The organism is Nocardioides gilvus (assembly GCF_003194605.1).
In the GTDB taxonomy this organism is placed as follows: Bacteria; Actinomycetota; Actinomycetes; order Propionibacteriales; family Nocardioidaceae; genus Nocardioides; species Nocardioides gilvus.
Window position 1 is genome coordinate 398,967 of sequence record NZ_QHKY01000004.1, and the last position, 45,674, is coordinate 444,640.

Sequence of the window (45,674 nt, forward strand, 5' to 3'; positions counted from 1 at the left end):
AGGATCGCGACATCGGGTTTCAATGCGGGGATGCGGTCCGTGGCAGTGACGGCGGAGCCGGTCTCACCCACCACGTCGATGTCGCCCGCCGCCTCGAGCAAGGCCCGAAGCCCCCTCCTGACCACGTCGTGATCGTCCAGGATGAAGACCCGGATTCTGGCTTCACTCGTCATCGAGCGTCTCCCTTCTGGTTCCGGCGCGGGGCGTGGGCACCGACCATGTGACTCGAGTGCCGTTCCCCTCGCCGGGTTGCACCGTGTACGTCCCTGATCGGGCCCGCGCTCGCTGCTCCAGGTTGTGGAGGCCACTGCGCCGCTCGGGGGTGCCGATTCCCTTCCCGTCATCCTGGACGCTCACTTCGAGACGGTCGCCACGGACGCGAGCCACCACCAACGCGGTCGAAGCCTCGGCGTGTCGGGCAACGTTGCTGAGCGACTCCCTCACCACGGCGCAGACGTCGTCGGACAACCTCTCGTCCGTGGCAGAGTCCACGGGGCCGATGAACTGGAGCCGGGGCAGGTAGCCCAGCGACGGGGCAAAGGAGGCGCACACTTCGAGCAACTGACCTCGCAACCCCACACTGCTGCCCGGCTCGGTGCGAAGGTGGAAGATGTAGGTCCTGATCTGACGGATCGCGTCATCCAGTTGGTCGACGACGTCGCTGATCAGGTCAGACACCCCGCCCTCAGCCTTGGCGGCGGCTCCCTGGAGGGACATCCCTGCAGCGAAGAGCTGCTGGATCACCTGGTCGTGCAGGTCACGGGCGATGCGCGCGCGGTCCTCCAGGATGAGGGAGCGCTGCGCCTCGCGTCTCGCCTCCGCCAGCTCGAGGGCGACGGAGCCGTGGTGGGCGAAGTTGGTGGCCATGGCCACCTCAGCCTCGGCGAAGGGGTGCGCCCCCGGACGGCGCCCCACGACCAGGACGCCACTGACCGCCTCGCCGCCGGCCATCGGCAGGACCATCACCGGGCCAAGGGGCACGACGTCACCGATCACCACGCGCGACAAGCCGTCACCATGATGGCGCGCGGCGTCCTCGAAGACCTCTGGTTGGCCAGTTCGCAGCACCTTCTCGGCCACGGTCCCCGCGAGCTGGTAATTGAAGTGCGCCAAGCGCTCAGCGTCGAGGCCGACGGCGACCGCCACTCCCAGGAGATCTTCCTGTGCAGGGAGGACCACGGCCACCAGGTCAGCAACGGCCAACTCCGCGACCCGCTGCCCGATGGTGCGCAACGCCTGCTCTCCCGAGGCGACGAGCACCCGGCGCGTCATGTCCGTGGTGGCCTCCAGCCACTCCTGCCGCTGCACGGACTCCTCGTAGAGGCGCGCATTCTCGATCGCGACCCCTGCCGTGGCGGCCAGGGACAGCACCAGTTCCTCGTCCTCTGGGGTGAAGTTTCCCTCCCGCGGGGAGGCCAGGTACAGGTTGCCGAAGATCTCCCCCCGCACCCGGATCGGAACGCCGAGGAAGCCCTTCATCTCCGGATGGCCCGGGGGGAAGCCCACCGACCGGGGATCGTCACCGATCACTCGTAGGCGGATCGGGCGCGGGTCGTCGATGAGTGCACCCAACAGCCCGCGACCCTGCGGGAGATGACCGATGCGGCGCACTGTCTCCTCGTCGATGCCCGAGTGGATGAAGTCCTGCACGCCCGTCCCGTCGGCCGCGATGACACCGAGGGCACCGTACGGGGCGTCCACGAGGTGGCAGGCGACCACGACGATGCGCTCGAGGACAGAGGTGAGGTTGAGATCCCCGACGATCGACCGGTTGGCGCGAAGAAGAGATCGCACCTTGCCCTGCGCGCCCAGTCCGTCCTGCGCCTGCTCAACCAGCCGGGACCGCAACGCGTCCGATTGCAGGCGAGGACCCTCGGTGTGGTGCACACCTTCCCCCATGCTTCGACCCTAGAGGCTCCCGTCGCGTGGCACCACGCCCACAGGCCATCAGGTTTCACCTTCCGGTGCGGGATTCATCGTCGCGGGCGACATCGACCAGAACTACTGGGCAAGGCGCCTCCCGCAGGACGGCCCGGGCCACCGGTCCGAGGTGGGCGGGCAGCCGCATCCATGGGTCGCGCCGACCGATGACGAGCAAGTCGGATTCGCGGGCGTACTCGAGCAGTACGTCGGTGGCCGGCCCGTGGGTCACCTCGAGCGACACCTCGACCCCGGTCGTGTCAACCTCGCCCAACAGAGCAGCGACCTCGCACTCCGCTCGCTCGACCCACGCGGTCCTCTCGGGCACAGTCAGGGCGAACTGCTCGTAGTCTCCCGGGAGGGTCCACACATGCACCACCGACAGGCGGGCGCGGCTCAATCGGGCGGCATCGCGCGCTGCCTCCAGGACGGGTCGTGCGCCCCGGGGGTCGTCAATCCCCACGGTGACCGTTGACCCGTCGTCAAAACTGTGGATGGGGGCCCAGCGTTCGGGCACGGAGACGACCGGGACCCGCGAACGGGCGGCGACACCGCTGGAGATCGATCGCGTCACGACGCGCCGTGCCCGCGAGAGGTGGCGTCGCTGCAGCACCACGGTGCTGGCCCTGTTGGCCGCTTGGACGAGAGCAGGAACCACGGGACCGGCGACCAGTTCCGAGGTGATGGACAGCGCGTGGCTTGAGTGCTGCGCAAGGTACTCGATGGAGTTCTGGAGCACGAGCCGCCCCCTGCCCTCCAGGTCGAGAGACACCAGAGGGACAGTCTCAGGGCCCTGCTCCAGTCTCGCGACCACGTGCACCAGGTGCAGAGAGGTCCCGACGCGTACCGCTTCGTCGGCCGCGTACTTCAGCGCTGCATCCATGGGCACCGGGGCCACCGCAACCACGATCGAACGCCTTGTCTGGTCAGGCACAACGCGCTCCCGTCACGCTCATCGTGGGTCCTCGGAGCCCTTCCGTTCGTTGAGGTCCCCGTTGGCAGCGACCAACATCACCGGGCAGGCCGAGTCCCTGATCACCGCTCGGGCCACAGACCCCAGGTGTGAGCCCACGGGAATCAGGGCGTCGTGGCGTCCGAGCACGATCAGCTCGCTCGTCCGCGTGGCCTCGATGAGCAGGTCTGCGGGGGCGCTCCTGTGCACCTCGACCTCGACCTGGACGCCTGCCTCCTTGGCGACGGCGTCGATGGCGGCGTGGATCGCGCCGGTGTCGCGCCTGATCCACTCCTGCAACTCGCTGGCGCTCAGCAAGGACTCACGGTAGACGTCGGGGATGTCGACCGCGTGCAGGACTCTCAGCCCGCTGTTTCGCTCGGCTGCTTCCCTGACCCCGGCCCGGATCAGACCCTGCGACCCCTCGGGGTCCTCGAGACCCACGGTGACGGTCCGGTGTGCATAGTTGGGCGACGTCCATCCCTCGGGTACACCCACCACCGGCACCTCGGCCCGGGCTGCCACCCCGCCGGTCACCGACCGGGTGATCACACGCCGGAGGCGCGACAGATCGCGGTGCTGCAGGACCACCATGCAGGCGCTCTCTGTCGCCTGCACCAACGCGGGGACCACTAAACCCGTGATCAACTCGGCGGTCACCTCGATCGACTCTCCCGAGACCTCGCGAACCTTCGCAGCCGCTGCGCCCAGGATGATCCGCCCGAATCGATGGAGGTCAACGCTCTCCAGGAGGGCCGGGGGTGGGCCATGGTGCATGGGTCGCAACACATGCACCAGGTGCACCCCGCAGCCACGCCGGGTCGCCTCTCTCACCGCCCACGCAGCGGCGGCGTCGATCGGGTGCTCCCCAACGGCGAGCAGGATGTGGGGTGAGCGATCTCCCGGCACGGTGGATCAGCTCTCGGCACGTGCGACCGGGATCTTCCGGGCAGCCGGTGCGGAGTCGTCCACCGGGACACGAACCTCCAGCACTCCCCCTCGGTACTCGGCGGAGATCTCCTCCGTCCTGCTCCCCCGGGGAAGCGAGATGCTCCGGGCGAAGGAGCCGTAGTGGAACTCGTCGTGACCACGCTCGTGGGACTCCTCGCTCCGCTCACCCTTGATCGTGAGCTCGTCGTCAGCCGTGGTGATCTCGACGTCCTTGTCCGGATCGATGCCGGGCAGATCGGCCCTCAACACGTAGGTGCCCTCGTCCATGTAGTCCTCGATCCGCACGAAGGGCGCGCCCCCCAGACTCGGAAGGGCCAGACCGAGATCGGCCCCCAACCACGACCTCAGGTCCGCCATGGGGTTCGCGCCAAACTTCGCCACAGCACTCATGATCCTGCCTCCTTGGTCTCGGCCCACCCCACTGGTGGCACCTTCTCTTCACCACCGTGCCGTGCCCCGAGTCCGGGGCAACAGGGCCGAAGTGCCCGGCGGCCCGGGCCCTGCGCCCGTGTCGGTCGGCAACCGGATCAGGCCATGCTCTGTCCATGACCACAGACTTGGACCCTCTCGACGTACGTGGTCGGATCATTGCCGCATTCGACGGTTCCGACCACGCGGAACGGGCGCTCGTCTGGGCTGCGGAGCAGGCGGCGGTCGAGCACCGGCCCCTGGTTGTCCTCCAGCTGGGGCCCGGGGACACCGAGCCCCTCGACCGGGCGGTGGCGGAAGTCAGACGTACGCACCCCGGGATCCCCGTCACGGGACATGCCGTGCCCGGCGACCCTCGCGCCGGGTTGGTTGACCTCTCCACGCAGGCCCACATGCTGGTGCTCGGTTCCCGGGGACGGGGCACCATGAAGAGCCTGCTGCTCGGTTCCGTCAGCACCGCTGTCACGGCGCACTCTGCCTGCCCGGTCATCGTCTGCCGTCCCCCGGCCGTGAATTCCCCCCGTGCGGGCGTGGTGGTCGGGGCCGACGCGACACCGCAGTCGCGACCGGTCATCGAATTCGCCTATCGCCATGCTTCCTTCCACGGCCTGCACCTCACCGTGCTGCACACCTTCTGGGACGCGGCCGCGGCCCTCGCCCAGTATCGGGCGGCTCGGGGCGCAGAGGTCGAGGACCCGGCGTTGGACGATCTCCGTCTCGCGCTCGCGGAATCCGTCGCGGGCTTCGCCGAGAAGTACCCCGACGTGCAGGTCACACTGACTCTCCGGCACGGCCTGACCGACGAGGCCCTCAGCCCTCGTGGCCAGGGCTGGGACCTGATCGTCGTGGGCCGCCACCCGGCGTCCTCCCTCCAACGAATCCTCGCCGGCTCCGTCGCCACTGCGGTCCTGGAGCGGTCCCACTCGACGGTGGCAGTGGTTCCGGAGGAGTCCGGGGCGTAGTGCGGGGTCGCAGCGGGCGAACGTCGCGATCCAAGAACTGTGGAGAAGACGATGAGGGCATTGACCTACGACGGATCGGGGCGGCGCATGTGGGTGGAGGTCCCGGACAACGATCGACGGAACGCAGGCTGAGCAGGTCCGCGTCCCCTTCGCCGACCGGGCTCTCCACCCACTGCCCGACGCGGTCTCGGACGAGCAGGCGTTGCTGCTGCCCGACATCCTGCCCACGGCGTACGAGGTGGGTGTCCGCAATGGACCGCGTGGCTCCCGGCTCCACGGTGGCTGTCCTCGGCGCCGGCCCCAGCGGCACGCTGGCCAACGTGGGGGTGGACGGCCTGGTCACCCACCGCTTCGGGCTGGACGAGATCCAGGACGCGTATGACGCCTTCGAGCGACCCGCGGACAGTGGCGCGCTCAAGGTGGCGCTGTTCCAGTAGCGGCTCCGCTCCACGGGACCATGGACCCTTGACGGGGTGCCAGCCGCCTCTGCTGCACGTCGGGGTCGCCGGCCATGGTGGAGGCGGGCCATCCGGCCATCGACTCCGCGAGGGAGAACGCCATGGAAACCTCCGACACCACTCATGCCTCCACCAGCCACCCCGACCCGGCCCAGGCCGATCCCACCCGGGGCCCCCGTCCGACTGATCCTCGACACGTCGGCCTGACCCGCCCGGCTCGCCTTGCGCTCGCGGTGCTGCGCATCGGCTTCGGCCTCACCTTCCTGTGGGCCTTCTTCGACAAGTTGCTCGCCCTGGGCTTCGCCACCGGACGCGACGAGGAGGGCAACGTCGACCGGTTCGGCGACGCGGCCTGGATCAACGACGGCAGCCCCACCGAGGGCTTCCTCACCTTCGGGGCCGACGGCCCGTTCGAGGAGTTCTACAACTCGATCGCCGGCGACGCCTGGGCCGACTGGCTCTTCATGGTCGGCCTCATCTGCATCGGTGTCGCGCTCACCCTGGGTGTCGCGATGCGTGTCGCCGCGGCCAGCGGAGCCCTGCTGTACGTGTTGATGTGGACGGTCGTCCTGCCCCCGGAGAACAACCCGGTGATCGACGACCACCTGCTCTCAGCCGTGGCGCTGGTGGTGCTCGCTCTCACCTGTGCCGGTGACACCTGGGGCCTGGGTCGCTGGTGGGGACACACCTCGGTCGTCCAGGGAAACCCGGTCCTGCGCTGACCTCGAGGGAGGCACGATGAGCACGTCAGAGCAACCACCGTCCGCCGCGCCCTACCCTGTCCGCATCCACGCCACGTTCGACCCCGGGACGAGCCGGGCCCTGTGGCTGGTGAAGTGGCTCCTGGCCCTCCCGCACTACGTGATCCTGGCCTTCCTGTGGATCGCGGTCCTGGTGACGAGCGTCATCGCGTTCTTCGCGATCCTGCTCACGGCCCGCTACCCGCGCTCGCTGTTCGACTTCAACGTCGGGGTGCTGCGCTGGTCGTGGCGGGTCTCGTTCTACGCCTACGGTGCCCTCGGGACCGACCGCTACCCACCGTTCTCCCTGCACGAGGTGGCCGACTACCCCGCCCACCTCGAGGTCGACCACCCGGAGAGCCTGTCGCGGGGCAAGGTCCTGGTGAAGTCGTGGCTGTTGGCCATCCCGCACTACTTCGTCCTGGGTCTCCTTCTGGGGGGCGTGGGGTACACCGCTCCCGACGACAACGGCGCGTCGTCCTCCGGGGTCGGTCTGATCGGGTTGCTGGTCCTGGTCGCTGGGGTGTTCCTGCTCTTCACGGGCCGCTACCCCGAGCGACTCTTCGCCCTGGTGGTCGGACTGAACCGATGGGTCTTCCGGGTCGCGGGGTACGTGCTCCTGATGACCGATCGCTACCCGCCGTTCGCGCTGGACCAGGGCGGACTCGACGCGGGGCCAGGCGGGCACCCGGGTCCTGCGGCAGGGCCCGCAGCCACCTCCGCGCAGGATCCCGCTGTCGCGAGCGCCGTGGCGTCGGCGCCCGGCGGCTCCCCTGCGCCGCAGCGTTCGCGGTGGACAACGGGACGAGTGGTTGCCCTGACCCTGGGGTCTCTGTTGGTGTTCATCGCGGTCAGCCTCGCCGGAGCGGCCGGCACCCTGACCTGGATCGAGCAGGAGGAGCGGGACCGGGACGGTTTCATGATGAGCGATCAGCTGGCGCTCGACACCACCACCCACGCGATCACCTCCGAGAGCCTGCGGCTGCACAGCGATGTCCCCGGCGACTTCCTCCCGGCCCAACTGCTGGGGGACGCACGCCTGACCGCGACACCGGAGTCGGACTCCGATCTCTTCATCGGGATCGCCCCCACTGACGAGGTGCGGGACTACCTCACCGACGTCAGCCACGAGACCGTGACCGGCGTGCAGGACGACGATCCGACCATGACGGACCATCCGGGCGCCAGCACGCCCGCCGCCCCCGGTGAGCAGGACTTCTGGGTGGCGCAGGACTCCGGGACCGGCCCTCTCTCGATCACCTGGGAGCCGACCGACGGTGACTGGACGTTCGTGGCGATGAACTCCGACGCGACTCCCGTCATCCGCACGGAGATGGCGGTGGGAGCGGAGTTGCCAGTCCTCGGCAAGGCGGCCGCCACCCTCGGTGTTCTCGCCGCGCTCGCGCTCCTCGTCGGCATCGCCCTGGTGGCGTACGCGCTGGTCAGTGCCTCGAGGAGGGGTCATGGTTGACGAGCGCGGGCGTCACCGACCCACCCTTCTCATCGCCAGTCCCAGGAGGCAGCCGTGAGCACTTTGGTCGTGTACGAGTCGATGTGGGGCAACACTCGAAGCATCGCTGAGGCGGTGGCCGAGGGGTTGGCCGAGGTGTCGGGCGAGCAGGTGCCGGTCCTCGACGTCATGGAGGCTCCGGCCGCCCTGCCCACGGACGTCGATCTCCTGGTCATCGGCGGTCCCACCCACGCCTTCTCGATGAGCCGCGCCAACACCCGCAAGGACGCGAGCGGCAAGGGGGCTCTGCCCGGTCACGAAGCCCGCGGCATCCGTGAGTGGTTGGAGCAGCAGCCCTCCTCGGACGTGGTCGACGTCGCGACCTTCGACACCCGCGTCGCCTCCGTACGCAAGTTGCCGGGGTCCGCGGCCAAGGCGGCCGGCAAGTCGGTGAGGCGTCACCATCTGGGTCGCCTCATCGACGTGGAGAGCTTCTACGTGGATGACATGTCTGGTCCCTTGCTCGACGGGGAGGTCGCGCGCGCCCAGGAGTGGGGTCGTGGGCTCGTGCCTGCGCGATCGCGCGAGGGCAGGGAGCCACGATGACCACGGAGTCCGTCCCCAGACTGGCCGTGGTCCGGGCCCTGCTGGTCGTCTCGGGGGGACCCGTCGCACTCGCCCTGGGTGGCTTGCTCGCGCCGATCAGCGCGGCGAGGAAATGGCCGGAGCGGCTGTCGTCCCCACCCGCTCGCAGGGCTGCCTGGACAGTGACCTCAGCAGCGACGCTGACCCCCTGGGTCTACGCGCTCCTCCTCCGTCCGTGGCTGCGGCGCTGGGGGGCCAGTCAGGCGGAGCGCACTGCGAGCTACCCCGGCGACATCGAGCGCCCTCTCTTCACCACCACTCGGGCGGTGACGGTGCACGCCCCCGCCCATGAGGTGTGGTCGTGGCTGGTCCAGATCGGCAGGGATCGGGGCGGCTTCTACTCCTACGACTGGTTGGAGAACCTGGCCGGGTGTCGCCTGCGGAGCGCCTCCAGGGTGCATCCCGAATGGCAGCACCTCGACGCAGGTGATTCGTTGGAGGTCTTCCCCGGCTATGCGACCACCATCGAGGCCATCGATCCTCCGCGGTCGATGTTGATCGCCAACTGGGGGGCCTATGTGGTGGAGCCCGTGACACCACACACCTGCCGGCTGATCGCCCGCTCCCACGCAGAGCGGGGACTCGCGGGGGCGGCGTACATCCTCTTCATCGAGCTCCCCCACGCGATCATGGAACGGCGAATGCTCCTGGGCATCAAGGAGCGCGCGGAAGTCGCGCGTCACCGGACGCGCGACTCCCTCGCCTGAACTCGTCCCTCAGCGCACGCGCCACACCACCGCCGCTGCTCCCCCGCCGCGACGGTCAGGCTCGGCGACCGCGGTCATCCTTCCCCAGCGTCCGAATTCGATCGCGCTCGCGGCTCCGATCTCGGCGGCGCTGCTGAAGCTGTCACCGGAGGCGACGAGGGTGTGATCCAGTGCCCTGAGCGCGGTCCCGTAGCGATCGATGAACGCGGGCTCAGCGGTCACGTTGGTCGTGTTGCGCTGCGTGGCCCGAGGAGCCGCAATCGACTCGGAGATGTTCATCCCCAGGTCGATCCGGTTCACCAGCATCTGCAGCACCGTGGTGATGATCGTCGACCCACCGGGTGAGCCGAGCGCCAAGAAGGGCTTGCCGTGGCGGAGCACGATCGTGGGCGACATCGACGAACGCGGACGCTTGCCCGGCTGGATCCGGTTGGGGTCCTCCGGGTCGTAGACGGTCGAGAAGTCGGTGAGCTCGTTGTTCAGGATGAACCCGTGCCCGGGGACCACCTGACCCGACCCGCCGGTCTGCTCGATCGTCAACGTGTAGGCCACCACGTTGCCCCACTTGTCAGCCACCGTCAGGTGGGTCGTGGAGATGTTCTCGGTGTCGGCATCGGTCTCGCCGGTGGCGCTGGCGGCGTCACAGACCCCGTCGTACGAGGTCACGTCACCGGCCGAGACTGGCTTCGACAGCGCCGCGTCGGGGTCGATCTCACAGGCCCTTTCCGCGGCGAAACGGTCGCTGAGCAGGTCGCTGACCGGGACGTCGACGTACGCCGGGTCCCCGAGGTAGCGGCCGCGGTCGGCGAAGGCGAGCGCACTGGCCTCGAAGTAGTGGTGCAGCGCGTCGGTCTCGTCCATGTCGCGGAGGTTGAAGCGTTCGAGGATGTTGAGCGCCTCACCCACGGTCGTACCACCCGAGGAGCTGGGCGCCATCCCGTACACCTGGAATCCGCGGTAGTCGCTCTGCGTGGGGCGCTGCTCGAGCACCTTGTAGTCGCGAAGATCGCTGGCCGACAGGTAGCCCGGCGGCACGGGAAGGGACGTGTCAGCGCTCGTACGCGGGTCGCGTACGACGTCGACCATCAGCTCGGCGAGCGGCCCGCGGTAGAAGGAACGGACGCCTCGTTGACCGAGCATCCGGTAGGTCTTGGCCAGGTCGCGGTTGCGGAAGGTGGTGCCCACCTGCGGGGCGTCGCCGCCGGGCAGGAAGAGGTCGCTGGTCGCCGGGAACGCCTCGAAGCGGACCTGGTTGTCGAGAGTCTGCTGCCGGAAGGTCTCGTCGACCACGAACCCGCGACTGGCGACCTGCACTGCGGGTGCGAGCGCCTTGCGCAAGCTCAGGGTGCCCCACTTGTCGAGCGCCCGTTGCCAGGTGAGCGGGGTGCCGGGCACACCGACGGAGACGCCACTGGTGACCAGCTCGGGCGTGAAGTTGTAGGGCTCACCGGTGGCGGGGTCGATGAAGGCGTCGTTCGGCATCGTCTGCGGCGCGGTCTCGCGGCCGTCGATGGTGGAGACCCGCCTGGTGCGGGCGTCGTAGTGGACGAAGTAGCCGCCACCTCCGAGGCCGGCGCTGTACGGCTCGGTCACGCCCAGGGTGGCAGCTGCGGCGACGGCGGCGTCGGTGGCGTTGCCCCCGCGGCGCAGGACCTTCAGCGCGGCGTTGGTCGCGTCGGGGTCAACGGTGGAGACCGCTCCCCCGTAGCCGGTCGCGGTCGCGACCTTGGCTGGCGCCTTGGGCGGCGGATGGTGTGGTCCGCGGTGGCCGCCCGGCCCGCCGGCGTTGCCGGGGCTGAGGAGAAGGCCGCTCAGGGCGAGCGCTGAGGTGGCTGCGAGGGCGGTGCTGCGGGCGAATCTGGACGTCTTCATGGACTACCTCCCGAGAAGTGGTCTCATTACCGTCCCGCTCCGGAGGGGGTCCTGTCCATACCCCTGACAGCAGACATCAGGTGGACGCAGTGGTCCCCATCTGTTCGTCCACGACCTGGCGCGCCAACTGGGCCAGTTTGATGTTCAGGTGCTGCGACATCCGGCTCAGGGTGTCGAAAGCCTCCTCCTCCGAGATGCCACGAGTCGACATCAACATCCCCATTGCTTTGCCGATCTCTCGGTTGCTCTGCAATCCGCGCGCCAGGGTTTCGGCGCGCTCGTGCTGGGCCGCGGCACCGAGGGCGGTCGAGGCGAACGCAGCGATGATGGCGCCCATGTCGGCGGCTTCCGCATCGAAACCTCCGGGAGTGTCGGAGAACAGGTTGAGCGCGCCGGCCTTCCGCGCGCCGACATTGACGCGATAGCCGATCATCCCGCGGACGGGCGTCTCCTTCAGCACGCGCTCCGCCAACGCTGGCCATGACGGATCAGTGCGAATGTCCCGATCCATCTGGAAGGACTCCTCGGTCATGGCGTCATAGCAAGGCCCTTCCCGCAGTTCGCTCTCCAGCCGGTCGACATGGGAGGCGACAGCGTCGGTCGCGCCGTGAGACGTCAACTCTCCGCCTCCTTGCAGTGTGCTCAGGCAGGCGTGATCACAGCCCGGCACGACGTCGACGGCGATGCGGCACACGGCGGCGTACACGTCGTCGTACTCGCCGCGCGAATAGAGCACTTCCGCGAGGGCAGACAGTGCTTCTGTGACCGCCGCAAGCGGGGACTGGCTCATGCACACCATTATGGCTCAGTGCCTTGGTCCGCACAGCCATACATCACGCCAAGGGCGCGTGAGCCGAATTTCCTCGCGCACGTGTCACAATGATCTCTCGGGTGAAGCAAAGCGCCCTACACACAGCTTGACGGGTTGTCCTTGAACAACAATGAACTGCTCCACCCTGCGCCGCGCTCGGCACTCACCGTCGGTCTTGGAGATGACCCGGAGTTTCTGCGGTCCGACTACGCCCGGTTGATCACCGGCCATCTCGTCGGCACCACCCGCCTGAGCCGGCTGACTGACCTGACCGCTCGGCTGCTGGGCACGACCTCGTCCCAGGTGTCGATGATCTCGGACGTCCAGACCGTCGTTGGCGGCACCGGCGTGGCCGCTGCCAGCGAGTTCCACGAGTCCCCCGCCGAGGATTCGCTCTGCACGGTGACCGTGAAGAACGGCACGCCGGTGGTGGTTCAAGACGCCGTTCAGGACGAACGCGTCGCAGGGTTGGCGCCCGTGACCAGTGGTGCCGTTCGCACGTACGTTGGAGTGCCGCTGCGCGCCGGTGGCCACGTGGTCGGAGCGCTCTGCGCCTACGACGACCACGTGCGTACGTGGACCGATGCCGACGTCGTGCTCCTGGAGCTGCTCGCCGAGGCCGTGACCGCTGAGCTGGAGCTGGCCGCTGTCGAGGCCAGCTACGGCGAGGACCGGCAGGTCTGGAGCGTCGCGGTGGAGGCCGCCGGAGTGGGCGCCTACGACTGGAACCTGCGCACCAACGAGCTGCACTGGGACGACCGCACGTTGGAACTCTTCGGCTTGGATCACGACCGCTTCGACGGCCGGATCGAGACCTTCACCTCCCTCGTGCACGCCGACGACGTCGACCGTGTCACGCACGCCTGGCGGACCGCGATCGAGGAGTGTGGCGTGCTCGACGTGGAGTACCGCGTGGTGCCGCCCGACGGCCCGACGCGCTGGGTGCTGGCACGCGGCCAGGCGTTCCCCGGTCTCTCGGGCCGGGCCGAGCGGCTCGTGGGCGCCGTCCTGGACACCACGCAGGTGCAGGAAGGTGAGGCGCGGATTGCCCGCGTACTGGAAGCCATGCCCAGCGCCTTCTTCAGCGTGGACCGGGAATGGCGCTTCACCTACGCCAACGCCGGAGCGCAGCAACTGTTGGCCGGTGTCTCGGTTGAGCTGGGCGGGCACGTGCTGTGGGAGCTGTTCCCGGAGGCGGTTGGCAGCGACTTCGAGGTGCACTACCGGCGCGCAGCGGAGTCGGGGGAACCTGTCACGTTCGAGGCCTACTACCCGCCACCGCTGGACGCCTGGTACGAGGTCCGCGCCTGGCCCAGCCCGGAAGGCCTCGCGGTCTACTTCCTGGACATCACAGACCGCCGCGCCACCGAGGACGAGTTGGCGCGCGCTGCGGCGCGTGGCTCGCTGCTCGCCGAGGTCACCTCGTCGCTGACGTCGACCTTCGACACCTATCAGGCGGTCGGCCGACTGGCCGAGCTCATCGTGCCTCGGCTGGGTGAGTGGTGCATCGTCACCTTGCTCGACCACCCGGAGCCGTTCACCCAGCGAGACTGGCGACGACACCTGCGTGACATCGGCCTCGCACACGCCGACCCCGCGCGGCTGCCGACACTGGAGCGGTACACCGAACTGCGGGTGTCGGCGCTCTCCGACAACTCCTACCTGGCCAAGGCCCTCAGCGGCGGAAGCTCCGTCCTCGTGGCTGACCGCGCCGACGAGCAGGTCACCGCGACCCTCGCCCCCGGTGAGGCACGCGAGCGGTACCTCGAGCTCGAGCCACAGTGCGCCGTCTTCCTACCGATTCGCGGCCGGGGTCGTACGGTCGGTGCGCTCACCGTCGGACGCGGGCACGGGATGGCTCCGTTCACTCCCGACGAGCTGAACACGCTCGTGGACATCTCGGCTCGAGCCGGAATGGCGCTGGACAACGCCCAGGCGTACGCCAAACAGCGCGAACTCGCCGAGGGGCTGCAGCGCAGCCTCCTCACCCCGCCGCCGAACCCCGAACACCTCCAGGTGGTGGTCCGGTACGAGCCGGCCGCCGAGGTCGCCCAGGTCGGCGGCGACTGGTACGACTCCTTCCAGCAGACCGATGGCTCCGTGGTCCTGGTGATCGGCGACGTGGTCGGGCACGACACCGTCGCCGCAGCCGCCATGGGCCACTTGCGCGCGCTGCTGCGCGGCATCGCCGTCACCACCGGCGCCGGGCCGGCCGATATCCTGCAGCGCGTCGACCAGGCCATGCCGGTGCTGCAGATCGAGACCACCGCGACCGCGGTCGTCGCCCAGGTGGAGCAGACGCCGGAGGAACGCGCGGCCGGAACAGCGCGACTGCGCTGGTCCAACGCCGGTCACCCGCCGCTGATCGTCGCCGTTCCGCAGGCCGACGGCAGCGTGCTCACCCAGGTGCTCGAGGGCGAAGGACCCGACCTGCTGCTCGGCATGAACCTCGGCGTCGAGCGCGCCGAGGCGGTCGTCGCCATACCGGTGGGGTCAACGGTGCTGCTCTACTCCGACGGCTTGGTCGAGCGACGCGGCCAGGACCTCGATGACGGCATCGATTTGCTGCGCACCACCCTCGCGGAACTGGTCGCGGACGGCGCCGACCTCGAGACCGTCGGCGACGAGTTGCTGACACGGCTGATGCCTGAGCGTGCCGACGACGATGTCGCGCTCGTGGCCATACGGCTGCGTGATCCGGTCGTGGGGTCCTTGAGCTGACACGCTCACGAACGTTGGGAAGATGGCTCGTGCTGGTGCACATCCCAAGCCGGGTCGCACTAGGCTGGGCCCATGCCTGATGAGCCAGTGACTCCAGATCTCCATCTGCTCAGGCTGCTGGTGCATGTTCGTGACAGCCAGCGGTCTGACCCGGAGGGCACTCGTCGCACCATCATCGGTGAAGCCATGTCGCTGTTCACCCGGCTCGGATACGGCGGTACCTCGATGCGCGCCATCGCCAGCGCCGTCGGGGTCCAGGCCGGCAGTCTGTACGCCCACTTCCCACGGGGCAAGCAGGAGATCCTGTTCGAAGGGCTGCGTGACATCTGCGACGAGGTGCTCGCCCACGTCTCAAGGCCGCTGACACCGACGATGTCGACCCGCGAGCAGTTGGAGACGTTGATCCGCCAGCACGTCTCGTGGCAGTTGGACAACGGAGCGAAAGGGCTCGCTTGGCATGCCGCTTTCGGTGGGCTCGGGGTGTACGGCGCCATGTCGGGGGCCGAACAGGCCCAGATCAAAGCCGCCCGTCGGCTGTACCACGACTATCTGGAGGCACTGGTCGCTCAGCTCGCTGGCCCCGAGAACGCCCGCCCCCGTGCCCAGGCAACCCTGACCCTCTGCGACAACGCCCACCGGTTGCGCCCCAGCCCCGAGGCCCCCAGCTCCCAGGTCGCCGACCTTGTGGTCGAGATGGCCGACCGCATCATTGGTCTACCGGCCCAGGTGCCGATTCCCTCCTGAGCAGTCCGTGGGGCCGCGAGTCCGGGCGCCGCGCGAGGGGTTCTGCTCAGCGCACGACCCGTCGGGTCTGGGTCCCGCGGGCCACGAAGGTGCCATCGGGCCGGTACAGCGTGCCGGTGTCGGCACAGAACTCCTCGTCGGCCCACTCCGTGCGCATTTCGCCCCAGAGCCACTGACCTGGGCGGACCCGGGCGTTCGGGTTGAGATGCAGTGCGAAGTCGATTGTCGGGACGTAGGCCGGCACCGGATCAGCGAAGAAGAGCCCCGGGGGCAGTAGATCGAGCAGCGCCGCTTCGGCACCACCGTGTCCGAGGTGGGTGTCTGCTTGGGTGCGTACCCAGGCCCGTGTCGTGATGATCCCCTCGTCCGCCGACTGACCAGCAACGCGGATCTGAAACTTCGAGTCGTACTCCAGCTCCCCCCAAGGGGCCTGGAAGTCGTGGAGCTTCTCGGGGTCCGGCAGCGCTGCCCACCGGCGCGGCTCCAACGGCGTCCTCCCTCCGGAAGCGATCAGCTTGGCCACGGCGCTGGCGCGTTGCCTTCCCTGGACGAGGGTTGCTCGTACGGTCGCCGTGCTCCGGCCACGGTGCACGGTCTCGGCGACCACCTCCACCGGACCAGGAAACACGGTGCCGGAGAACTCGACCCACATGGAGGCGAGCTCGAGTCCGGCGAGGTCCGGATCGATCTGCACGGCATCGGCCAGGCAGGCGGCCACCTTCCCGCCGTAGATGCCCTCCTTGCCCCGCCAGTCCGCGCCGATGATCATGCGCGGGTCCGGGTCAGCAGGGGGCCCTCACGATCGGGGCCCTCCAGGATCCACCGGCTCAGCCCCGTGTCGATGCTTTCACCATCGGAGGAAAGTTCGATCGACCACACGGCCTCAGGGGTCTCGATGAGCACGCCATCGGGGGCGTCGAGGACGCGGACCGTACGGATGTCACCCTCGCTGACTCCGAGTTCCCCTGCTGGCACGAAGGTCGCAGCGCCGCTGAACCAGGCCAACGCCAGACATCCGGCTTCGGTCCGCATGTCCTCGCGCAGCTGTTCGGCCGGAACATGGGTCAGGTCCCCGCGCGCCACATCATGGCCCTCCAGGGTCAGCTGCCCATCGATTACGAGGAAGGTCTCGGCGGCGTGGTACCCCCCGGCGACATCGCGCACAAAACCAGCCGGGAACCGGGCGAGGATCACGAACTCGTCAGCACCCGACGCCAGCGGCACGACGTCCAGGGGCAGGTTGGCGCCGTCCATGGGGACGGTGCGCCAAGGCTGGTCCGTGGCAATGAGTTCCAGGGTCGTCGGTCGAGCCATTGCTCTGCTCCATTCATTTGGTGCACTCGCCCCGAGGGCCCACGAGTGCGGTGAGGATGACGCGCAAGAGCGCGCCGTACGGAGGTGGTCACTCGGTGTACGCGTCGCGCAGAGCCACGAGGTGGTCAGCCATGAGCTGCCCCGCGGCAACCGCGTCCCGGTCGCCGATCGCTGTGAGGAGAGCGCCGTGGTCGTGGTCGACGGTGGCCCAGAACCCCTCGGGCACCGTGGGCCTGAGGAACTTCGCCTGGAGGACGCGGAAGACCGGTTCGTTCATCATCCCCAGCAAGACGTTCCCCGAGGCCTCCACGATGACCTGGTGGAAGTCCCGGTGCTCGGCAAAGCGGTCGTTCCGTCCTCGAGTCGCCACCTCTCGCTCGATGGCAGCGCGCATCGCCTCGAGGTGGCACGCTTGCCGGCGATCTGCCGCCAGTCGTGCCGCGGGAACCTCCAGGACGTCCCTGGCCTCCAACATCTCCTGGACCGTGACGCCCTTGTCGCCCGACAGCCGACCGATGCTGGTCTCCAGATAGTCGCTGATCTTCTCCACCTTCACCTGCGAGACGAAGGTGCCACCGGTCGGGCCGCGGGTGGTGTGGATGAGGTCCCGCGAAGCGAGCGCCCGCAGAGCCTCGCGCACAGTGCTGCGGCTCACCCCGAACTGTGAGGCGAGTTCCCCCTCTGACGGCAAGCGGTCACCGACACAGAGTCTCCCCTCAAGGATCAACTGGCGCAGTTGGTCTGCCACCTGTTGATAGGCGGGCCGGACCCGGCTGACCGACAACGGAGTCTCCGCGCGCGCTTGCATCACCACTGGACTCTCACTCCCCGAGCCGACTCGCTGCCACGTAGTCGTCCCGGATCTGGCGCTTGAGGATCTTGCCGCCGGCATTGCGTGGAAGCGCCTCGACTGCGTGCCATTCGCGCGGAAGCTTGTACTTCGCGACTCCCGCCAAGACGTGTGCCTCCAGCGCACCGGGGTCGATCTGCTCCCCGCGGTTCGCCACGACGAAGGCTGCGATTCGCTCGCCGTACGTGGGGTCCGGCACCCCGACCACGGCGACCTCGTCGACCGAGGGGTGACGGCCGATGACCTCTTCGATCTCGCGGGGAAAGATGTTGACCCCGCCGGCGATGATCATGTCCTTCTTGCGGTCCACGATCGAGAGGAAGCCCTCCTCGTCGGCCACGGCAACGTCACCGACCGTGATGAACCCGTCATCGTCGGTCGCCTCTCGGGTGGCCTCCGGGTTGTTGAGGTACTCCTTCATCAGCATCGGCGAGCGGGCCCACAGCTCACCGGGCTCCCCCGGGGCGACCGGCTGACCGGAGTCGTCTAGCAGCTTGACCTCGTTCATGAACCACGGATGCCCGACGCTGCCGGCCTTGCGCATCGAATCGGCAGGGCGCAGGTCACTGACGATCGAGCACTCGGTGGAGCCGTAGAGCTCGTGGATCCCGACACCGGGGAAGGCCTCGTGCACCCACTCCTTCAGCTCGATCGGAAGCGCAGCCGCGTTGAAGTAGAGAGTCTTCAACGCGGAGAGGTCGTAGGTCCCGGCTGGTTCCTCGACGATGCGCCGGATCTGCTGTGCGTGGGTGGGCACCAGGAAGACGGTGGAGGTGCCCGAGGACTGCAGCATCTGCAGGAACTGTTCGGGATCCCACTTCTTCTGCACGGTCACCTGACCGCCCAACTGCGGCCCGGCGAAGCCGAACGAGAATCCTGCGCCGTGGTAGAGCGGGGCGACCGCCATGGTTTGCTTCCCCGGACCCAGCCCGTACTCGATGGCGGCGCCGTACGCCGTCAGCAGGCGACCCTTGTGGGTGAGCACGACCCCCTTGGGGCGCCCCGTCGTGCCGGAGGTGTAGGTGATGCAGAACGTGTCATCGTCACCGACCGCGATCCTGGGGTCGACCGCCCGCTGGGCATCGAGGAACTGCTCGTAGTCACGACCGCTGTCGTGGCCGCCGAACGCGATCACTGCGTCGAGGCCTTCGATGAACGTGCTGGCGTTGTCGGCGAGGTCGGGATCGAGGATCAGGATCCGGGCACCCGAGTGCTCGATGATGTACTCGTTGTCGACACTGTTGTTGCGCGAGTTGAGCGGTACGACGGGCACGCCCGCCTTCGCCATCGCGGTCATGATCTCGAAGTACTCGATCCGGTTGCCCGCGAGCACGGCAACCGGCGCCTGAGGCCCTCCTCCCAGAGCGAGTACGCCTTGAGCCAGGCGACTGGACCGCTCGTCCATCGCGGCGAAGGTCAGACTGCGGTCGCCCTCGACCGCAGCCAACCGGTGTGGCGTCGAGCGCGCGAACTCCCGGATGCCGTTGGCCATGTTGAGCTTGAGCGACATGCTCAGTTTCCTCTCACGTACTGGTGCATCAGCATCACGACGTCGGACTGCGCCACCACGTCGTCGACCCGGGTCAGGACGACCCAGGCGAACTGCTGCACGAACTTTCCGGAACTGGTTTCTCGCCACTCACCAGGAGTGACCCGTACGCGCAGGTCGTCGCCCGCGCGCACCATCTGGTTGAACCTGACGGACTTGAGCTCGAGCATCGCCACCGCGTCGTCCAGCACCCCGCACTGCTCGACGAGTCCGCCCGCGAGCAGGAGCACCCCCTGCCCCGGCAGTGGGGTGGACTCGCCGTGGGTGGCGACGTCGAAGAGTGGGTGGGTGTAGCCGCCGCGGCTCACCAAGGTCGCGACCAGGTCGCCATCCAGGGTGACGGAGTCAGTCTCGACCCAGCCCCCGTGGTCAGCGGAGTCCGCGGACATCCGCATCCCCCCAGGTGGGTCGTCGCTTCTCGACGAAGGCGAGGTACCCCTCGGCCGCGTCGTCGCGGGCCAGGAACTTCTCGAACATCTCGCGTTCGTAGGCCAACCCGTCGGTGACGTGGCGGTCCTGGGCGGCGGCGATCGCGAGCTTGGTGGCGGCCATCCCCGGTCTGGAGAGCCCGCGGACCCTGACCAGGAGCTCCTCCACCGAAGCACCCAGCTCAGCGCTCGGAACGTGGCGCAACGCCAGGCCCCACTCCACCGCCGTCGGTGCGTCGAGCCACATCGAGGTCAGCATCAGGGCCTTGGCCCGCTGGTCCCCCAGCTTGCGTGCAGCCCGTTGGCTGGCACCGGCACCGGGTGGCACCCCGAACTCAAGATGGATGTCGCCCACCCGGGCTGTGTCCGCCACCACCACCAGGTCGGCGGCGAGGATGATCTCGAAACCCCCGGCCCGGGCCAGGCCGTTGACCGCCGCCACCACAGGGACCGGGAGCAACTCGAAGCGCCGCAGTACCGCGTGGAAGCGGTCGAGGTAGGGCAGGAAGACGCCATGGGGATCTCCGAAGCGCTGCCCCAGGAAGGTGATGTCGATGCCGACGCTGAACGCCCGGTCACCGGTCCCGGTGATCACCACGGCCCGCAGGTCGGTGCTGGCCTCTGCCTCGTCGAGAGCGGCTTCGAAGTCGCTCATCGACTCGGGCGTCATGCTGTTCATCGTGTCGGGCCCGTGGATCGTCAGGTACATGACCTGGTCGCGGGTCTCGCGGAGCACCCGGGTCATGGGTTCACCTCGCGCACGAACTCCAACAGGTGTGCCGCGTAGGCCGCGGGCTCGCGCAGGTGGGGCTGACCGGGGAGGTCGGGCAGGATCTCGAGCCTCGCATTCTGGGCGAGTTCGAGAGCGCGCTCGTCCTTGTCGGCCAGCAGGTCATGCTCGGCGTCGAGCAGCAGCACCGGGATGTCCAGCGCGGCCAGCGGGCCGGCCGGGTCGTGCCGGAAGGCAGCGCGGTAGCCCCAGTGGTAGCGGGGCAGAACCCGTAGGGCCTCGACCGCCGCGAGGTGCAACATCTCCGCGTCCAGTCCGGGCCAGATGCGCTGGTACCGCTCCACGGCCCAGTCGAACTGGGTCCCCTGGAGGTCCGCGGCCGTATCAGGGGCCCAGTTGGCCAGGTGCTCGGCGCGCTCCTCGTCGTCATAGAGGGCCACCCCACTGAGGACGGCCCCGCGACTCGTGCCGGAGAACGCCAAGGACGCCTCGATTGCCAGCGAGGCCCCGGTGTGCACCCCGCAGAAGACCGCGTCGGTGACGCCGAGCTCAGCTGCCGCTGCAGCCAGCACACCGGCGTACTCCGGAATCTCGGTGTCGGGTCCGGGCGGGGGCGCGGATGCTCCGTACCCGGGGGTGTCGAACGCGATGACCCGCAGGTCGGGTGCGAGCAACGGCATCACCCGCCTCCACACTTCGCTGGACAACGGTGACTCGTGGAAGAGCACCAGCCACGGGCCGGTGCTCCCGCACTGGCGGTAGTGGACCTGCCCCCACGTTCCGTCGACGTACCCGGAGTGCATCAGTGCTCCTTCATTGAGCGGTCGGGTCCGCGGGCGGACCGGTCTTGACCATGAGTTCGGCCCCACCGGGCGCGTGCAGTCGCGGCGCGACGACTCCGGCGGGCACCCGCACGAGGCTGGGTTCGGCCAGCTCCTGGTCATCGACCAGCAACGCACCTGAGGTGTTGATGATGAAACGTTCGCGCTCGGATCGCTCGGGGAGGCTGCTCCACCCGGCCGGTACCTGCACGAGCACAGTCTCGGCCCCGGTGTCGGCATTGAGGCTCAGGACCTTCGCCGTCGCGCCGCCGCCCAGGCGGGTGCCGTGGTCGTCGTGGTCGCGCCAGGGCATGAATCGACTCTCGGCACGGCGCACATAGCCTCGCGGACCCAACTGGTCAGCCTGCGACACGTGCTCACCGGCATCCTCGTCAGGGCGTACGACCCGACTGACGCGGTCCGAACCTTCGGTGCTGTCCTCGCCCTCCATCATCAGGATCGCCTCGAACCCCTGGGGGCTGGACGCGGAGTGGACCCAGCCCGGCGGCCGCCAGAAGTAGTCCCCGGCCTCGAAGTCCCCCTCGGCCGTGAGTTCCACGGCACCACCCAGGACCAAACACTCCTCGACCGAGTCGTGGTAGGCCTCCGACAGGTCGACGTACCCGGGGTCGGCGCGGATGTGGTCGATCCGGCGACTGGTCGTGTCGTCCTTCCACAGGCACCGGGCGTTGTAGCGCCGCAGGAGCGTCAGGGCAGCCTCACGGTCCTGCCCGATGTTGTCCCGGAACGCAGGCTCCATCGTCTCGTAGACCTCGGCGCCGTTGACCCAGCGCATCGCGGCCCCGTCGACGACGGTGGCCTGGGCGCCAGCAGTCATGATGCGTCCCCGGTGCTGACCTGGCGCACGGTCGTGTCGCCGGCGAACGCCTTGTACGCGTGTCGCTCCCGCGGGTCTGCGGACAGTCTGGCCGACAGCAGGGTGCGGGTGTACGCGTGCCCCGGGTTGTCGAAGAGCTGCCGGGTCGGGGCTGTCTCGACGATCTCACCGAGGTACATCACCGCGATCCGGTCGCTGATCCACTCCACCGTGTGCATGTCGTGGGAGACGAACAGGTAGGCCATCCGCGACTCCTCCTGCAGTTCCGCCAGCAGCGCCAGGACCTGGGCCCGGATGGAGAGGTCCAGCGAGGAGGTCGGCTCATCGAGCACGAGGAACCGCGGGCGACTGATGATCGCTCGCGCAATACCCACGCGTTGCTGCTGACCGCCCGAGAGCTCACCGGGCAACCGGCTCGCCTGGGCTGCGGGCAAACCCACCTTGTCCATCACCTGGAGGACCTGCTTACGGATCTCGGTGGTCCCCAGCTCAGGTCGGTGGATCTGCAACGGCTCGGCGATGATCGCACCGATCGCCAGCCGAGGGTTCAGGGACTCGAACGGTTCTTGGAAGACCACCTGCATGTCTGCTCGCTTGGCGCGCAGCGCCCGCGTCTCCAGTGTCGTGATCTCGTCGCCGTCGATCCGGATGGAGCCGGAGTCCACGTCGATCAGTCGGAGTGCGGCCTTTCCGAGTGTCGACTTGCCGGAGCCGGACTCGCCGATGATCGCGACGGTCTCCCCCTCATTGACCTGCAGGCTCACGCCCCTGAGCGCCCGGACCGGGTCGCCGCCGCGCTGTCGGGCGGCAAACGTCTTGACGACGTCGGTGATCTCAACGAGCGACATTCAACTTCTCCCCCGACTTGGGAACGGAACCGATCAGTTGCTGGGTGTAGGAGTGCTGCGGAGAGACCATCACGTCCATCACAGACCCTTGCTCCACCACTTCACCGCCGTACATGACGACGACCCGCTGGCAGTACTGCGCGATGACCCCCAGGTCGTGGGTCACCAGCAGCATCGATCGCCCCTCGTCGGCGACGAGTCCGGTGATCAGGTCGAGGATCTGGGCCTGCACGGTGGCGTCGAGTCCTGTGGTGGGCTCATCGGCGAAGAGGAGCTTCGGCGAGAGGGTGGTCGCCAGAGCGATCACGACCCGCTGCGCCATCCCGCCGGAGAGTTGGTGGGCATATCCGTTGAGCACCCGTTCGGGGCCGACGATGCCGACCCCGTTCAACATGTCACGGGCGATCTCGCGCGACTCCCGCTTGGAGACGCCGGTGCGGTGCGCCTTCTGCAGCTCGTAGAACTGTCGTTCGATCGTGTAGATCGGGTTGAGGGACCCGAAGGGGTTCTGCGCGACGAAGCCGACGGCCCGACCTCGGATGGTGTTCATCTGCCTGGGCTTGAAGCCGGAGATGTCGCCGTGGCCGGCCAGTTCGATCTTGTCGGCGGTGACGGTGCTGTTGGGGCCGAGCAGCTTGAGGACACCCTTGATGGTCGTGGACTTGCCGCAGCCCGACTCACCCACGACACCTACGATCTCACCCTTGCGGACGGTGAGGTCGACGCCCTTGACGGGGTTGACGACACCGTCCGGGGTCGCGATCGAGACGGCCAGGTTGCGCACATCGAGGATGGTTTCGGCAACTGAATTCATCGGTACGTCCTTGCGGTTCGATCGCCGATCGCGTCGGCGAGCTGGTTGAAGGCCAGCACGCACAGCAGCACTGCGAGGCCGGCGAACCCTGCGATCCACCACTCACCCGATGCCATGTTGCCGGCACCGTCGCGGATCATGCCGCCCCAGGACGGGGTCGGTGCGGAGACCCCGACGCCCAGGAATGAGAGCGAGGCGATGACCACGATCGCGTTGGCAATGGTCAGCGAGGTCTGCACCAGGACGATGCCCCAGACGTTGGGCAGCAGGTGCTTGAAGGTGACCCGCGAGGTGGAGGCGCCCATCGCGATCGCCGCCTCGATGAAGCGGCTCTCACGCAGGGAGAGGATCTCGCTGCGCATCAGTCGGATGTATCGGGGCACGTTGATCAGGGCGATGGCGACCACCACCATGTAGAGCTTGTTGCCCGACAAGGAGACCAGCGCCAGGGCCAGGATCAGCAGCGGGAACGCCTGGAAGGCGTCCAGCGCCCGGACCAGCCATTCGCTCCCCTTGCCCTTGCCGGAGGCCATCAGTCCCAGTGGGAGACCGAGTCCGAGTGAGAGCAGGGTGCCGGCCAGCGCGAGGGACAGGTCAATGCGGGCCGCGGCGATGACCCGGGAGAACACGTCAGCGCCGGCACCGTCGGTGCCGAACCAGTGCTGAGCACCAGGTGCCAGCAGTGAGCTCGACCCGTCTGTCGCGGTGGGGTCGTACGGCAGTGGCGCGACGAGACTGGCCAGCAGCAGGAGCGCGATGAAACTCACGCCCATGGTCGCACCGGGGTGCTCCTTCACCAGCAGGCGGAACTGGCGACCCTTCGGGGCCGCGAAGACGTCAGGCATGCTTGATCCTCGGGTCCAGGAGCCCGACGACGATGTCGAGCAGGGTGTAGGTGATCAGGGTCAGCGCGCCGGCGACCAGCACCATGCCCTGCACGACGGGAAGGTCCAGCCGCAGGATCCCGGTCAGGGCCCAGGTGCCGATCCCGTCCCAGGCGAAGACCCGCTCCACGATCGCCTCGCCGCCCAGGAGCGCAGCGAAGATGACACCGGCGTAGGTGACGATCGTGGTCCGCGATTCGACGAAGGCGTAACGCAGGACCGTGCGTTCGGGCAGTCCCATCGCCCGAGCGAAGTGCACCTGTTGGGAGTTGAGCGCGCGGCCCACGGTGGTGCGGGCAGTCTTCGCGAAGTAGGCGGCATAGACCAGGCCCAGCGTCAGGACCGGCAGCACCAGGTGCTTCAGCGAGGACACGAAGAGGCTCGTGTCGCCCGCCACCAGGCTGTCGATCGGGATGAACCCCGTCACCCGCGCCGGCGCCGTCTCGGAGAACGCCAGTTGTCCTGCTGGCGCCGGGGCGATCCCCAACACGAAGAAGAACACGTAGATCAGCATCAGACCCAGGAAGAAGTCGGGCACGGCCTGGAAGATCCCGGTGAACAACCGTCCGACCGAATCGGGCCAACGAGTCCTGAAGTAGGCACCCACGGCACCCACCACGACCCCCAGGACAGCCGCCAGAGCGACCGAGAGGAGAACGAGGGTCAGGGTTGCGGGCAACTTGGAAGCGATCTCGTCGATCACGGGTTGCTTGGAGTAGTACGAGTCACCGAGGTCCCCTTGGACCAGTCCGCCCATGTAGTCCAGGTAGCGCTCCCCCAGGGGGCGATCGAGGCCGAGCTCGGCCTCGATCGCCGTCACCTGGGTCTCGTCGGCCAGCGGGCCGGCGATCAGTCGCGCCGGATCCCCGGGGGTGACACTGACCAGGAGGAAGGACAGTGTCATCACCCCGAAGAGTGCTGCGACCAGGAAACCAAGGCGTCCCAGGACGAGGCGCCACGGCCCGGAGGCCCGCTTCGGGCCGCGTATCTTTGCGCCCTCCACTGGAGCCAAGGTCATGTGCGTCAGCCTCGCTTCAGTTCGTCGAACTTCATGCCGCCGGTCGGGAGAGCGACATAGCCCTCGATCGACGAGTTGATGCCGACCAGATCGGGGAACTCGACGAGGGAGATGATCGGCTCGTTGTCCGCCACGATCTCGAGTGCTTCGTCCACCAGCGCTTCACGCTCCGCGCCGCCCGGCAGGACCAGGATGTCGCCGACGATCTTGTCGAACTCGGGGTCGTCGTAGCCGCTCTTGTTCAGTCCCGAAGCGCTGTGGAGGTAGAGGAACAGGGCGAAGCCGCCGTCGGGCTGCGAGGCGCGCTCGGTGTAGAGGTAGCTCTGCATGGAGCGGTCGTTGACCGCGGCCTCGAAGTCGGCAGCCGACGCGACGCCCTTGACGTTCGCGTCGACGCCAACAGCCTTCAGGTCAGACTGGACCAGACGGGCCAGGTTCTCGGCGTACGGGCCGGGGCGGGCAGTGTTGAAGGACAGGTCGATCTTGAGTCCGTTCGAGTGTCCGGCCTCCGCGAGCAACTTCTTGGCCAGATCGGGGTCGTACTCTCCGGTCTCCGGCTGATCAGTGATCAGGCCGCTCGGCTGAGGAGTGCGCGCCGGCGAGGCATAGCCCTGGTACACCGCATCCACGATCGCATCACGGTCGATCGCGTGGCTGATGGCCCGGCGGACCTTGGGGTCGGCCAGATCCTTGTCGCCGAGGTTGAACGACAGGTTGTGACGGTTCACGTCGGGCTGCCTGGAGACCTCCGCGTCGGCGCTGTCGTCGATCGTCTTCAGCTGGTCGATCGGGGGCTCGCTGATCGCGTCCACGTCACCCGACATGAGCAGTTGCGCACGGGCCGAGGCGTCCGGGACGGCCTTGACGACGATCTCGGTGAACTCGGGCTTCTCGCCCCAGTAGTTCTCGTTGTGCTCGAGACGGATCTCCTGGCCGGAGTTCAGGGTCTTGAGCTTGTACGGACCGAAGGAGGCGCTGTTCGACGCGAGCCACTCCGAACCCCAAGGGTCCTTGTCGGTGGCGTTCTTCTTGACCTCGTCGGAGTCGAGGATGCCGTCGATCGGGTAGGCCATGACCGAGAGCGCGATGGCCGAGGGGGCCGTCAGGTTGAGACGCACGGTGTACTGGTCGATCTTGGTGACCGGCTCCTCGGGGTCGACGTTGGCCGACTTGAAGAGCACTCCGGATGAGAGGGCCGCCGGGTCGGAGTACATCCGCTCGAAGGACCACATCACGTCATCGGCGTCGAACTCGTTGCCGTACTCGCTCTTCACGCCCTCACGGAGCTTGAACGTGTACTGCGTGCCCTCGTCGTTGACCTCCCAGGACTCGGCCAGCGCCGGCTTCAGCGCTTCCGTGCTGAGCACCGAGTCGCCGGAGGCCTTGGAGGTGTCGTAGTCGACGAGACCTTCCATGAAGCCGTCAACGGCCTGCACCCAGGTCAGGCCGGTGTAGACGTTCGGGTCCAACTGCGTGGGCGTGGAACTCCAGGCCAGTCGCAGGACTCCGTCCGACGACGTGTCTGAGGATTCCCCGCCGCTACCGCAGGCCGCGAGTGTGGTCGCTGCAATGGCCAGTGAGGCCACTCCGGCAACGCGACGAATGACTCGTGTACGCATCTCGACTCCATCTCTCGTGCTCCGGCCCAACGGACCGAAAACATATGTCTGACATAAACGTATGTGACGACCGGCACACCTACAAGACCATATGAACATTTGTTTGGACAGTTTCTCGTAAAGATGTGCAAAGTGGCGCCCGTCACGTGCACATCACGCCTCAGGTCTATACGATCAGGCCAGAACGACCGTTAGGCAAGGGCGTGCGCGGCCCTGTAATGGTCATTAACCAGACGTTTACAGAAGGCGGCACCGATGCTGAGCACCGAACCCCACGCGGAGTCCCAGGAACGCACCGCGCTGCGCCAGGTGACACGCGAGATCCTGGATCGCCACCTCTCCGCCGAATCCGCGCTCCAGACCGACCGGGCCGGCGACTTCCCAAGCACGACCTGGCGCGCACTGGGTGAATCCGGTCTGCTGGGCATCGCTGCCGACGAGGAGCTCGGAGGCAGCGGGGGGACCGTCGGCGACGCCGTGGCAACCACCGAGGAGCTCGCCCGTCGACTGCCCAGCCTCGCCGTCGACTACGTGCTCAGCGGAATGGCGATGCGGATGCTCACCGACCCCGCCTGCGGGGCAATCTCCGCCCTCCTGCCCCAGGTCGCCTCGGGCGAAGTGGTGGGCAGCTTCGGGCTGAGCGAGCCTGGTGCCGGCACCGACCTGCTAGGTCTGCGCACACGTGCAGAGTTGGTCGACGGCCAGTGGCACCTGCACGGTCAGAAGACCTGGATCTCTCTGGCCGAGGAGGCTTCGGTGGTCTTCGTGCTGGCCCGGACCGACCCGGCCCCTGAGGATCGTCGGGCCCGGGGACTCAGCCTGATCGCCGTACCGACGGACCAGCCCGGTGTGCAGGTGCGCCGGGTCCACCTGGCGGGCATGCGTGCAGCAGGCACGTGCGAGGTCTTCCTCGACGACGCGCTCGCTCCCGAGGCCAGTCTCGTCGGCGAGCGAGGCAAGGGTCTGCGGATCATCTCCCAGGCACTCGACGTCGAGCGGGTCCTGGCCGCCGCGATCAGCCTCGGGATCGGACGAGCTGCGTTGGATCTCGCCCTGGCCTACGTCAAGGAGCGGGAGGCCTTCGGGCGCCCCATCGGAGCCCTCCAGGCAGTCCAACACCCCTTGGCGGACAGCCTCGCCGAGTTCCACGCGGCCCGCGCCCTGGTCGATGCCTGCGTGACCCGGATCGAGAGCGGCGAGCAGGCCATCTCGTACGCCGGCATGGCCAAGCTGGTCGCCAGCGAGACCACTGCTCGCATCGTCGATCGGGCCATGCGGGCGATGGGCGCGATGGGCCTGGCCGAGGAGTCAGCGATGCAGATGTACTTCCGCGACGCCCGGCTCCAACTCTTCAGCCCGATCAGCAACGAGATGATCCGCAACCTCATCGCCGAGGACGCCGGCCTCCCGAGGAGTTACTGACGTGTTCGACGGCATCGACGAGCTGGTGCTGCCCCTGCACAACCTCGGGTCGGCTCTGCACCTCTATCGCGATCTCATGGACTTCGAGGTGACCCACGACCGTGAGGCTTCCCCCGGCCTGGCCCAGTTGTGGAATCTGCCATCCCCGGTCACCCGCGAGGTGCTGCTCACCAAGCCGGGAGCCAGCGGTGGCGCGCTACGGCTGGCGGAAGTGCCGGGCCTGCCGCCTGCCTCCCCCGCCGGTCGCCCGGACCGGGAGGGGCCGTACGCCCTCGACTTCTACCTGCGCGATGCCGCCGCCGTGGAGGACAGGTGCACCGACGGGGGCGCCCACTTCGTGAGCGAGGCCGTTCGCTACTCCCTGCCCGGCACCGACATCCCGGTGCGTGAACGGATGTTGGTCCAGGCCGAGTCCGGGTTGCTCCACGCCTTCGTCCAGTACCGCCCACGCGGCACCCGCTGTGTCCTCGACCAGGACCCTGCGCAGGACACCAGCGAGGTCGTCGCAGCCGTCTTTCTCACCCATCGCTATGAGGAGGCCAGGGTCTTCGCGCGGGAGGTCCTGGGAGGTCACGAATACTTCCGCGGACGCTTCGACGGTCCTGGCGTGGAGCAGATGCTCGAGCTTGCCCCGGGCGAAGGTTTCGAGGGAGCCCTCTACCGCGGCCCCACGTCGGCCAACTCCCGTCTGGAGTTCGGTGAAGCCATTCCCGGTGGAGACCGGTGCGCCGACCCCGTTCCGCGGGTCGTGGCGCGGATCGCCGTGGACGACCTCGACAGGGTCGCCGAGGCGCTGGCCGGCGGTGAACACGGACGGATGACTGGACGGTACGAGATCGACGGGGTGCTGCACCTCGGTCTGGCCTCGGTCTACGGCGCCACCTTCGATCTGTTCGCCCGGGCCTGAAGATGGCCGGCAAGTCGAGTCGGGCGCTGATCGGCAGCGCCGCCCTGGCTCCCGGCATGGTGATGCTGGCCAGCTTCACTCCCACGCCCCTGTTCCCCCTCTACCAGGAGCGGTGGGGCATCGGCGAGACCGGCGTGAGCCTCATCTTCGCCGCCTACCCGCTCGGTGTGCTGACCTGCTTGGCGCTGCTCGGTGGTCTCTCCGACGTGGTGGGGCGGCGTCGCTCCATCCTGCTCGGTGGCGGGGTCCTCACCGTCGCCCTGCTGCTGCTCGCCAGTGCCGGATCGCCGGCGGCGATGGTGCTGGGGCGCTACGTCCAGGGTGTCGGGGTGGCCCTGGTCTCCACTGCGGCCGCCTCCGCCCTCATGGAGCTGCACCCCAAGGGTGCCGGGTCGGGCTCCCGGTTCAACACCGCCTCGATCAGCGTCGGCGTGGCGGTCGGCCCACTCCTCTCTGGGCTGCTCGCAGACACCCTGCCCGCCCCCTTGGTCACGCCCTATCTGGTTGTGGCCGCTCTGGTGCTGCTGCCTGTGCTGCTGGCCCTCCTCTCCCCGCCGACCGCTCGACGCCCCGGGGGTCGACTCGTCCAACCGATCAAGGTCCCGCGGGAGTTGTGGAAGCCGTTCCTCGCCTGTGCCGCCGCGGTGGCCGTCACCAACGTGTGCACCGGTCTCCTGGGTGCCTTCGGTCCCGAGGTGGCCCAGTCGGTTGGCTGGTTCGGCAGCGCGCTGAGCGGGGTCTTCGTCTTCGTCGTCCTCGGCGCCATCGCAGTGAGCCAGATCGCCGGCGGCGCGCTCACTCCCCCACTCGCCATGATCGGTGGCGGCCTCACCGCAGTGGCAGGGTGGGCTCTGCTGGCGCTGGGCAGCAGCCTGGCCAGCGCACCGCTCGCGCTCCTCGGCGCCACCACTCTGGGGCTCGGCGCCGGGGCCACCCTGCTCGGGTCGGCGGCCTCACTCGCCACCTGGGCTCCGGCCACTCGCCGGGCCGAGCTGTACGCGGCCTGGCTGCTGGTGCCGTTCACCACGCTGGGTGCCTCGGCCTTCGTGGCCGCCCCGGTCCTGGCCTCGACGTCGCTGGTCACCGTGCTCCTGGGTGCCGGAGCGGTGACGGCGTTGGCCACCGTCCTCGTCGCCACCACCGTCAAGAGGAGTCCCGCATGACGACGCCCCCCGGCATTGCCGACATCCACCGTTCCTTGCGGGCCGGGGAGACCGACGCAGTCACCGTCCTCGCCGACTTCGAGCAACGAGCCGATCTGTGGGAGCCCGCGCTGGGCATCTACCTCCACCGCGATCGCGAGCGCGCCCACGCGGCTGCCCGCGACGTCGACCGCGCTCTCGCGGCCGGGCAGTCGGTCGGTCCGCTGGCGGGGGTCCCGATCGGGGTCAAGGACATCGTTCGCACGCACGACGCTCCCACCACCGGGCAGAGCCTGGTCTCGCCGTGGGTTGCTGCAGGGTCCTGGGGACCCGACGCCACCGTGGTTCGGCGCCTGCGCCAGGCCGGTGCGGTCATCACCGGCAAGACCACGACGCTCGAGCACGCTCTGGGGTTCAGTGACCCCGAGAAGGGCTTCCCACTGCCCCGCAACCCCTACTCGGCCAGCCACTGGACCGGTGGCTCCAGTTGTGGCAGTGGTTCCGGGGTCGCAGTCGGCGCTTTCGCCGGTGCCGTCGGGACCGACACCGCTGGATCGATCCGGATGCCCGCTGCCTGGTGTGGCGTCACCGGCCTCAAGCCCACGTACGGGATCGTCCCTGCGGACGGTGTCTTGCCGCTGGGCTGGTCACTGGACCACGTGGGCCCCCTGGCCCGTACGGCCGACGACTGCGCGTTCCTCCTGGCTGCAATGGCGGGTCCCGCTGTCGACCAGGAGGGGCTCCTGAGCAGCCGAATCGCCCTCGAAGGACTGCGCATCGGGGTCCTGGTTGATGCCATGGAGCGGGCGACTCCACAGGTACGGGCCGTGGTGCAGGAGGCTCTGGGGACCCTGTCGGCGGCGGGCGCCGATCTCGTCGAGGTGAGGGCTCCCCACTACGACGCGGGCGTCGCTGCCACCATGACGACGCTGTCGGCTGAGGCGTACGCACTCCACCTGCCTGACCTGGCCACTCGGTGGCACGACTTCTCGCGGGCGACCCGCGCGGCCACCCTCAACGGCGTCATGGTCACCGCTGCCGATCTGGTGAGCGCGTCAAGACTGCGAGCCCACTTGGCGTCCCAGGTCGATGGCCTCTTCGACACGTACGACCTGTTGATCGGCCCGACGGCGAGCTCCACCGCCCCGCGACTCGACGCGCTCGACTTCGGGGATGTCGTCGCCGCCATGCAGACGGTGTACTGGAACGGCACCGGTCATCCGGCGCTCTCCCTCCCGGTGGGCGACGTGGATGGTCTTCCCGTCGGGCTGCAGGTGGTGGGGCGGCGTCATGACGATGCATTGGTCCTGGACTTCGGGCGCCGCTTCCAAGAGGTGACCGATCACCATCGACGACTCCCACCGGTGTCGCAGGCCGGGGCTGTCAGCGATCCGTCGCGCGACGGCCACGGCGGCGACGACAGCGAAGGGAGCGACGACGCAACGACGACTTTGGCGGCGAGCGAGAGCGATATCGCGCGGCTGGTCCTCGAACTCGAGGCCGGTGGTGTGCGACCCGATCGCGACGAGATCGTGGCGGCTGCGGCGTCGTGGCCAGGGCTGAGGGCCTCCCTCGCCGCGATCCACGCTGTCCCACTCCCTCGGGAGACCGAACCGATCACCCGACCCGCCGGCCCCGCTGAGTCAGCCCAGTCGCGCTGAGTCAGCCCAGTCGCTCGATCGTGGCCGCCACCTCGGCGCGGTAGCCGAGGGCGGCCGCGGCGCGCTCACCGTCTCCGAAGAGGTCGCGAGCAGCCGCGCGAGCTCCCCGGTCCGCTGCGAGCAGGGCTTCACAGGTGTCGGTGGCGGCCCGGTCGAGCTCGGAGCTGGCGACCACCTGGGCGCCCCCGTACGACGCCACCTCCGCTGCCGTGGCCCAGGCGCCGGTCAGCATCAGGCGACGGGAGGCCGGTCCGCCGACCAGGCGCTCCAACACCGAGGCACCCAGCGGCATGCCGAGCTCGAGCTCGGGGAGACGGATCCGGGAGTCATCGGCCATCAGGACGACGTCGGCGGCGGCCGCCAACAGCGCTCCGCCCCCGACTGCTGCGCCCCGGACGGCCGCCACGACCGTGGCAGGGCTCTCCAGCACGGAGAGCACTGCGTCGGTCCCTTGGCGCAGCAACTCGGCAACGGTGCCCGCTGCTTGCGCCGCAGCGAACTCCCGTAGGTCCTGTCCGGCGCTGAAGTTCGCCCCCGCTGAGGAGAGCAGCAGCACCTGGTCGGGTCGCAGCGATGCGGCGACCTCGGTGAGGGCCGCGTACCGCTCCGCACCCAGGGCGTTCGCCTTGGTCCCATCGAGACGGAAGTGCACGAGGTCACCGCTCGCGGTGACCTCGTAGCCGTGCTCGCCGGACCTCATCCGTACGACCGCGGCAGGCGGAGCGCCTTGTGCGCGATGTGGTTGAGCATCATCTCGGTGCTCACCGGCGCGATCCGGAAGAGGCGGACCAGCCCGGAGAGCGTGCTCAGGCCGTACTCGCGTGCCATTCCGTTGCCGCCGTGGGTCTGGATCGCGGCGTCGAGGGCCATCGAGGCGGTCTCGGAGGCCTCGACCTTGGCCATCGCAGCGGCCACGCCGCCGGTCTCTCCGCGGTCGGCAGCCCGGGCCGACACAAGGGTCAGCAACCGAGCGCCGGCCAGACGGGTCTCGGCCCGTGCCAACGGGTGCGCGATGGCCTGGTGCGTACCGATCGGGGCGCCCCACACGACGCGCTCGCGGGCGTACGCGGTCGCCTTGTCGATGGCGTACCGGCTGATGCCGTTGAGCAGGGCCGCACTCAGGATGCGCTCGGGGTTGAGGCCGGTGAAGAGCACACCAAGGCCCTTCTCTCCGCCCACGATGGCGTGGGCGGGCACCCGGACCCGGTCGAAGAAGAGCGAGAACTGCGACTCAGGAGAGATGATCTCGACCTGGATCTCGGTCTTGCTCAGTCCTTCGACCTCGGACGGCACGAGGAAGGCTTTCGGGCCGGGAGGAAGTTGGTCCGGGCCACCCTCGGCATTGGCGATCACCACCATCGCGTCGGAGTTGTCGACGTGGGAAACGTAGTACTTCTGGCCCGAGATCACCCACTCGCCGTCCTCGTAGACGGCCTTCGTGGAGATGTTGTGGGAGTTGGAGCCGGCGTCGGGCTCAGTGATGGCGAAGGCCATCACCTTGCTGCCGTCGGCCAGCCCGGGGAGCCACTGCTGCTTCTGCGCTGCCGAGCCGTGGTCCTTGATCATCGTGGCGCAGACGGCGGGCGAGAGCGCGATCAGCATCATCGGCAACCCGTTGGCTGCCATCTCCTCGGCGACCACCGCCAGCGCCTCCAGACCTTGGCCACCGCCGCCGAACTCCTCCGGCACAGCGACCCCCAGGGCCCCCAACGCGCCCAACTCGTTCCAGAAGGTGCGTGCGTTGCTTCCGTCCGAGCTGCTGGCGACGAAGTAGTCGTGGCCGTACTTCACGCAGACGGCACGCACTGCCTCACGCAGCGCGGCCAGTTCCTCGGCTCCGGCAAGGTGGGTCACGAGATGGTCCTCTCCGATCCGGTTGCCCGGACGAATGATGGGGGCGAAGGGGTGATCAGTTGCTGGGTGAAGGGATCGCACAGACGACGCAGTCGTCGCCGGTCTCTTCGGGGGTGTGCTCGAGCCAGGCGTCGACCGCGGAGGCAATCAGGGGGTCGCGGACGTGGGCCTGCGCTCCGTCGCCGTCGGCGGGCGGGGATGACGACAGGACCGCGGCACGCGCCGCGGCCAGGCCGATGCGCGCGGGGTCGAGCACCGGGAAGTCGCAGCCGGCCGCGATCTCGTCGGCGACCGGAGCCATGCACGTGCAGCCGAGGACGATGCCCTCGGCGCCAGTCTGCTCACGTACTTCTCTGCACGTCCTGATCAGGTCGGCCACCAGATCCACCTCGTGCCTGACCATCCTCGCTCGCACCGAGGTGCCCGTCCCGACGAGATCGAGTTCGTCCTCGGGCGAGTAGTGGTGGACATCGAGGCATGCGTCGGCTGCGCCGGGAACCGCCGCGAGGCGTTCGTCGTAGATGAATCCCAGGGAGGCCGGCCACACCGTGACCACCGCGAAGGTCCCCAGACCGACAGCCTCAGCCAACGCGGCCTCGCCGGCACCGATCACGGGCCGGTCGGTGATGCCGCGGATGGCGGTGACCCCGTAGTCAGCGAAGGAGTCGACGTAGATCCCGTCGGCGCCGGCAGCCAGCGCACTCTCGGCGGCGTCCAGGGTGAGCAGATCGGTGAGGATCCGTCTGGCTGGAGTCCGGGCGAAGACGCGCCGCCGCAAGTCGACCAGTTCCGTCGTCACGCCGCCGGGGTCGCCGCTCACCGGCGCAGACTTGCCGTCGGAGTTGATCATGACCAGCCGCTTCAACAGACTCTTCCTTACGATCGTTAGGTAGAAAGAGTGTCATGCTGAGCGGGGATCGTCAACGTGTGAGCCTGTTGGTGAAGGCTGACCGCCTGCGAGCCAATCGTTTGTTCGGTGGGTGGCGCCAAGGGTGTCGGGGAGGAAGCGGATGTTGCAGACGGCGAAGCATCGCCGCGTGCCGCTAGCTCTCCGAATTGGGTCAGGCCGCCCTGAAGTGGGAGGCCAGCGCTTCGCGAACGGCCAGGACATCAAGCGATCCCTCCGCCTCGCCGAGCATCTTCGCGAGCCGCTTGGGCCAAAGGGCATGCACTCCCCTGGTGGTGAACGACCCACCGAACAACGGCCAGTCGGCTTCGACGAAGCAGAGTGAGCCTGTGACCGGCAGGTCTCCGACGACGTCACGCACGAGTTCGACCTGCTTCAGGACACCATCGACCAGCTTGGTGCAGTCGCGTCGGCCGACGAGGACCTTCTCGACCCTGGGCCGGAGGATGCCGCCCTCGATCACGAGTTCGGGTCTTCCCTTGTAGCGCTTGGCGTCGATGACCCAGATGCCAGCGGGTGTGATAGCGATGTGGTCGATGTTCGCCTTCGACCCGGGGATCTGGCGGTCGTGCAGGACAGCGATCGACTCCGACGCGAGTGCGTCGAGGCGAGCACCCAGGCGCTCCTCCCCCACCGCGCCGACGTCCCACGCCTTCGTAGTCTGCTTCTCGTCCGAGAGTGCGACCGCGATCCCGCCCAACTTGCCCCACTTCTGACGGAGCCGTTCCTCGTCCTTGGCCTTGCGGCGCTCGTACTCGCGTCGCGCGGATGACCCGGCGACCCCCACGTCGGCAACTGCGTTCTCGACCAGTTGTTCCTCGGCCATCATCAGTGGGCCAGCCTGCGCGTCCGTCGGACACTCGACGCAGCGCACCGTCTTGGCCGTACGTTCGTAGATGGCGTCAGCCTTGGCCGGCAGCTCCGCTCCACAGAGGCGGCAGACACCGGCATACCGAAGCTTCATCCGTTTGTCGCCCAGCGGGCCAGGGGTCTGCTCCACGGTCAGTCGACCCACCAGAGGTAGCGGCGCACGAACTTCTCCTTGGTCGGACCGCCGTGGCCCTGCTGGATGAGCAGGTCGAGTTCTTCGTGCGTGGTCACCCAACTATCCAACCGCAACACCGGCGTCCCCACCGGGGAAATGGCACCCTGAACCGCCCCGGGGTCCGACAACCCCTAGCAGGAGAAGCTGCTGACACCCCTTGTCGGACAGACGCTTGGATCCTGACTCAGTTGCCGTTCCAAGCGGCGCGGACAGCCGCCAGGTCGGTGATCCGCCCGAAGAAGAACCCGATCGAGTTCAGGGCGTGGTCGTGGCGGGCCGGGTCGAACTCGGCGCACGCGTCGGCGACCACCTGCACGCCGTAGTCGCGCTGCCCGGCGTCGCGAGCGGTGGTCTCCACACAGATGTTGGTGGTGACCCCGGCGAGCACCAGGTTGCGGATGTCCAGACTCTGCAGCACCGGCTCCAACCGAGTCCCGTAGAACGAGCTCGGCCGTGACTTGTCGATGATCACTGCGTCCGGTCCGGGCTTCAGTTCATCGACGATGTCCGCATCCCAGGAGCCCTGTTCGAGCGTTTGGTTCCCGGAGAGCGCGGGGATGATCTCCGTGGCCATGTAGCCCGCGTCAAGATGACCGGGCTGGAACACGTAGCGGGTGTAGATCACCGGCACGTCGGCACGGTGCGCCAGGTCGACCAGCTCGCGGCAACCTGCCACTGCGGGCTGGAGGTTTTCGATTGGCAGATCCAGCGCCGCCATCGAGCCGTCCGGGGCAAGGAACCCGTTCTGCATGTCGATGATCAGTAGTGCAGTGCGTTCCGTCGTGAGTTCCATCGTCTGCTCCATTCCCGCCCGAGACCGTTGATAGGTCGGGTCAGCCTAGTTGTGCTACCCAGAGCGGTTGGATGCGTGGCCCGCTGGCGTCGCCCTTGAGTGCGTTAAGGACGCGGCAGGATTTGCCAGTGGAACCAGGCTAGGAGGCGCATGGCGGAGCCGGCGTTGGACCGCACAAAATCCCCTTCAGCTCCCTCTGCAGTGCAGGGTCGCTGTAGGACCCTGCACCCCGCTTTGTTGTACGGGGCAGGCGCACACACGAATTCGTACCGTCGGAAACACGTCGAGCCCCAGGGACGGGGGCTCTGACCTGCGGTTCTGCGGTGGGCGATACTGGGTTCGAACCAGACATCTGGCGTTCCGGTAGGGCGTGCAAAATAAGCCGCAAAAGCGCTCTGACCTGCATGTTTAGGGCTGTGCGCAGTGTCCCAGTTGTGGACTCCGAAGACCACGAATACCCTCTCTAAGACCACGCTTAGACCACGTAGAGACCACGAAACGAAGGGGTTCAGCCCCATGGCTCGGACCGGCAGACGCTCCTTCGGGGCGATCGAGAAGATGCCAAGTGGGCGCTACCGTGCGCGCTACACCGACCCCTACGGACGCCTCGCGCCCGATGGCTCTCAGATGCGCCACAACGCACCCTTCAGTTTCGCGGCCAAGGCCGATGCCGAGGCATGGCTCGTCGACGAGCGACGCCTGATGACGGGAGGAGACTGGACGCCACCTGCCGAAAGGCTCGCTGCGCGCAGGCAGGTCTCACCCACCATGGCCATGTATGCCCCCCCAGTGGCTTGGGCAGAGAAAGGTCAAGGGACAGCCCCTGGCCGACCGCACACGCGACCACTACCAAGACCTCCTGGACCGATTCATCCTGCCCAGGTTCGCGGACGTCGAACTGAAGCACATCTCCCCCGAGTCGGTTGCACAGTGGTACGACAGCGTGGACAGGCCGACTTACCAGGCACACGCCTACTCTTTGTTGCGCGCGATCATGCGCACTGCGGCCGACCCCACGAAGAACAACGGCTCACCCCTCATCCCATACAACCCGTGCGGGATCTCCGGGGGCGGCTCGTCAGGCGGGAAGCGCAAGATCAAGCCGGCGACCGTTGAGGAGATCGTCACGATCGTCCAGAACATGCCGGACAAGCACCGCCTGATGGTGATCCTGGCCGACAGTTGCGCCCTCCGCTTCGGGGAACTCGCTGAACTCCGACGCATGGACGTCAACACGAAGAACGCTGTCATCCACGTACGCCGCAGCGTCGTGCGCTCCAAGTCAGCCGGCGTCGTTGCCAAGGCGCCCAAGAGCGAGGCAGGCATCCGCGACGTGCCCATCCCACCCGACATCCTCGAGGCCGTGGTCGAACATCGAAGGGAACACTCGGCGCCGGGACCCCAGGGGCTGATGTTCCCGGGCGCCGGCGGTGGCCATCTCTCCCCGAGCGCCTTCTACGGCAAAATCTCCAAGACGCGCCGCGGCAAGCCCGACACCACGGGCTGGGGTTGGTACGAAGCTCGTCGTCTCGCCGGACGCGAGGACCTTCGTTTCCACGACCTCCGGCACGGAGCGCTGACCGAAGCCGCTCGCCACGGCGCGACGTTGGCCGAACTCATGGCGCTCGGCGGCCACTCCACCAGCCAAGCGGCGATGAGATACCAGCAGGCGGCCTCTGGGCGCTTGGCCGAACTAGCGCAAAAGCGCGCAGAAGCACGCGGGTGGAAAGCCCCATGAGTCGCCTGAGCTGAGGCAGCCACTACCAGGTCAAGAGCCGCCAATCCTCGGCCCGTGCCCAACGCGACGAGGTGCTGGCGCCGATGGTGCGGCAGCTGTGGCAGGACAACTATTGGCCTACAGCGCCCGGAAGATCCGGAAGCCGCCCGACGCACCGGTCACGACACCAGCCGCGACCAAGTGGCCCGCCTGATGCACATTGATTGCAGCGAGATCGCGCGTTCCACCTGAACGTGCAGCGGTTACACGTCAATTCGATAGGACCCACCGAAACCGGCCCCTAACCTGAGATGCGATAGCTAGCATCACGATCATGAGTAATCAGCGTCGCCCATTTGTGCTGCTCGTCTTGATCCTGGCCATACCGGCCTTGGCGTCGTGCACCAAGGCTGGTCCGACCGAGCCGGCCGGCGTCGCGACGGCAGACAAGGAGAACGCTCTCCAAGACGCGACCACGGTATGCAACGGTCTCCTGCCCTTGGGCGAAGACGGAATGGCAAATTTCATCACTTCAGCACGCGAATCGGCGAATCTCGCCGCAGAGGCTGCACTGAACGATCCCCGGTGGGACGGTCTCGCCACTGCCGCTTCAGACATGTCCGTTGTCTACGACAAGGTTGGTGGCACGGAGGGCACCGGTGCCGATGCGCTGCCGCGCCTGCGCGAACTGTTGCCGGAGGTTGAGGCCGCGAAGGGCGCTCTTCTCGCGGAATGTCGGCGGGTGCTGGCGGCGGGAGGCGCCGTGGACGAAGCACGGATGGACGGCTTCATCGAGCCAGAGTCGGATGGCTCCGACTGGTACTTCGCGGACGACGACTTGACCGAGATGGAAATTGCATACTCGGAACGCCAGCAGCGCGACTACTTGGATACTGCCCATGAGTTTGACCACGAAGACGAGTTGGACTCTTGGTCGGACAACACCGTCGTCCGACTGGGCGCTTCCTTCTGCGAAAGCTACGAGTACGGGGTACCTGAAGACGAACTCATGACAGCTCTCAGCGAGGAGAAGTCCCTCGAGATGGACACCGCCGTCGCGATAGTCACGGGCGCGCTCATGGAACTGTGCGAATAGGTCCCTTCCCATACGGCACGCACGGCTCGGAGGGAAGTACCCGGATCGCTTGCTCCCGAAGCTCATCGGGGTACTTCCTCGGTGCTCCCATAACCGGCCCGTCGCATTTGAGGGTGTAGGAGTCCCTTCAACTCCGTAGCCCCAGACCGGCCTCACGAAGATTTGCAGGTGAACCGCACTGGGTCTGATGGAGAGTCGGGCTATTGGATTCCAACCAGGAGTTGGTCGGTCCGTTTCGTAGCGTAGAAGGTCTCCTCGAACTCTGCGGGCGGGACGTCGCCCAGGTAGCCGTGCAGTCGATCGTGGTTGTGCCAGTGGACCCAGCTCAGCGTGGCCAGTTCGACGTCCTCGACCGTCTTCCAGGGCCGTCCCTCCCGTGCGGGACCGCGGATCAACTCGGCCTTGTAGTAGCCGTTCACGGTCTCTGCCAGGGCGTTGTCGTACGAATCTCCGACGGTGCCGATCGAGGGAACCGCACCGATCTCGGCGAGGCGTTCGCCGTAGCGAATCGACGTAAATTGACTGCCGGCGTCGCTGTGACACCGCAGCCCGTCGAGCTGGGTGCCGCGTGACCAGCGGGACATTTCGATGGCGTCGAGGACCATCGTGGTCCGCATGTGCGAGGCGACCCGCCACCCCACGATCATCCGGGAGTGGGCGTCGATGATGAAGCAGACGTAGGCGACACCGGCCCAGGTCGGCACGAACGTCAGGTCGGTGACCCACAGTTGGTTCGGTGCGGTGGCGGTGAAGTCGCGGCCCACCAGGTCGGGGTGCCGCGGCGCACCCGGGTCTGGCTTGGTGGTGCGGACCCGCTTCCTACGCCGCACGCCCTCGATACCGGCGGTGCGCATCAGCCGGGCGACCTGATCACGGCCGACGTCGTGACCGGCACGCCGGGCGGCCTTCCAGACCTTCCTCGCGCGCCGTAGACCCGGAAATTGTCCTCCCACAACTGCCGCACCACCGGCGCCATCACCTCGTCGCGCTGAGCGCGAGCGGAGGGTTGGCGGTTCTTGACCTCGCAGTAGCTGCTCGGGGCCACCTGCAACACACCGCAGATGCGCTCGACCCCCAGACGCCGACCCGCGACCACGTCGTCACGGTTAGCGTCGATGAACGCGGCTACTTCTTGTGCTGGCGGTCGAGCTCCGCCCCGAAGAAACTGGCTGCCCTCTTCAAAATTTCGTTGGCACGCTTCAGCTCCCGGTTCTCCTGCTCGAGCGCCTTCAACCTCGCGGCGTCACTCGTGGTGAGGCCCGCGACATTCCCCTCGTCGATGTCGGCCTGGCGGACCCAGGAGCGCACAGACTCAGTGCCGTACCCGAGCTGGGACGCGACGCGCTGGACCGTGCCGTGCTCGGTGCCCAACTCCGCGCGCAGGGTCCGGACCATCCGCACCGCGGCGGCCTTCTCTTCGTGGCTGTAACGACGGGTCGTCGGCTTCCCCGGGGTGGTGTCCTTCGGCATGAGTACATCCTCGTTTCCAAACGATGGAGACTCCAACCAACCCAGTGCGATTCAGTCCACGGAGCGGGGTCAAGGCCAGGGCGAACTGGCTGCTGGACGTTGGGGCGAGGCTGTAGCCCAAGCTAGTCTGCGACGTGCAGGACGTGCTGTGTATCCCGACGCCAGCCTGGCCAGCGCGTTCAAGGGGACGGGGTCTGCTGCACCAACTGGCGTGTCACCCATCTGTTTAGCAGACCCCACCGTTCCACGTCGCAGCTACGTCCGTCCACCGCGGATGCAAGGCAAAGAACTGCACAAACCGGCGTGCACGCCGCGACCCCGCCTATATGGTGCAGTTCCACAGGAACCGTGGTGCCAAGCGGGCTGACCCGGGGGGGACCCATGAGCAGAGCGAGTCGGCTCGCTCTGCGGGAAGTACAACTACGTGACCTCCGGCCCCCGGGCGGGCGGAAGACTGGTTCGGCAGTGCTCGTTCCTGACATGTCTGAACCTGTGCGGCTCGGGAGGGCCTGTCGATGAGGCGAACTATTGCGGGCCTGGTTGTCGCGATGCTAACCATCGCGCTCGGTGGCACGTTTACACCGTCTGCCGCCGAGGCCACAACGATTGTCTCAGAGACTCATGTCGAGCCGTACAGCAACACCGCCGAGGCCTACGTCGAGCGACTTAGGACCCTCACTGGAGGCGCCTATGCCGATGACGATCTGCGGTTGATGCTCGCGAGTGACATCACGGGCCCAGTCGTGCAGCTCTTGGTCGACAAGGTAACCGCAGTCGAGGGCCGCGCAAAGGATGACAGCGACCAGGTTGCTGAAGCCTACAAACGCATGGCGAGCTACATTCCGGACCTCGCACAGGATGAGACCCTGGCGACCCTTGTAGAGCTCGAGTCGATGGCGCTGGCCTCGAAATGGTCACCCGCGCGTGTCATCCCGGTCGTTTACGCTGCCAGCGAAGCGGCATCCCAGGTCGCTCAGTTGGTCGACCTCGCCGCGCCATTGTTTGTGATGCGCGACTACAAGATCGTGCGGAATACCTACGACTACCAGCGCAGTCTCGGCTTCGACCATACGGCCGCCGGCATTGCAACTCGGCAGGACGAAGTCATCATGGCGGGTGGCTTTCTGACCCGGGCGGCGTCGGGATTTCAGATGGGCGAGAGTGAGGTCCTGGAACTAGCCGCGCTCGACTACGAGGCTGCCACAGGCGAGACGCGTTCGGAACTCACGAGACTTGTAGCCCGGCTCGCGGAGGCGCTCGAGGGCAGCAAGAACGTGCGCGCGGTGGTGGAGCCCAGCGGCCGCACTCATCTTTTCGGACTCGAACTCTACGAGAGCGTGTCAGGTGACGACGGAATTCCATTCTCGGCGTTCCGCCCGGGCGACCATCTGGTGCTTGATGACCCCGGGCACATCAACGCTGTAAGCGGCCTCGTTGCCGGCATGCTCGTCCGCGTCCGAGTGATGTACGTCGATCATCTCGGTGGTCGGATCGCGACCCGCCGCCAGGGACAGACGCTCTTCTTCGAAGTCGAGGAGCCCTGGAGCACGTACGGCACCAACGGTCCGGGGAGTTGGAGCTCCGGTGGGTCTGGGCGGACGGCAACGAGGTCCTATCCATGCGGTGGTGACTTCGCGGAGTCCTACAGCGGCACCCTCGGTAACGGACAGCCGTTCACACTTGAGGCTCGAGGTCATGTGCCAGCGCCCTGGGACCTTGAGTTCGCTGTCTCGGGCCACGACATCGGGAACCCAGTCAACGTCACGGCGGGGCCGGGAATCCCCCGTGACGGCTCGGTGAGCGTCGCCTGGGACTTCCAGGATGGCAGGCCGCCGACGAGCGGCTTCACGGCGACCCGGACCTTCGACAACGCGGGCCTCCGCCACATCACGATGATCGTGTCAACGGACTCGTGCAGCACCTCAGTCTCAGAGGACGTCGCAATCGTCGATGCTGAGGGAGTCGTAGATCTGACCTCGGTTTCGCGCGATACCCGCCTGACAAGTGCCGTCGCGCGCTACCGCGTGCCGTATCCCGTGACGATCCCAAAGGGTGTCGTGCTCTCCGCAGAGCCGGGCGTCACACTCGAGTTCGCAACTGATGCCCGACTTGACGTTCTAGGCACGTTCAAGACCCAAGGCACCGGCAATGCCCCGGTGGTTCTCACGCGCACAAAGTCCTCGTCGGAGTCTTGGTCTGGATTGGAAGTCTCACGAGGTGGCCACCTTTTGCTCACCGGCGCCGAGATTCGACACGCTCGGACAGCGATTTCTACTACTAACGACAGCTCCGAGACCATCATCGATCTCGACCGCAGCACCATCACTCACAGCGGCACCGGCGTCAGCGTCCACAACGGGATCGCGACGATCACGGACACTACCTTCGCTGACGCAGGTCCTAGCGCTATCGCGGTTTTCGGTGGCCATGACCACACCATGGTTGGCAACACCATCACCGATTCCAGCATCGGCATCAACGCTGGGGCCCGCGACGCGAACGTTCGTATCGAAGGCACGACTTTTAACCGAGTCGAGACCGAGATCTCTACTTACTACAACGGCAGTTCCGTCAGAGTCAGCGACACCCGCGTGCTCGACGGGACGGGACGCATCGAGGTCGGCGGACCGCATACCAGCAACATCGCCTGGACCGGCGACCTCACCTACGTCGTCACGGCGCGCGTCGACCTGCCCGCTGGCTCGACCCTAGACATCGCCCCCGGACGCGTCGTCAAGTTCGCCCCCTCAACGGGCCGCCTGCCGAATCAGTTCCACGTCGATGGCGGCACCCTCAACATCTCCGGGACCCCTGCTGCGCCTGTAACTCTCACCGCGCTGGCCGATGACACCGTCGGTGGTGACACCAACCACGATGGGCACGCCACGATTCCCACCCGCGGCACCGCCGATGGTGGCATCTATCTTGCCCGCGGCGGCCGCGTCCATCTCTTCGACACCCACCTACGCCACGCCACGACCGCGCTCTCCACCGCCAACGACAGCTCCGAGACCATCATCGATCTCGACCGCAGCACCATCACTCACAGCGGCACCGGCGTCAGCGTCCACAACGGGATCGCGACGATCACGGACACTACCTTCGCTGACGCAGGTCCTAGCGCTATCGCGGTTTTCGGTGGCCATGACCACACCATGGTTGGCAACACCATCACCGATTCCAGCATCGGCATCAACGCTGGGGCCCGCGACGCGAACGTTCGTATCGAAGGCACGACTTTTAACCGAGTCGAGACCGAGATCTCTACTTACTACAACGGCAGTTCCGTCAGAGTCAGCGACACCCGCGTGCTCGACGGGACGGGACGCATCGAGGTCGGCGGACCGCATACCAGCAACATCGCCTGGACCGGCGACCTCACCTACGTCGTCACGGCGCGCGTCGACCTGCCCGCTGGCTCGACCCTAGACATCGCCCCCGGACGCGTCGTCAAGTTCGCCCCCTCAACGGGCCGCCTGCCGAATCAGTTCCACGTCGATGGCGGCACCCTCAACATCTCCGGGACCCCTGCTGCGCCTGTAACTCTCACCGCGCTGGCCGATGACACCGTCGGTGGTGACACCAACCACGATGGGCACGCCACGATTCCCACCCGCGGCACCGCCGATGGTGGCATCTATCTTGCCCGCGGCGGCCGCGTCCATCTCTTCGACACCCACCTACGCCACGCCACGACCGCGCTCTCCACCGCCAACGACAGCTCCGAGACCATCATCGATCTCGACCGCAGCACCATCACTCACAGCGGCACCGGTATCACTGCCCACACCGGCACCACGACCGTCGACGATTCGTCCTTCAACGATGTTGACCTCGGCATTAATGCTGAGAGCCCGACGACGGTCCGCCGGACGGATCTGTCGAGGACTCGAACCGGCGCGGCGGGCGGTGCAATGCTTGACGCGCGCCTGAACTGGTGGGGTTCGCGTGAAGGGCCCGGGATCGGAGAAGGTCGGTCCTCTGCGACCGAGTTGGTCCGTGTCGCTCCTTGGTGCACCACCCCGTCATGCACCGAGGAAAGCAGTGTGCCGGCTGCGCCGGCCAAACCCACGGTGGTGCTGGACGGTCGCACCGCCACTGTGTCGTGGCCCGCGCCCGCCACCAACGGTGCCGCCCTCACCGGCTACACCATCACCGGCACCAACGGCGCCGGGGTAAAGACCGTGGCCGGCGACGCCACCAGCGTCGAGTTCCCCGACCTGGACCGCGGCAAGGCCTACTCGTTCACCCTCATCGCGACCAACGCTGTCGGCAACTCCGCCCCCTCACCCGCCAGCGACGCCATCACGATCGCGGCCCTGAAGCCCGACACCCCCACCAAGCCGACCGTCACCCTCGGCGGTCGCACCGCCACTGTGTCGTGGCCCGCGCCCGCCACCAACGGTGCCGCCCTCACCGGCTACACCATCACCGGCACCAACGGCGCCGGGGTAAAGACCGTGGCCGGCGACGCCACCAGCGTCGAGTTCCCCGACCTGGACCGCGGCAAGGCCTACTCGTTCACCCTCATCGCGACCAACGCTGTCGGCAACTCCGCCCCCTCACCCGCCAGCGACGCCATCAC

40 protein-coding genes and 3 pseudogenes (1 of these 43 only partly in view) are annotated in these 45,674 nt (G+C 67.7%); 17 read left to right on the forward strand and 26 right to left on the reverse strand.

Annotation, left to right across the window (positions count from 1 at the left end; all coding sequences use genetic code 11):
- The 5 genes in view from DNK52_RS13760 to DNK52_RS13780 are tightly spaced (at most 55 nt apart) and all read right to left on the reverse strand, a layout consistent with a single transcriptional unit that may run on beyond the window.
- Positions 1–173: the 5' portion of a response regulator gene (locus DNK52_RS13760; RefSeq protein WP_110241570.1), read on the reverse strand. Its footprint begins 487 nt before the window's first position; the window shows 173 of its 660 coding nt (coding positions 1–173); its start codon is at positions 171–173; its stop codon lies beyond the left edge, outside the window.
- The gene (locus tag DNK52_RS13765; protein WP_110241571.1) at positions 163–1,899 is read right to left on the reverse strand and encodes a sensor histidine kinase; all 1,737 of its coding nucleotides are present in this window, start codon (positions 1,897–1,899) and stop codon (positions 163–165) included. Before DNK52_RS13765 ends, DNK52_RS13760 begins: the two co-directional genes overlap by 11 nt.
- Before the next feature lie 55 nt (positions 1,900–1,954).
- Entirely contained in the window at positions 1,955–2,854 is a 900-nt protein-coding gene (locus tag DNK52_RS13770; protein WP_110241572.1) for a universal stress protein, read from the reverse strand.
- Positions 2,855–2,872: 18 nt separating this feature from the next.
- Positions 2,873–3,781, reverse strand: coding sequence for a universal stress protein (locus tag DNK52_RS13775; protein WP_110241573.1), 909 nt, complete (start codon positions 3,779–3,781; stop codon positions 2,873–2,875).
- 6 nt (positions 3,782–3,787) lie between these two features.
- Positions 3,788–4,213, reverse strand: a complete 426-nt coding sequence (locus DNK52_RS13780; protein WP_110241574.1) for an Hsp20/alpha crystallin family protein — start codon at positions 4,211–4,213, stop codon at positions 3,788–3,790.
- A gap of 155 nt (positions 4,214–4,368) precedes the next feature.
- Between DNK52_RS13780 and DNK52_RS13785 the strand changes: the two genes are divergently transcribed.
- The 6 genes from DNK52_RS13785 to DNK52_RS13810 all read left to right on the forward strand — a co-directional run bounded on the left by DNK52_RS13785 (position 4,369) and on the right by DNK52_RS13810 (position 9,214).
- Positions 4,369–5,214 carry a universal stress protein gene (locus DNK52_RS13785; RefSeq protein ID WP_110241575.1) on the forward strand — a complete coding sequence of 282 codons (846 nt, stop codon included), beginning with the start codon at positions 4,369–4,371 and terminating at the stop codon, positions 5,212–5,214.
- Positions 5,215–5,465: 251 nt separating this feature from the next.
- Positions 5,466–5,651 (forward strand): hypothetical protein, encoded by a 186-nt coding sequence (locus tag DNK52_RS16190; RefSeq protein ID WP_204163538.1) that lies wholly within the window; start codon positions 5,466–5,468, stop codon positions 5,649–5,651.
- A gap of 122 nt (positions 5,652–5,773) precedes the next feature.
- A complete protein-coding gene (locus DNK52_RS13795; protein ID WP_110241650.1) occupies positions 5,774–6,394 on the forward strand; it encodes a hypothetical protein in 621 nt (206 codons plus the stop codon).
- 16 nt (positions 6,395–6,410) lie between these two features.
- The gene (locus tag DNK52_RS13800; RefSeq protein WP_110241576.1) at positions 6,411–7,883 is read left to right on the forward strand and encodes a DUF4389 domain-containing protein; all 1,473 of its coding nucleotides are present in this window, start codon (positions 6,411–6,413) and stop codon (positions 7,881–7,883) included.
- 54 nt (positions 7,884–7,937) lie between these two features.
- Complete coding sequence (locus DNK52_RS13805; protein ID WP_110241577.1) at positions 7,938–8,468, forward strand: flavodoxin family protein; 531 nt, start codon at positions 7,938–7,940, stop codon at positions 8,466–8,468.
- Entirely contained in the window at positions 8,465–9,214 is a 750-nt protein-coding gene (locus DNK52_RS13810; protein ID WP_110241578.1) for a hypothetical protein, read from the forward strand. The genes DNK52_RS13805 and DNK52_RS13810 overlap by 4 nt, the downstream gene beginning before the upstream one ends.
- 9 nt (positions 9,215–9,223) lie before the next feature.
- Here DNK52_RS13810 and ggt read toward each other — a convergent pair whose 3' ends face one another.
- Positions 9,224–11,086: a gamma-glutamyltransferase gene (gene ggt / locus DNK52_RS13815; protein ID WP_110241579.1), complete on the reverse strand. Its 1,863-nt coding sequence runs from the start codon at positions 11,084–11,086 to the stop codon at positions 9,224–9,226.
- A gap of 76 nt (positions 11,087–11,162) precedes the next feature.
- Positions 11,163–11,876: a GAF and ANTAR domain-containing protein gene (locus DNK52_RS13820; RefSeq protein WP_110241651.1), complete on the reverse strand. Its 714-nt coding sequence runs from the start codon at positions 11,874–11,876 to the stop codon at positions 11,163–11,165.
- A gap of 141 nt (positions 11,877–12,017) precedes the next feature.
- On the opposite strand from DNK52_RS13820, the gene DNK52_RS13825 reads away from it, so the two are divergent.
- Positions 12,018–14,618: a SpoIIE family protein phosphatase gene (locus DNK52_RS13825; protein WP_162598776.1), complete on the forward strand. Its 2,601-nt coding sequence runs from the start codon at positions 12,018–12,020 to the stop codon at positions 14,616–14,618.
- A gap of 72 nt (positions 14,619–14,690) precedes the next feature.
- Positions 14,691–15,362, forward strand: coding sequence for a TetR/AcrR family transcriptional regulator (locus DNK52_RS13830; RefSeq protein ID WP_110241581.1), 672 nt, complete (start codon positions 14,691–14,693; stop codon positions 15,360–15,362).
- 46 nt (positions 15,363–15,408) lie between these two features.
- Here DNK52_RS13830 and DNK52_RS13835 read toward each other — a convergent pair whose 3' ends face one another.
- From DNK52_RS13835 to DNK52_RS13890, 13 genes are all read right to left on the reverse strand, one after another.
- Positions 15,409–16,131 carry a thioesterase family protein gene (locus DNK52_RS13835; protein WP_110241582.1) on the reverse strand — a complete coding sequence of 241 codons (723 nt, stop codon included), beginning with the start codon at positions 16,129–16,131 and terminating at the stop codon, positions 15,409–15,411.
- Complete coding sequence (locus DNK52_RS13840; protein WP_110241583.1) at positions 16,128–16,676, reverse strand: hypothetical protein; 549 nt, start codon at positions 16,674–16,676, stop codon at positions 16,128–16,130. The genes DNK52_RS13835 and DNK52_RS13840 overlap by 4 nt, the downstream gene beginning before the upstream one ends.
- Positions 16,677–16,764: 88 nt before the next feature.
- On the reverse strand, positions 16,765–17,568 hold the full coding sequence (locus DNK52_RS13845; RefSeq protein WP_110241584.1) for a GntR family transcriptional regulator: 804 nt from the start codon (positions 17,566–17,568) through the stop codon (positions 16,765–16,767).
- On the reverse strand, positions 17,498–19,036 hold the full coding sequence (locus tag DNK52_RS13850) for a class I adenylate-forming enzyme family protein (protein ID WP_110241585.1): 1,539 nt from the start codon (positions 19,034–19,036) through the stop codon (positions 17,498–17,500). The genes DNK52_RS13845 and DNK52_RS13850 overlap by 71 nt, the downstream gene beginning before the upstream one ends.
- Before the next feature lie 2 nt (positions 19,037–19,038).
- Entirely contained in the window at positions 19,039–19,464 is a 426-nt protein-coding gene (locus tag DNK52_RS13855) for a hotdog family protein (protein ID WP_110241586.1), read from the reverse strand.
- Entirely contained in the window at positions 19,445–20,248 is an 804-nt protein-coding gene (locus DNK52_RS13860; protein WP_110241587.1) for an enoyl-CoA hydratase/isomerase family protein, read from the reverse strand. Before DNK52_RS13860 ends, DNK52_RS13855 begins: the two co-directional genes overlap by 20 nt.
- Positions 20,245–21,036 carry an alpha/beta fold hydrolase gene (locus DNK52_RS13865; protein ID WP_162598778.1) on the reverse strand — a complete coding sequence of 264 codons (792 nt, stop codon included), beginning with the start codon at positions 21,034–21,036 and terminating at the stop codon, positions 20,245–20,247. Before DNK52_RS13865 ends, DNK52_RS13860 begins: the two co-directional genes overlap by 4 nt.
- A 10-nt stretch (positions 21,037–21,046) precedes the next feature.
- Positions 21,047–21,892: a cupin domain-containing protein gene (locus DNK52_RS16045; RefSeq protein WP_162598779.1), complete on the reverse strand. Its 846-nt coding sequence runs from the start codon at positions 21,890–21,892 to the stop codon at positions 21,047–21,049.
- Positions 21,889–22,740, reverse strand: a complete 852-nt coding sequence (locus DNK52_RS13870; protein WP_110241589.1) for an ATP-binding cassette domain-containing protein — start codon at positions 22,738–22,740, stop codon at positions 21,889–21,891. The genes DNK52_RS16045 and DNK52_RS13870 overlap by 4 nt, the downstream gene beginning before the upstream one ends.
- Positions 22,727–23,554 (reverse strand): ABC transporter ATP-binding protein, encoded by an 828-nt coding sequence (locus DNK52_RS13875; RefSeq protein WP_110241590.1) that lies wholly within the window; start codon positions 23,552–23,554, stop codon positions 22,727–22,729. The genes DNK52_RS13870 and DNK52_RS13875 overlap by 14 nt, the downstream gene beginning before the upstream one ends.
- Positions 23,551–24,399: an ABC transporter permease gene (locus DNK52_RS13880; RefSeq protein WP_204163539.1), complete on the reverse strand. Its 849-nt coding sequence runs from the start codon at positions 24,397–24,399 to the stop codon at positions 23,551–23,553. Before DNK52_RS13880 ends, DNK52_RS13875 begins: the two co-directional genes overlap by 4 nt.
- Positions 24,392–25,456 (reverse strand): ABC transporter permease, encoded by a 1,065-nt coding sequence (locus DNK52_RS13885; protein ID WP_110241591.1) that lies wholly within the window; start codon positions 25,454–25,456, stop codon positions 24,392–24,394. The genes DNK52_RS13880 and DNK52_RS13885 overlap by 8 nt, the downstream gene beginning before the upstream one ends.
- Positions 25,457–25,461: 5 nt before the next feature.
- Positions 25,462–27,075, reverse strand: a complete 1,614-nt coding sequence (locus tag DNK52_RS13890) for an ABC transporter substrate-binding protein (protein WP_162598780.1) — start codon at positions 27,073–27,075, stop codon at positions 25,462–25,464.
- Between the two features lie 255 nt (positions 27,076–27,330).
- On the opposite strand from DNK52_RS13890, the gene DNK52_RS13895 reads away from it, so the two are divergent.
- From DNK52_RS13895 to DNK52_RS13910, 4 genes are read left to right on the forward strand one after another with little or no spacing between them, the layout of a single operon-like run.
- Positions 27,331–28,497: an acyl-CoA dehydrogenase family protein gene (locus tag DNK52_RS13895; RefSeq protein ID WP_110241593.1), complete on the forward strand. Its 1,167-nt coding sequence runs from the start codon at positions 27,331–27,333 to the stop codon at positions 28,495–28,497.
- Between the two features lies 1 nt (position 28,498).
- Positions 28,499–29,404 (forward strand): hypothetical protein, encoded by a 906-nt coding sequence (locus DNK52_RS13900; RefSeq protein WP_110241594.1) that lies wholly within the window; start codon positions 28,499–28,501, stop codon positions 29,402–29,404.
- Between the two features lie 2 nt (positions 29,405–29,406).
- Positions 29,407–30,567, forward strand: a complete 1,161-nt coding sequence (locus DNK52_RS13905) for an MFS transporter (RefSeq protein ID WP_110241595.1) — start codon at positions 29,407–29,409, stop codon at positions 30,565–30,567.
- Positions 30,564–32,207: an amidase gene (locus tag DNK52_RS13910; protein ID WP_110241596.1), complete on the forward strand. Its 1,644-nt coding sequence runs from the start codon at positions 30,564–30,566 to the stop codon at positions 32,205–32,207. The genes DNK52_RS13905 and DNK52_RS13910 overlap by 4 nt, the downstream gene beginning before the upstream one ends.
- Position 32,208: 1 nt before the next feature.
- Here DNK52_RS13910 and DNK52_RS13915 read toward each other — a convergent pair whose 3' ends face one another.
- From DNK52_RS13915 to DNK52_RS13935, 5 genes are all read right to left on the reverse strand, one after another.
- Positions 32,209–32,907, reverse strand: coding sequence for an enoyl-CoA hydratase-related protein (locus tag DNK52_RS13915; RefSeq protein WP_110241597.1), 699 nt, complete (start codon positions 32,905–32,907; stop codon positions 32,209–32,211).
- Positions 32,904–34,061: an acyl-CoA dehydrogenase family protein gene (locus DNK52_RS13920; protein WP_110241598.1), complete on the reverse strand. Its 1,158-nt coding sequence runs from the start codon at positions 34,059–34,061 to the stop codon at positions 32,904–32,906. The genes DNK52_RS13915 and DNK52_RS13920 overlap by 4 nt, the downstream gene beginning before the upstream one ends.
- Positions 34,062–34,116: 55 nt before the next feature.
- Positions 34,117–34,926: an aspartate/glutamate racemase family protein gene (locus DNK52_RS13925; protein ID WP_110241599.1), complete on the reverse strand. Its 810-nt coding sequence runs from the start codon at positions 34,924–34,926 to the stop codon at positions 34,117–34,119.
- Between the two features lie 196 nt (positions 34,927–35,122).
- A complete protein-coding gene (locus tag DNK52_RS13930) occupies positions 35,123–35,932 on the reverse strand; it encodes a nuclease-related domain-containing protein (RefSeq protein ID WP_110241653.1) in 810 nt (269 codons plus the stop codon).
- Positions 35,933–36,197: 265 nt separating this feature from the next.
- Positions 36,198–36,806, reverse strand: coding sequence for a cysteine hydrolase family protein (locus DNK52_RS13935; RefSeq protein WP_162598781.1), 609 nt, complete (start codon positions 36,804–36,806; stop codon positions 36,198–36,200).
- A gap of 516 nt (positions 36,807–37,322) precedes the next feature.
- Between DNK52_RS13935 and DNK52_RS16510 the strand changes: the two are divergent.
- The 4 genes and pseudogenes from DNK52_RS16510 to DNK52_RS13945 form a co-directional block, all read left to right on the forward strand.
- Positions 37,323–37,502 (forward strand): annotated as a pseudogene (locus DNK52_RS16510) (hypothetical protein); the annotation flags it as partial.
- Between the two features lie 247 nt (positions 37,503–37,749).
- A complete protein-coding gene (locus tag DNK52_RS13940) occupies positions 37,750–38,544 on the forward strand; it encodes a tyrosine-type recombinase/integrase (RefSeq protein ID WP_204163540.1) in 795 nt (264 codons plus the stop codon).
- Positions 38,545–38,561: 17 nt separating this feature from the next.
- Positions 38,562–38,772 (forward strand): annotated as a pseudogene (locus DNK52_RS16370) (IS3 family transposase); the annotation flags it as partial.
- An 85-nt stretch (positions 38,773–38,857) separates the two neighbouring features.
- Complete coding sequence (locus DNK52_RS13945; RefSeq protein WP_162598782.1) at positions 38,858–39,619, forward strand: hypothetical protein; 762 nt, start codon at positions 38,858–38,860, stop codon at positions 39,617–39,619.
- 200 nt (positions 39,620–39,819) lie between these two features.
- Here DNK52_RS13945 and DNK52_RS13950 read toward each other — a convergent pair.
- Positions 39,820–41,089: pseudogene (locus DNK52_RS13950) on the reverse strand (IS3 family transposase).
- Positions 41,090–41,637: 548 nt separating this feature from the next.
- On the opposite strand from DNK52_RS13950, the gene DNK52_RS13955 reads away from it, so the two are divergent.
- On the forward strand, positions 41,638–45,674 hold a 4,037-nt coding region (locus DNK52_RS13955; RefSeq protein ID WP_204163541.1), incomplete at its 3' end, for a fibronectin type III domain-containing protein.

Bases quoted from the DNA above. Each gene is read 5' to 3' on its own strand.
- DNK52_RS13765 (WP_110241571.1), bottom strand. From the start codon at position 1,899: ATGGGGGAAGGTGTGCACCACACCGAGGGTCCTCGCCTGCAATCGGAC.
- DNK52_RS13780 (WP_110241574.1), bottom strand. From the start codon at position 4,213: ATGAGTGCTGTGGCGAAGTTTGGCGCGAACCCCATGGCGGACCTGAGG.
- DNK52_RS13785 (WP_110241575.1), top strand. From the start codon at position 4,369: ATGACCACAGACTTGGACCCTCTCGACGTACGTGGTCGGATCATTGCC.
- DNK52_RS16190 (WP_204163538.1), top strand. From the start codon at position 5,466: ATGGACCGCGTGGCTCCCGGCTCCACGGTGGCTGTCCTCGGCGCCGGC.
- DNK52_RS13795 (WP_110241650.1), top strand. From the start codon at position 5,774: ATGGAAACCTCCGACACCACTCATGCCTCCACCAGCCACCCCGACCCG.
- DNK52_RS13800 (WP_110241576.1), top strand. From the start codon at position 6,411: ATGAGCACGTCAGAGCAACCACCGTCCGCCGCGCCCTACCCTGTCCGC.
- DNK52_RS13810 (WP_110241578.1), top strand. From the start codon at position 8,465: ATGACCACGGAGTCCGTCCCCAGACTGGCCGTGGTCCGGGCCCTGCTG.
- ggt (WP_110241579.1), bottom strand. From the start codon at position 11,086: ATGAAGACGTCCAGATTCGCCCGCAGCACCGCCCTCGCAGCCACCTCA.
- DNK52_RS13820 (WP_110241651.1), bottom strand. From the start codon at position 11,876: ATGAGCCAGTCCCCGCTTGCGGCGGTCACAGAAGCACTGTCTGCCCTC.
- DNK52_RS13830 (WP_110241581.1), top strand. From the start codon at position 14,691: ATGCCTGATGAGCCAGTGACTCCAGATCTCCATCTGCTCAGGCTGCTG.
- DNK52_RS13835 (WP_110241582.1), bottom strand. From the start codon at position 16,131: ATGATCATCGGCGCGGACTGGCGGGGCAAGGAGGGCATCTACGGCGGG.
- DNK52_RS13840 (WP_110241583.1), bottom strand. From the start codon at position 16,676: ATGGCTCGACCGACGACCCTGGAACTCATTGCCACGGACCAGCCTTGG.
- DNK52_RS13845 (WP_110241584.1), bottom strand. From the start codon at position 17,568: ATGCCGGCGGCAAGATCCTCAAGCGCCAGATCCGGGACGACTACGTGG.
- DNK52_RS13850 (WP_110241585.1), bottom strand. From the start codon at position 19,036: ATGTCGCTCAAGCTCAACATGGCCAACGGCATCCGGGAGTTCGCGCGC.
- DNK52_RS13855 (WP_110241586.1), bottom strand. From the start codon at position 19,464: ATGTCCGCGGACTCCGCTGACCACGGGGGCTGGGTCGAGACTGACTCC.
- DNK52_RS13860 (WP_110241587.1), bottom strand. From the start codon at position 20,248: ATGACCCGGGTGCTCCGCGAGACCCGCGACCAGGTCATGTACCTGACG.
- DNK52_RS13865 (WP_162598778.1), bottom strand. From the start codon at position 21,036: ATGCACTCCGGGTACGTCGACGGAACGTGGGGGCAGGTCCACTACCGC.
- DNK52_RS16045 (WP_162598779.1), bottom strand. From the start codon at position 21,892: ATGACTGCTGGCGCCCAGGCCACCGTCGTCGACGGGGCCGCGATGCGC.
- DNK52_RS13870 (WP_110241589.1), bottom strand. From the start codon at position 22,740: ATGTCGCTCGTTGAGATCACCGACGTCGTCAAGACGTTTGCCGCCCGA.
- DNK52_RS13875 (WP_110241590.1), bottom strand. From the start codon at position 23,554: ATGAATTCAGTTGCCGAAACCATCCTCGATGTGCGCAACCTGGCCGTC.
- DNK52_RS13880 (WP_204163539.1), bottom strand. From the start codon at position 24,399: ATGCCTGACGTCTTCGCGGCCCCGAAGGGTCGCCAGTTCCGCCTGCTG.
- DNK52_RS13885 (WP_110241591.1), bottom strand. From the start codon at position 25,456: ATGACCTTGGCTCCAGTGGAGGGCGCAAAGATACGCGGCCCGAAGCGG.
- DNK52_RS13890 (WP_162598780.1), bottom strand. From the start codon at position 27,075: ATGCGTACACGAGTCATTCGTCGCGTTGCCGGAGTGGCCTCACTGGCC.
- DNK52_RS13895 (WP_110241593.1), top strand. From the start codon at position 27,331: ATGCTGAGCACCGAACCCCACGCGGAGTCCCAGGAACGCACCGCGCTG.
- DNK52_RS13905 (WP_110241595.1), top strand. From the start codon at position 29,407: ATGGCCGGCAAGTCGAGTCGGGCGCTGATCGGCAGCGCCGCCCTGGCT.
- DNK52_RS13910 (WP_110241596.1), top strand. From the start codon at position 30,564: ATGACGACGCCCCCCGGCATTGCCGACATCCACCGTTCCTTGCGGGCC.
- DNK52_RS13915 (WP_110241597.1), bottom strand. From the start codon at position 32,907: ATGAGGTCCGGCGAGCACGGCTACGAGGTCACCGCGAGCGGTGACCTC.
- DNK52_RS13930 (WP_110241653.1), bottom strand. From the start codon at position 35,932: ATGAAGCTTCGGTATGCCGGTGTCTGCCGCCTCTGTGGAGCGGAGCTG.
- DNK52_RS13935 (WP_162598781.1), bottom strand. From the start codon at position 36,806: ATGGAACTCACGACGGAACGCACTGCACTACTGATCATCGACATGCAG.
- DNK52_RS13945 (WP_162598782.1), top strand. From the start codon at position 38,858: ATGAGTAATCAGCGTCGCCCATTTGTGCTGCTCGTCTTGATCCTGGCC.